Origin of the sequence: Aquabacterium sp. CECT 9606, assembly GCF_918741295.1 — a bacterium.
In the GTDB taxonomy this organism is placed as follows: domain Bacteria; phylum Pseudomonadota; class Gammaproteobacteria; order Burkholderiales; family Burkholderiaceae_C; genus Aquabacterium.
This window is the reverse complement of the sequence record NZ_CAKKNB010000001.1, coordinates 907,366-962,371: the sequence shown is the minus strand read 5'-3', so window position 1 is coordinate 962,371 and position 55,006 is coordinate 907,366. Positions and strand designations below refer to the sequence as shown.

Genomic DNA, 55,006 nt, shown 5'->3' with positions numbered 1-55,006 from the left:
GTCAACCCTGTCCCTTTGGATCCACCACAATTCATTGCCACGCAAATCGAGCTCTTGCTCCGTGGTTTGGTGAAATGACCAAAAATGCGCACCGTTTTCCGTTGTCCGGGCACTGCAGTTCTTAAAATCCCTGCTTTTTCCCAATATTTATCTCCCCCGACTGCACCTAGGATGTCCTCATGAACGTCGAACAAGCCCGCTTCAACATGATCGAACAGCAGATCCGCCCCTGGGATGTGCTGGACAGCTCCATCCTGTCCCTGTTGTCCGTGGTGCGACGCGAAGACTTCGTGCCCGAAGCCCATAAGTCCTTGGCCTTCATGGACCTGGAAGTGCCTTTGTCCGGTGGCCGGGCCATGCTCGCGCCCAAGCTTGAAGCGCGCCTGGTGCAAGACCTGAACCTGAGCAAGCGCGACACCGTGCTGCACATCGGGGCCGGCACCGGCTACGTCACCGCCTTGCTGGCCCACAAAGCCCAGCGCGTCATCGGCCTGGAAGCCCAGGCTGACCTGGTCCAGGTGGCCCGCAGCAACCTGCGCCATGCTGGCGTGAACAACGCAGAGATCGTGCAGTCCGATGGCACCGGGGGCTTCGCTGCGCAAGCGCCCTTTGACGCCATCTTGTTGACAGGCTCGGTGGCCACGGTGCCGCAGGCCTTGCTGGACCAGCTCAAGGAAGGTGGCCGCCTGCTGGCCATCGTGGGCGAAGAGCCCATCATGCGGGCCCGTTTGTTCACGCGCTTGGGCAACGGCCAGTTCAGCAGCGAAGACCTGTTCGACACCACCGCACCTCGCCTGGCTGGCTTTGTCATTCCTAGCCGATTCCACTTCTGACAGGATTCAAAAGATGTCCCCGAACTCGAAACGCCCCGCTCTGCGCCCCGTGGTTTGCGCAGCGGCCATTGTGCTGATGAGCATGTCCAGTTGGGCCACCGCTCAAACCCAGCAGGCGCGAGCCCAGTCATTGGTGGAACTCTTTCAAGCGGCCAAAAGCTATGACGCCGCCTACCTGTCGGCCAAGTCCGAAGCCGACTCTGCCCAGTACAAGGCGGCCCAAGCCGACGCCTTGCGCCTGCCCACGGTGGGTTTGAGAGGCACCATCGACCGCACCTACCTCGACTCCAGCGCACCGGGCGCGGCTGGCGAGGCGGCCACTGGCTACGGCACCAAAAAAACCTTGGGCCTGTCGGCCAAGCAGCCACTGTTCAACCGCGCCAACGACGCCGATGTGGGCAAGGGCCAACAAGCGCTGGTTGCCGCGCAAGCCAGCCTGAAATCGGCCGAGGACGACCTGGTCGTGCGGCTTACGCAGGCCTACTTCGATGTGCTCGCCGCGCAAGACATCCTCAACACCTCGCAGACCAACAAGAAGGCGCTGTCCGAGCAACTGGCCGCAGCCAAGCGCAACTTTGAAGTCGGCAACGCCACCATCACCGACACCCGCGAAGCCCAGGCACGCTATGACCTGGCCGGCGCCCAGGAGATCGCGGCCACCAACGACCTGCGCGTCAAAGGGCTGGCCCTGGACCAACTGGTAGGTCAGATCGATGTCAAGCCCCGCCCCTTGATGACACCCGTGAACCTGCCCGTGCTGATGCCCTCGTCGGTGGATGAATGGACCTCACAAACCGCCCAGTCACCCACGGTCCGCAAGGCCGAAGTGGCGCTGGCACTGGCCAAGCTGGACACCGCCAAAGCCCGGGCCGGCCACATGCCCACGTTGGATGCCACGGCCACCATCGCCAACACGGACATCGACAGCAATGCACCTGGTGCTGCCGCAGCCCAGGTTGCGGGCAGCGCTGGCACCACCGCAGCGGTTGGCCTTGAGTTGAACGTTCCCTTGTTCGCTGGCTTTGCCGTGCAGAACCGCATCAAGGAAACTTTGGTCGGCGAAGAGAAAGCCGAGCACGACCTCGACAACGCCAAGCGCAGCATCACGTTGGGCACCCGCCAGGCCTTCCTGGTCGTTCAATCCGGCATGGCCCAGGTCAAGGCTTATGAAGCGGCAGAGGCCTCTGCCAAGCTGGCCCTGGAAGCCACCCAGTTGGGTTACCGCGTAGGCGTGCGCATCAACAAGGATGTGCTGGACGCGCAGAACCTGCTGGCGAACACCCAGAAGGACCTCTACAAGGCCCGGTACGACGTGCTCGTGGCTAGCATGCGGCTTCGCCAAGCCAGTGGCACGCTCAAGCCCGAAGATCTGGACACCTTCAACAAGCTGCTGGCACCACAGTGAACCAGCCGCCCCTTTGAAGCCCCAAGCCCGCCTCGTGCGGGCTTTTTCTTGGCCCCTAGTTTGTCAGGAGCAGCCCCCTAGCCCTAGGGAACGCGATGAAGTTAGGGGTATGGCGCCACCTCGAATGAACAGACATTGCGGCCATCCGACCAAGAACCCGGTCGGTGTCACTCAGCCACATCGGTCAACCCATTCAAGGAGCAAACCATGAAACATGTCCACCATCGTCTCGCCGCAGGCGTCCTTTTCGGCCTGGCAGCCATCAGCAGCGCCATGGCCGTCGACGGCGTCGAAACCTTCACCAGCGGCGGCAGCTTCTTCAAGCGCGTGGTCACCAACACCAACCCGCAGACCACCAGCACCACCGTATTCCAGGACCTGCCCTCGGCGGGCACCACCATCTTCGTGCCGCCTCAAACCTCTGTGCTCGTCAGTGCCCGATTTGATGCAGAAGCCCGCTGCAGCAACACCGGCAGCACGGCGCAGGACTGGTGTGAAGCACAGATCCTGATTGGGGGTGTCGAAGGCAGCCCCCAAGCCAGCACCTTTGGCCCAGACACCTACGCGCTCAAGAGCACCAACGCTGGCGCTGAAACCACCGCATCCTGGGCCGCGCAAAGCTTCAGCCGCCATCGCTGCATCCGCAACACCTCAACCGCCCCCATGGCCGTGAACGTGAAGGTGCAATGGAAGGTGACCAACTTTGGTGGCGCCGCCGTCCCAGACTTCTGGGTTGATGACTCCGCGCTGGCCATCGACATGTCGCGCGACTGTACGGTCTCCACCCCCACCATTCCCAGCACCTTCGGTGCTGCTGCCGCCAAGGCCACCAACGCCTCCGACGCTCAATCAACCGCCCGGTAAACCATCATGAAACACCACACCACCCGCCTCCAACGTCTGGCCGCCGCTTCGCTGCTCACCATCGCCGCCACCAGCGGGGCCAACGCGGCCAACGTCACCCTTTTCGGTGACCGCACAGCCTTCCTCTCGGCCATTGGCGCAGCACCCGTGGTCACGCAAGACTTTGAATCCTTTGCCGATGGCGCGAATATGTCGGGCGTGGACATCCTGCCTGGCGTGTCGGTATCGACCAACCTGGCCAACCTCAAGGTTTTCCAGGGCTCCGGTGACAAGGAATTGTTCGCCACCACCCGCGACTTGCCAGAGGCCGAGTACCACATCAATGTCGGCGGCTTATACAAATCGTTTGGCTTTGACATCGACGCCTTTGACCCTGCCACGCCGGGCCCTGGTTTCCTGGACTTCTACTTTGCCGATGGCGATACCACCTACCAGGGCATCCCAGTGCTGCCCTTGAACGCCACCGAAAACGACCCCTTGTTCCAAGGCATCATCAGTGACACGCCCATCACGAAGATCGTTTGGCGCGAAGGCCCCGAGATCGGCGGCATCAACTGCTGCGAAGAAACCGCGCTGGACAACTTCGTGGCGGTTCAAGCCGTGCCGGAACCCAGCACGACCCTGATGCTGCTGGGCGGATTGGGCATGCTGGGCTTGCCCGCCGTGCGGCGCCGGATGGGTTGGATGCGCTGATGAACATGCGCTCCCAATGAGAAAGGCCCCAGTGTGGATAACACTGGGGCCTTTGTCTGTTTGGTGCCGCTTGTCGGATTCGAACTGACGACCTACCGCTTACAAGGCGGTTGCTCTACCAACTGAGCTAAAGCGGCGAAGAACTCTTAAGCGCAGTATTGTACTGTGCCTCGGACTTCGATTTCACTTCACGCGACGCAAAGCGGGTCGACCTGCCCCCGAAGGTGGCGGCGACTCGGGAGGCGGTTCATCACCATCCGAGCTGACGATGCTGACTGGCGACAAAGCCTTGGCGGGGCTTTTGTCTTCGGCCTTGGCAGATGACTTGGTGCTGGCGCGCTCTTTCTCTTTCGCCGGTGCGGCACGCGGGGTTCTGGCCAGGCGCAAGGGAGAGCCCGAACGGTCTGCGCCATCGGCGGGTGCGTCACTGGTGGGCTCGTCCATGGACAGGTCATCATCCATGCCACCCGTTTCCGTTGGCACGGGGAAGGCCATGCCTTGCCCATTCTCGCGGGCATAGATGGCAATCACGTGGTCCACCGGCACCGAGATCTCACGGGCAATGCCACCAAAACGCGCCTTGAACTCCACGAACTCATTGCCCAACTGGAGCTGGGTGGTCGCCTCAAAACTGACATTGAGGACGATTTCGTTGTTCTTGACGTACTCCTGTGGCACCTGAACCGAACGATCCACATACACGGCCAGGTAAGGCGTGAAGCCATTGTCGGTGCACCAGTCGTGCAAGGCCCGGATGAGGTAAGGCCTGGTAGACGTGCCCTGGCTGTCGGAATCGATCGGCGTCGTGGTCATAGGATCCGGTGGCAAGTGCTGATCACTTGCGCATGACTTTCTCGGACGGGGTGAGCGCCTCAATGTAAGCCGGGCGCGAGAAGATGCGTTCGGCGTACTTTAACAAGGGCAAGGCGTTCTTGGACAACTCGATGCCGTAGTAATCCAGGCGCCACAGCAGCGGCGCAATGGCCACGTCCAGCATCGAGAAATCGTCGCCGAGCATGTACTTGTTCTTCAGGAAGATGGGCGCCAGTTGGGTCAGGCGATCGCGGATCTGCGAACGGGCCTTTTCCAGCTGCTTGTCGTTGCCCTTGATGCCACGGCCTTCCAGCACGTTGACGTGGGCAAACAGCTCCTTCTCGAAGTTGAGCAGGAACAGGCGAACGCGCGCGCGCGCCACCGGATCGCCCGGCATCAGCTGAGGGTGCGGGAAGCGCTCATCAATGTACTCATTGATGATGTGCGATTCGTACAGGATCAGGTCGCGCTCAACGAGGATGGGCACCTCGTTGTACGGGTTCATCAGCGCGATGTCTTCCGGTTTGGCGAAAATATCAACATCCCGGATCTCGAAATCCATGCCCTTCTCGAACAGCACAAAGCGGCAGCGGTGCGAGTAGGGGCAGGTCGTTCCGGAGTAAAGCACCATCATGGCGGAGGACTCCTCAGTGACAAAAAACTATTGGGGTGCAAGCACCGAAAAAATGAGCAAGCGCAGTGGTCTCCGATCAGGACAACCACTGCGCCCAAGGCTTTGAAAGCTTTACTTCACGTCTTTCCAGAAAGCCGCGTTCAAGCGCCAGGCAATGACGAAGAAGATGCTCAGGAAAATCAACACGCCCACACCAATGCGAACGCGCTGACCCTGGATGGGCTCGCCCATCCATTGCAAGTAAGCCACCAGGTCGGCCATCTGGCTGTCGAATTCCGGAGGCTTGAGCTTGCCATCGGTCAACTGCTCGAAGCCTTCAAACTTGTGGATTTTCTTGGCGGGATCGTGCGGATCTTGCTCTTCCACGAACTTCGCTGCACGCTGGCCCTGCAATTCCCACAAGACATGAGGCATGCCCACGTTGGGGAACACAATGTTGTTCCAGCCGGTGGGGCGGGCATCGTCGCGGTAGAAGCTGCGCAGGTAGGTGTAGAGGTAGTCGGCGCCGGAGCCCGCGTGGCTGGCACGCGAGCGTGCCACCAGGGTCAGGTCAGGCGGTGTGGCGCCAAACCAGGCCTTCGCGTCCTTGGCGTCCATGGAGACCTTCATGGTCTCGCCCACCTTGTCGGTGGCGAACAGCAAGTTCTCCTTGATCTGCTTTTCAGTCAGGCCAATGTCGCGCAAGCGGTTGTAGCGCATGAACGCAGCCGCGTGGCAGTTCAGGCAGTAATTGACGAACAGCTTAGCGCCGTTTTGCAAGGCGGCCAGGTCGGTCACCCGTTCGTAGGGAAACCGGTCCAGCACCAACTCGGTGTTGGCACGCGCGCCGCTGACCAGGGCGAACACGGCCAGCAAGGAGGCAAAAATTTTCTTCATGTCATGTCTCTCCTGCAGGCGCTCAGTGGGACTCGAAAGTCACGCGGTCAGGCACCTTCTTGAAGGTGCCCAGCTGGCTCCACCACGGCATCAGCAGGAAGAAGCCGAAGTAGAAGATGGTGCCGATCTGGGCCACGAGCGTGCCAATGGCCGACGGCGGCTGGATACCCAGGTAGCCCAGCACCACGAAGAACAGCACGAACACGGCGTACAGGTATTTGACGAAGCCAGGGCGGTAACGGATGGACTTGACCGGGCTGTGGTCCAGCCAGGGCAGGAACACCAGGATCACCACCGCGCCACCCATGACCACCACGCCCCAGAACTTGGCGTCGAAGGTCTTGAGCAGGAAGATGCCGATGACGGCAGCGACCAAAGCCACGACCTTGGCCTGGATGCTGCCCTTGCCCTTGACGAAGTTCAACACCGCCGCCAGGCCCGTGATGACGCACAACACGTTGACGAGGTCATCGGTGGTGGCGCGCAACATGGAATAAAACGGCGTGAAATACCAGACCGGCGCGATGTGCGATGGCGTCTGGAACTGGTCGGCCGGTATGAAGTTGTTGTATTCCAGGAAATAACCACCGGCTTCAGGCGCGAAGAAGATCACCGCCGTGAAGACAATCAGGAAGCCGGCGACCCCCATGATGTCGTGCACGGTGTAGTAAGGATGGAAGGGAATGCCGTCCAGCGGACGACCCTTGGAATCCTTCTTGGCCTTGATTTCAACACCGTCTGGGTTGTTGGAGCCCACTTCATGCAGCGCGATCAAATGCGCCACCACCAGGCCCAACAGCACCAGGGGCACGGCGATGACGTGCAGGCTGAAGAAGCGGTTGAGTGTGGCATCACCAACCACGTAGTCACCCCGGATCAGGATGGCCAGGTCAGGCCCGATGAAGGGAATGGCGGCGAACAAATTGATGATCACCTGGGCGCCCCAGTAGGACATCTGGCCCCAAGGCAGCAGATAACCCATGAAGGCTTCGGCCATCAGACACAGGAAGATCAGGCAACCGAACACCCAGACCAGTTCGCGTGGTGTGCGGTAGGAACCGTAAATCAAGCCCCGGTACATGTGCAGGTAAACCACCACGAAAAAGGCCGAGGCACCAGTTGAGTGCATGTAGCGCACCAACCAGCCCCAAGGCACGTCGCGCATGATGTACTCGACGGAGGCAAAGGCCGTCGCAGCATCTGGCTTGTAGTTCATGACCAGGAAAATCCCTGTCACGATCTGGATCACCAGCACCAGCAAAGCCAGGGAGCCGAAGAAATACCAGAAATTGAAATTCTTGGGGGCGTAGTACTCGGCCGCGTGCTCGTTCCACAGCTTGGTGGCTGGGAAACGATTGTCGACCCAGTTCATCAGCTTGGTGCCAGCGCTGGCACCAGCAGGAGCTTCTTTGAATTCAGCCATGTCGACCTCTCCTGTCAGGCTTTTTTGTCTTCACCAATGAGAATCTTGGTGTCTGACAGGTACATGTGTTGCGGCACTTCAAGGTTGTCAGGCGCAGGCTTGTTCTTGTAGACGCGGCCGGCCAGATCGAAGGTCGAACCGTGGCAAGGGCACAAGAAGCCGCCAGGCCAGTTGTCAGGCAAGGACGCTTGCGGCCCCGCCTGGAACTTGGAAGTGGGTGAGCAACCGAGGTGCGTGCAGATGCCCACCGCGACAAACACGTCGTTCTTGATGGAACGGTGCACGTTGCGGGCGTACTCGGGGGTGAGTTCGCCGGGCTTGCGTTCGGAATTGGGATCGGCCAGTTCGGAGGCCAACTTGTCCAGGGCCGCAACCTGCTCAGGCGTGCGGCGGACGATCCAGACTGGTTTGCCCCGCCATTCCACCGTCGCCATCTCGCCAGGCTTGAGGCCACTGATGTCGACTTCAACCGATGAACCCGCCGCAAGAGCACGTTCTGACGGCTGGAAAGTGAGGGCAAAGGGCACGGCGGCGGCCACGCCGCCTGCTCCACCTGCGACACAGGCGATGGTCACCCACGTCCGGCGGCTTTGATCCACTGGCTGATTGCTCATGGTTTGGATGGCTTGAGTTTGGGGGTCAACCTCGCATTCTAGCGGACGCCGCAGCGCCGTCGTTGACATGGCGCGGTTTCCGTCAATACTCCTAGACTGTTCAGCAACACATCCCGTCAGGGGGAAGGAGCAAGTCAATGGGTTTCGTCAGTGAATTCAAGGAGTTCGCCGTCAAGGGCAATGTGGTAGATCTGGCCGTGGGCGTGATCATCGGTGGCGCCTTTGGCAAGATTGTTGATTCGGTCGTCAATGACTTGATCATGCCCCTGATCGGCAAGGTGGTGGGCGGCCTGGATTTCTCCAATTACTACATCGCTCTGGCCGGTCAGGCGCCCGGATTGCCCTTGGCCGAGGCCAAAAAAGCCGGCGCCGTGTTCGCCTACGGCAATTTCCTGACGGTGGCGCTGAACTTCATGATCCTGGCTTTCATCATTTTCTTGATGATCAAGCAGATCAACCGCCTCAAGAAAGAATCCGCCCCTGTGCCCGCGGCGCCTGCCCCCACACCTGAAGACATCGTGCTGCTTCGAGAGATTCGTGACAGTTTGAAACAATGACGAAAGAAGGGGCCGGAGCGGTCGATATCCAGAGATCAAAAGAAGTCCCTATCTGGGACAGTGGTGGCGCAGCAATGCATGACCTTGATTGAACCGACTGGAATCGCCCCGTGACCGACCCCCGTCTTGAACCCGTTTTGCAGGCATCGCTCAGCCGCATCCAGGTGGCGATGGCGGAGGCCGTGGACAAAGCCGGCAGTCAGATAGGGCTGCTGGCGAGCACTTCCACCAGCAATGCACACCGGCAGTTGATGATGACTGCCGAGTTCGACCTCCAGCGCAAGACGTCGGCGCTCAACCAGGCTTTCATGGTGGAGTTGCGCAAGCGCGTGAACAAGGATTCCCGGCGCAAAACCCCGGCCGGCACGGTGTACTCAGAAACCGACTGGGATGCCCTCAGCCTGGTTGACAACGCGGAAGTGGAACGCAATGTCGTGGCCGAGCGACTCGCCCAGAGCCTGAGCCAAGAGTGCGAAAGCGAGTTCAAGGCGGTCCACGATCACCTGAGCCCTCTGCTGGACGATGCCCTGGCCGAACACAATCCGCTTCGCCCGCAAACCGTGAGCGGAGCCTTGCTGGAAGCCCTGACCGAGGTCAGCACGGACCCGGAAGTGAGCACCTTGCTCGCCCAACAAATTGGCCGGCACTTGGCCACCGGGCTGAAGAACAGTTACGAGATGACCGTGACGGAGCTGCGCTCGCAGGGCGTGCGTCCGGTGGACGCCGTCAGCGCCAGCAAATTCCGAGCATCAAGCCAAGGCGGCCGAACGACCAGCCCTGGCAGCCTGCCCAGCCCCCTGCCCACCCAACCAGGCCCGTTCAACGACACGGCGGCTGGCCACAGCGGCAACACTCCCCTGCAGGCGCACCAGCGCGCCGCCAAGGCCCTGAGCGAGATGTTTGGCGTGTCGATGCCCGCCTCGGCATTCAGCGCGGCCTTCTCAGGTACCCAGCCGGGAATGGGTGGCATGGGCGGCAACGTCCAGCCCGGAGCGCAAAACGCCGCGGGCGAGTTCAACTCCCTGATCCGCCGACTCAACAGCGTGCCCTACCTGCAAGGCTGGGGCGGCGTGGACAGCGGTGCTGTGGCCTCGGCGGCCGACTTCGCGGGCACCTTCCCTGGCGTACCAATCGATGGGGCGGTTCAAGGCGGCTTTGCCGGCCCGATGATGGCCGTGAACATGATCCGCGCCCACCGCGAGGAACTGGTTCGCGCCAGCGGCGGCGCGGCGCTGGACCAGATGGTCATCGACATCGTGGCCGCCTTGTTCGACCAAGTGCTGTCAGACCCCAAGGTCTCTCCACAGATGGCCCGCCAGATTGCCCGCCTGCAATTGCCCGTGCTGCGCGTGGCATTGCAGGACATGGGTTTTTTCAGCTCCCGAAAGCACCCGGTTCGGCGTTTCGTGAACCGCATCGCCAGCCTGTCCGCCACCTTTGACGATCACGAGCAAGGCGTGGGGCAGGCCTACCTGGCCCGCATCACGGCCCTGGTGGACGATGTGGTCGAGGGCGACTTCGACCGCATGGAGTTGTACGAGGCCAAGCTGACGGAGCTGGAAGCCTTCATCGACGAGCAGAACCGCCAGGAAGGTGCGGAGAATGCCGCCGTGGCAGCGCTGCTCAGTGGCAAGGAAGCCGACCTGCGCGTGCAGCAACGCTACATGCAGGTGCTCAAGAAAGAACTGGCCTCGGTGGAGATGCCGGAGTTTGTCCGCGACTTCCTGACCCAGATCTGGAGCCAGGTGCAGGTCATGGCCAGCGCCCGGGATGGCGCCCAATCGGCCATGGCACAGCGGGTCAAGAAGGCGGGGCACGACCTGGCCCTGAGCGTGCAGCCCAAGGGCAGTCCGCAGTTGCGCAAAGAGTTTCTGATGAAGCTGCCGCAACTGATGAAAGACCTGAATGAAGGCCTGGCGATGATCCAGTGGTCTGAAGAGGCCAAGCAGGATTTTTTCTCCAAATTGCTGCCCTCGCACGCCGAATCTCTCAAGGCGCAACCCCAGCACGACCTCACGGTGCGCATGCTTGAAGCGCAACTGACGAAGGTCGAAAAAATCAACATCCCCAGCCGGGAAGAGGCCGCCAACGACCCGCTGCCCGCCTCGCTGGACAACATAGCAGAGCCTCCCACCCTGACCGTGGTCACGGCGCTGAGCGCCGATGAGATCAAGCAGGCCGGCTTCATGCCCGAGGCGGCGCTGGCCAACGAGCCGCTGGACATCGACCTGGACAGCGCCGGCCCCAGCGATCCCAGCCTGCTGGACATCGACATCAACCTGGACGCCCCGCCCGTGCCTTCGGCCGGCGCGCAGTTGGTGCACCACATCAACAAGGGCACGGCCTACCAGATGCTGATGCAGGGCGAATGGAAGCGCGTGCGCCTGACCTGGATCAGCGAAGGCCGCAGCTTTTTCATCTTCACCCAAGGCCACCAGCACAAACAGACCATTTCGCTGACCTCGCGAACCCTGGCCAAGATGTGCGATTCGGGTCGGTTCAAGGCGTTCGAGCAGTCCGAATTGATCGAGCGCGCCACGATGCGTGCGCGCCGCCAGCTGGCCGCCCTGGCCAGTAACAAATCGGCCGCTTAAGCGCCACCCCGGCCACTCACCAGTTGGCGCGCCATGCGCCAAGCCTGCAGCAAGCTGGAAGGATCGGCACGCCCTGTGCCCGCCAAATCAAACGCCGTGCCATGGTCGGGGCTGGTTCTCACGAAGGGCAAGCCCAAGGTGACGTTCACGCCATGGTCCAAACCCATGTACTTCACCGGGATCAGGCCCTGATCGTGGTACATCGCGATCACCACATCGAACTCGCCTGGGTGATCCGCCGCGTGCCTGGCGCGCATGAATACCGTGTCAGGCGCCAGCGGGCCGCTCACATCGATGTCCAAGGCCCTGGCCGCCGCGATGGCCGGGCCGATGATGCGGATTTCCTCGTCACCAAACAAGCCGCCTTCGCCTGCGTGCGGGTTCAGACCGGCCACGGCGATGCGGGGTTGATCGACGCCCCACAATTTGGCGCTATCGTGGGTGATTCGGATGGTCTCCAGCACTGACTCGAAGGTGACTGCCTCGATGGCTTGGCGCAAGGCCATGTGGATGGTGACCAGCACCGTCTTGAGCTGCTCATTGGCCAACATCATGCGCACCGGCGCGGGTGGCTGTCCTTGGGGGGCGCCTTCTGCTTGCAAGAGTTCGGTGTGGCCGGGATAGGGCTCGCCCGCCAGCGCCAAGGCTTCCTTGTGCAGTGGCGCCGTGACGATGCCTGCGATCAACCCCGTTTGCGCCAAACGCACGGCGGCGCGGATGCAAGCGGCGGCGGCCTGGCCGGCGCGCACATCCACCTGACCCACGGGCGCCTCCATCAGGTCTGCAGGCAAACCGGGGGGGGCCCAGACAGGCACCGCACCGGGCGGTACATTGGCCCAGTTTTTTGGATCATGAATTTCCGCCACCAACGGCGCGGTTCGGCTTTGCGCGCAGGCCACCCATTCGGCCGCCCGGCGCATCACCTGTGGAGAACCCAACACCAGCGCCTGCGGCATGGCCGCATCCAACCACAGGCGCGCGATGATTTCGGGGCCGATGCCGCAGGCGTCGCCCATGGTCAGGGCGAGAACGGGGGTGGATTGGGTGGGGCGAGCAGACATGACGCCATTGTCCCAGCATCGCCCTGGCATTGCGATTGCTACACTAGCAGCCATGAATTGGTTGGATGACATTCGCTGGGATGACCAGGGCCTGGTGCCCGTGATCGCGCAAGAGGCCAGCACCGGTGACGTGCTGATGTTTGCATGGATGAACCGTGAGGCTTTGGCACGCACCGCTGAAATCGGCGAAGCGGTGTACTGGAGCCGCTCGCGCAGCCGTTTGTGGCACAAGGGCGAGGAATCCGGGCACACACAAAAAGTGCAGTCCATTCGCCTGGACTGTGACAACGACGTGGTGCTGTTGAGCGTTGAGCAATTGGGGCACACGCCCGGCATTGCCTGCCACACCGGCCGCCACAGTTGCTTTTTCCAGAAATACGAACAAGGCCAATGGGTGAGCGTGGAGCCCGTCCTCAAAGACCCCGAGCACATCTACAAGTGACCGCCCTCTTCCCTGATGCCCCATGAGTGAATCTTTGGCCACCACCACCGACGTCCTGCTGCGCCTGGCCGCCGTCATCGAATCCCGCAAAGGCGGCGATCCGGACAAGAGCTATGTGGCTCGCCTGTTCCACAAAGGCACCGACGCCATCCTGAAAAAAGTGGGCGAAGAGGCCACTGAAACCGTGATGGCGGCCAAGGACGCGGCCTCTCAGCCCAGCCCCGAACACAGCAAGGCCTTGGTGGGCGAATTCGCCGATTTGTGGTTTCATGCCATGGTGGCCATGGCGCATTTCGGGCTCAGCCCAGCCGACGTCGTGGCCGAACTCGCCCGCCGCGAGGGCTTGTCCGGTCTGGAAGAATTTGCTTCGCGCAGGGCACCGATGCAGCCATCCGGCGAAAGCGGCAACATGTAGTCATCAATCACGGGCAAGATCGCCTGGATTGTTTTTTGTTTTTGGTCGAAAGACCGGTTTAGGAGAGCGACATGGGTTCATTCAGCATTTGGCACTGGTTGATCGTGCTGGTGATCGTGATGATGGTTTTTGGCACCAAGAAGCTCAAGAACATTGGCGGTGACCTGGGTTCCGCCGTGAAAGGCTTCAAGGACGGCATGAAGGACGGCGGCACGACAGACTCCGCCGCCCCCGGATCACCTGCTTCGCAGCAAGTGACCAACCACGCCAAGACCGACTCGAACACCGTCGACGTCGAAGCCAAGACCAAGTCGTGATGCCCGCGTCCACTGGGGACCGTTGAGCCATGATCGACTTTGGAATCGACAAACTTGCCTTGATTGGCGCCGTGGCCCTGATCGTGATCGGGCCCGAAAAGTTGCCGCGCGTGGCCCGCACGGTGGGCCTGCTCGTGGGCAAGGCCCAGCGTTACGTGTCACAGGTGCAGTCCGAGGTCAACCGCTCCATCGAACTTGAAGAACTCAAGAAGGTGAAAAGCGGTTTTGAAGAGGCGGCCCGCAATGTGGAGCAGTCGGTCGCGGATGGCATCAGCCACACCGAAGGCGAGATCAACTCAGCCCTGGGCAGCGGCCAGTCGGACAGCTTCTACAACGACCTGCACCAGACGTCCTACAACAGCTTCGCGCCCAAGCCAGTCCGCAAGAACTGGCGACTCAAGCGCGCGGCCATGCCGACTTGGTACAAGCAGCAAAATGGCGTTCGCCGCCATGTGCAGTCGGGCGCCGCCCGGGTGGCGCGGTTCCGCCCACCTGCCGCCGCAACAAGCTCCCGCCACCAACCTTGATGTGACCCCTTTGTGAGCGACAACGATCCCAAGCCCGGACTGGAGGGCGCCGAGCAGCCCTTCGTTGCCCACCTGATTGAACTGCGCGACCGATTGATCCGGGCCGCGTTGGCCATTGGCCTGGCTTTTGCCATCCTGGCAATCTACCCCGGCCCGGCCAATCTGTACGACCTGTTGGCCGCCCCGCTGGTGGCCCACCTGCCCAAGGGCGCCACCTTGATCGCCACCAGCGTGATCTCGCCGTTCATGGTGCCCATCAAGATCACCATGATGGCGGCCTTCCTGCTGGCCCTGCCCGTGGTGCTGTACCAGATCTGGTCTTTCGTGGCGCCGGGCTTGTACACCCACGAGAAAAAGCTGGTGATGCCGCTGATCGTCTCCAGCACCCTGCTGTTCTTCCTGGGCGTGGCGTTTTGCTATTTCTTCGTCTTTGGGCAGGTGTTTGCCTTCATCCAGAGCTTCGCGCCCAAGAGCATCACCGCCGCGCCTGACATCGAGGCCTACCTGAGCTTCGTGCTCAACATGTTCCTGGCCTTTGGCGCGGCCTTCGAGGTGCCCGTGGTGCTGGTCATCCTGGCGCACATGGGCATCGTGTCTGTCGACAAGCTCAAGGATTTCCGCCGCTACTTCATCGTGATCGCCTTCGTGATCGCGGCGGTGGTCACACCACCGGATGTGGTGTCCCAATTGGCCCTGGCGATCCCGATGTGCATCCTGTACGAGATCGGTATTTGGGCCGCGCAGATGTCGGGCAAGCCCAAAGAGGCATCGGCCGCTGACGCGGCCTCCACCACGGATCACTCTTCCTGAGGGACTTCCTGGCGGGCGATTTCGTTGCGCGGCGCCTTGGGGCGCTGTGCAGCGACCACATCCAGCGCCAGCACCTTGCCAGCACGCTGCACCATGATCTTCGCAGGCTGACCAGGCTTGAGGCTCGCGACCGCGTTGAGCAACTGCGATGTGTTGGCCACCGGGGTTTGCGCGATCTGAACGACCACATCACCTGGGTGCACGCCTCCCTGCGCAGCAGGACCGTTTTGCAGCACGCCGGTGATCAGCACGCCGTCCTTGAGCGGCAGGTTGAATGTCTCGGCAATTTCGGCGGTCAAGTCACGCGGCTCGACGCCGATCCAGCCCCGGGTGACCTGGCCATCGCGGATCAGGCTTTCAAGGACGTGCTGGGCGGTGGACACGGGAATAGCAAAACCAATGCCCAGGCTGCCGCCCGAGCGCGAATAGATGGCGCTGTTGATGCCCATCAGGGTGCCGTTGGCGTCGACCAAGGCGCCGCCCGAATTGCCCGGGTTGATGGCTGCATCGGTTTGGATGAAATTCTCAAACGTGTTGATGCCCAACTGGTTGCGGCCCAAGGCACTGACAATGCCCGCCGTGACGGTTTGCCCCACCCCAAACGGGTTGCCGATGGCCAGCACGGCATCGCCCACCTGCAGGTTGTCGGAATTGCCAAAGGTGATGGCGGGCAGGCGGTCAAGCTCGATCTTGAGCACGGCCAGATCGGTCTCAGGATCGCTGCCGATGACCTTGGCCCGCGCCTTGCGCCCGTCAGTGAGCATGACTTCAATGTCGTCCATGCGCTCGACCACGTGGTTGTTGGTCAACACATAGCCGTTGGACGAGACGATCACGCCCGAACCGATGCCCGATTGGGGCTGGCTGCCTTGCTCGCCAAAGAAGTACCTGAACCAGGGGTCGTTCTGCCGCGAGCCCCGCCGTGAAGCGGCTTTGCTGGAGGTGAGCACGCTGACCACGGCCGGGGCAGCCCGCTTGGCCGCGTCGCTGAAGCTGAGCATGGGTGTCCCCGACAAGCCCCCAGCAGGCCTGGTGGCCGCCACGGGCGCCGTGATGACCGTCGCCGGTTGGTTGGTGCGCCAAGGCATAGACTGCACCCACTGCGGCTTGAGCGTGGTCACGACGAACAAAACCGCCACGAGCACCGTGACGGCTTGCGAGAAAATCATCCAAAGTTTGCGCATTGAACCCACAGACTCCAAAAAGGCCCGCCGTGATTGACCGAGACACTTTGCACCACCACCTCAACACCGTGCTGGAGGCGGCCCGCTTCAAGGATTATGGGCCGAATGGTTTGCAAGTTGAGGGCCGAGGCCAAGTCGGCAAGGTTGTCACGGGGGTCACGGCCAGCAAGGCACTCATTGAAGCGGCCATTGAGGCCCAAGCCGATGCCATCCTGGTTCACCATGGCCTGTTCTGGCGCGGCCACGACGGCCGTGTCACCGGGTGGATGAAGCAGAGACTGGCCTTGTTGCTTGAGCACAACATCAGTTTGCTGGCCTACCACCTGCCTTTGGACGCCCACCCCACGCTGGGCAACAACGCCCAATGGGGTGAGCGCCTGGGCCTGGTGGCCGACGGGCGTTTTGGGGACCAGAACCTGGGCTTCATCGGCCCGGCGCCTCAAAATTTGACACTGGACAGCCTGATCGCTCAGGTGACCTCAGCGCTGGACAAGACACCCACAGTGGTGGCTGGTGATGGCAGACCGCTGAGGCGCGTGGCCTGGTGCAGTGGCGGCGCGCAAAGCTTTTTCGAGGACGCCATCGCGACAGGGGCCGATGTCTTTCTGACAGGCGAGATCTCTGAGCCACAAGCGCATTACGCCCGTGAAACGGGCGTGGCCTTCCTGGCCTGCGGACACCATGCCAGTGAGCGCTACGGGGTGCAGGCCCTGGGCGCCGCCGTGGCGCAAGAGTTTGGCCTGACCCACCAGTTCATCGACATCGACAACCCGGCCTGAGCGGCCGGCACCGTCATCAACGCACCAGCGCGGCCTCCAGTTCGGCAAAGCTGCGCGAATGCAGATCGCTGCCGATGGACGTGCCCAAAGCCTGCTCCAGCCGCGTGGCGGAGAACAAACCGCGCAGGGTGGTCTGCCCGTCCTTGAGCTGGGTGACCAGCAGGTAGCGCAGGCCGTGCTCGTGCATGGTGGCCACGATGTCGCCCAGGCGAGCCGTGCGCACCTGAGACAGGTCCAGCACCTCCCAGTGGTTGATGGGGATCATCATGTCGGCGACAGTCAGCTCTTTGTGTGCCACATGGTGGTTGGACGCGCGCAGCACCGGACGCTCGCCTTGCAACAGGTCGGCGGTGACCACCCCGGCCAGGAGGCCATCGGCGCCCGACACGAACACCATGCGCACGCCCGCGCGCATCATCACGTGCAAGGTGCTTTCAAGGCTGTCGCGGTGGCTGGCGACCACACAGGCGCTGTGGGTCAGGTCGGTGAGCAGGGCGAGCGCGGGGTCTTCGGGGTGCGCTTGCCGGTGCGTTTGCGGCAAACCGGGCGCCGTGTTCAAGGAAGACAGTTCAAGGGGCTTGAATCTGGGGGCTAAAGCCATGTTCGTTCCTGGAAGTGACGATGGGATCAGCGTACGCCTTTTGCCCCTCGGGGCTGAGCGCTGATTTCATGGCCATTCGTGGAATGTTGCCTCCCTCTGGCCAGGATCAGGCCAGGAGGTTCATAATCATTGCCCCGTCAATGAATCACAGGCGAACGGGGATGCCGCGCTGGTGCATGAGCGCCTTGGCCTGGCCTACGGTGTATTCACCATAGTGAAAGATGCTGGCGGCCAGCACCGCGTCGGCACCACCTTGCTGCACGCCATCGGCCAGGTGATCCAGGTTGCCCACGCCGCCCGAGGCGATGACCGGCACACCAACTGCGTCGCTCACCGCGCGGGTCAATTCCAGGTCGAAGCCGGATTTGGTGCCATCGCGGTCCATGCTGGTCAGCAGGATTTCGCCAGCGCCGAACTCGGCCATTTGCGTGGCCCAGGCCACCGCGTCCAAGCCCAAGTTCTTGCGACCACCGTGGCTGTAAACGTCCCAGCCCGGTCCGCGTGCGGTCAGGTCATCGCCCGCGCGCCGTTTGGCGTCGATGGCCACCACGATGCACTGCGAACCATAGCGGTCTGAAGCCGCACGGATGATCGGCGGGTTGGCCAGGGCCGCGGAATTGAAGCTGACCTTGTCGGCACCGGCGTTGAGCAGGCGACGGACGTCTTCGACCGTGCGCACGCCACCACCCACCGTCAGCGGAATGAAGACTTGCGAAGCCACGGCTTCGATGATGTGCAGGATCAGGTCGCGGCCGTCGCTGGTGGCGGTGATGTCCAGGAAGGTGAGCTCGTCGGCGCCCTGATCGTTGTAGCGCGCGGCGATTTCCACCGGGTCACCGGCATCGCGCAGCTCAACGAAGTTGACGCCCTTGACGACCCGGCCGCCCGTGACGTCCAGGCAGGGAATGATGCGTTTGGCCAGCACTGGTTGCCTTGTCTCAGCGAGCGCCGTTGAGCTCGTCGGCACGGGTCTGGCCGGCAGCGAAGTCAAGGTCACCGCTGTAGATGGCCCGGCCGCAGATCACGCCTTGCACCCCCTCGCCTTCAACCGCGCACAGGCGGTCGATGTCGGACAGGTTGGACAGGCCACCCGAGGCGATCACAGGGATGGTCAAGGCCTGGGCCAGCTTGACGGTGGCGTCGATGTTGATACCCGAGAGCATGCCGTCGCGGCCGATGTCGGTGTAGATGACGCCTTCGACGCCATAGTCCTGGAACTTCTGCGCCAGGTCGACGACCTCGTGGCCCGAGAGCTTGCTCCAGCCGTCGGTGGCAACCTTGCCGTCCTTGGCGTCCAGACCGACGATGATGTGACCACCAAACGCCGTGCACGCATCGCGCAAGAAGCCAGGGTTCTTGACCGCGGCCGTGCCGATGATGACGTAGCTGATGCCGTCATCGAGGTAGCGCTCGATGGTGTCGAGGTCGCGGATGCCGCCGCCCAATTGCACGGGGATCTCGTCGCCGACTTCCTTGATGATGGCCTTGATGGCCGCCTCATTGACGGGCTTGCCGGCAAAGGCACCATTCAAGTCCACCAGGTGCAAGCGCCGGGCGCCGGCCTCAAGCCAGCGCCGGGCCATTGCGGCCGGGTCCTCGCCAAAGGTGGTGGAATCGTTCATGTCGCCTTGTTTGAGGCGCACACATTTGCCGTCTTTCAGGTCAATCGCAGGGATCAGCAACATGGCTGTGACAGGTGGTGGTGAAAGAGATTTCAGGGATTCCAGCGCAGAAAATTGCGGTACAGGGCCAGGCCGTGCTGCGCGCTTTTTTCTGGATGGAACTGGGTCGCAAAAATGTTATCCCGGGCCACGGCGCTGGTAAAGCGGGCGCCATAGTCGGTTTCACCCGCAGTATGTTGCGGATTGTCCACTCGGGCGTAGTAGCTGTGGACGAAATAGTAATAGCTGCCGTCGGGGATGCCTTCCCAGACCGGGTGCGGCTGGCCACCCCGGACATCGGCGTGCGTGCTCTGGAAAACACGGTTCCAGCCCATCTGGGGCACTTTGTAGCGGCTGCCGTCGGGTTGGCGTTGCTGGTCCAGCCTGAAACGGATCACCTGGCCGGGAATGAAACCCAGGCCGGGGGTGTCTTGCTCTTCGCTGTGGTCCAGCAGCATCTGCATGCCCACGCACACGCCCATCAAGGGCTTGTTGTTGGCGGCGTGGCGCACGGCGCCCAGCAGATCGCCGCCATGGGCATCGCGCAACTCCTGCATGCAGTCACGCATGGCGCCCTGCCCTGGCAGGACCACACGCTCGGCGGCGTGCACCACTTCGGGGTCGTTGGTGACGACCACGGTCAGGTTCAGGCCCTGGGCGGCATGCTGCACCGCTTGGGACACCGAACGCAGATTGCCCATGCCGTAATCGATGACGGCCACAGTCGAGGTTGAACTCATGGCGTGTCAGGTCAGAGTGAACCTTTGGTAGACGGGATGACGCCGGCCATGCGGGGATCTCGTTCCAGCGCCATGCGCAGCGCCCGCGCGAAGGCCTTGAAGACCGTTTCGCACTGGTGGTGGGCGTTGACGCCTTTGAGGTTGTCGATGTGCAGCGTGACGCCGGCGTGGTTGACGAAGCCCTGGAAGAACTCGTAGGTCAGCTGGGTGTCAAAACCGCCGATGCTGCCGGCCGTGAAGGGGATGTGCATTTCCAGGCCGGGCCGACCGGAGAAATCGATCACGACGCGTGACAGGGCTTCATCGAGCGGCACGTAGGCGTGGCCGTAGCGGCGGATGCCCTTCTTGTCGCCCACGGCCTTGGCAAAGGCCTGGCCGATGGTGATGCCCACGTCTTCGACCGTGTGGTGGCCGTCGATGTGCAGGTCGCCCACGGCGTGCACGTCCAGGTCGATCAGGCCATGGCGTGCGATCTGGTCCAGCATGTGGTCGAAGAAGCCGATGCCGGTGTGCAGCTTGGCCGCCCCCGTGCCATCCAGGTTGATGCGTGCGGTGATCTGCGTTTCGGCCGTGTGCCGGGTGACTTCGGCCACGCGGGCCTCAAGCGAGGTGTCGGCGGATTGCGGCGCCGTCTTCTCAGGAGCGTTCATGTTGGGATGGACTTCAAAGTGGCCTGGTCAAGGTGGACTGCAGGGCGGCAATCATGGCGTCGTTTTCAGAGGGCAGGCCCACGGTTAAGCGGACACAGTGTGCCAGCAAACCATGCATGCCCGAGACATTCTTGATCAGGATGCCACGTTCCTTCAGCCCCGTGAAGACCGCGGCCGCGTCGGGCACGCGGACCAGGATCATGTTGGCCTGGCTTGGGTAGGACTTCACGCCCGGCATCTTGGCCAAGGCGGCCTGCAAGCGTTCACGCTCGGACTTGATGACGTCGGCCTGGCGGGTGAATTCGGCCTCGTGCTCCAGCGCGAACAGCGCCGCTTCCGCATTCAGGACGCTCACGTTATAGGGCGGGCGGGCCTTGTCGACTTCGGCCACCACCGCATCCGGGCCGATAAGGTAGCCCAGACGCACACCGGCCAGGCCGAATTTGCTGAGGGTGCGCATCAGGAGCACATTGGGGTGCTGGGGCAGCTTGGCCAGGTAGCTGTCGCTGGCGAAAGGCTGGTAAGCCTCGTCCATGACGACGAAACCGCAGCCTGCTTGCGCCACGGCATCGACGATGGCCTGGATGGCGTCCGCGTCCCACAGGTTGGCCGTGGGGTTGTTGGGGTAGGCGATGTAGGTCAGCGCGGGACGGTGTTCGCGGATGGCGGCGACCATGGCTGCGGTGTCGAGCTCGAAATCGGCGGTGAGCGGCACGCCCACGAACTTCAAGCCCTGCAGCTTGGCCGACATTTCGTACATGACGAAGCCGGGCAGCGGCGCCAGCACGGTGGCGCCGGACTGGGCACAGGCCATGGACAGCAGCGAGATCAACTCATCAGAGCCATTGCCGAGCACGATGCCGTAGCCCTCGGGCACTTGCGCGTGGCGGCGCAGCGCGGCATGCAGGTCGTTGATGCGCGTGCCGGGGTAGCGGTTCAGGGCGACGGCGCCCAGGCGTTGGCCCAGTTCGGCTTGCAACTCAGACGGCAGCGTGAAGGGATTCTCCATCGCGTCGAGCTTGATGAAGCCGGCGGCGTCTTGCACATGGTAGGCGTGCATGGCCCGCACATCGGGGCGGATGACGTCTGAAAGGCTCATGGTTTGGCGTGGGACTTGAGTCGGAATTCGGCGGCCTGGGCGTGGGCCTGCAGGCCTTCGCCATGGGCCAGCACAGAGGCGATCTGGCCCAGGGTTTGGGCGCCGGCTTCGCTGACCTCGATCAGGCTGCTGCGCTTCTGGAAATCGTAGACGCCCAGGGGCGATGAGAAGCGCGCGGTGCCCGAGGTCGGCAGCACGTGGTTGGGGCCGGCGCAGTAGTCACCCAGCGATTCGCTGGTGTAGGCGCCCAGGAAGATGGCGCCGGCGTGCTTGAGCAGCGGCTCCCAGCGGTGCGGGTCGTTGCTTGAGACTTCCAGGTGCTCGGGCGCGATGCGGTTACTGATGTCGCAGGCCTCTTCCATGCTGCGCGTGAGGATCAGCGCGCCCCGCCCTTCCAGCGAAGCGCGGATGATGTCGGCGCGCGGCATGGTGGGCAGCAGGCGCTCGATCTCGGCCTGCACCTGGGCGATGTAGTCGGCGTCGGGGCACAGCAGGATGCTTTGCGCCAACTCGTCGTGCTCGGCCTGGCTGAACAGGTCCATGGCGACCCACTCTGGCGGCGTAGAGCCATCGGCCAGCACCAGGATCTCGCTGGGGCCCGCGATCATGTCGATGCCGACCTGGCCAAACACGTGCTTCTTGGCGCTGGCCACGTAGGCATTGCCAGGGCCGGTGATCTTGTCGACCTTGGGGATGGTGGCCGTGCCGTAGGCCAACGCAGCCACGGCCTGGGCGCCACCGATGGTGAAGGCGCGGGTCACGCCAGCCACGTGAGCGGCGGCCAACACCAGGGGGTTCTTCTCGCCACGGGGCGTGGGCACCACCATGATGATTTCGCCAACACCGGCCACGTGGGCGGGAATGGCATTCATCAGCACCGACGAGGGGTAAGCCGCCTTGCCGCCAGGCACGTAGATGCCGACGCGATCGATGGCCGTGACCTTCTGGCCCAGCAGGGTGCCGTCTTCGTCGCGGTATTGCCAGCTGAGGCCGCACGCCTGCTTCTGGCGCTCGTGGTAGCCGCGCACCCGGCGGGCTGCGGCTTGCAGTGCCTCGGCTTGCTCCGCGGGTAGGCCGTCGAACGCGGCTTTCAACTCGGCCGCACCGAGCTCCAGGGCAGCAACGCTGCCGACTTGAAGATGATCGAAACGCTCGGTGTATTCCAGCACGGCGTCATCGCCCCGCAAACGCACATCGGCCAGGATGGCGCCAACTCGGTTCTCGATCTCCACGTCCGTGTCGGCCGACCAATGCAGCACCGTTTGAAAGGCGGCATCGAAGTCAGGCTGGAGGGTAGCGAGGTGGCGGATGTTGACGGTCATGGTGTCGTGCAAGGACTCAGGCAGGGATGGCCGATTCAAAGGCCTGGATGACTTGGCGAATGGCTTCGCGCTTGAGCTTGAGCGAAGCCTGGTTGACCACCAGCCGCGAAGAAATCTGCATGATCTCTTCCACTTCGACCAAGTGGTTGGCCTTGAGCGTGTTGCCGGTGGAGACCAGATCCACGATGGCATCGGCCACGCCGATCAGCGGGGCCAGTTCCATCGAGCCATACAGCTTGATCAGGTCGACGTGCACGCCCTTGTTGGCAAAGTGCTCGCTGGCAATGGTGGTGTACTTGGTGGCCACGCGGATGCGCGAGCCTTGCTTGACCGCCGTGGCGTAGTCAAAGTCAGCGCGCACGGCCACGCTCATGCGGCACTTGGCGATGTTCAGGTCGAGCGGCTGGTACAGGTTGTCACCGCCGTGCTCGATCAGGGTGTCCTTGCCGGCCACGCCGATGTCGGCGCCGCCATGCTGCACGTAGGTGGGCACATCGGTGGCGCGCACCAGCACCACGCGCACGTCGGGACGGTTGGTGGTGAGGATGAGCTTGCGGGATTTTTCAGGGTCTTCGGTGACCTCGATGCCGGCAGCGGCCAGCAAGGGCAAGGTCTCTTCGAAGATGCGGCCTTTGGACAGGGCCAGGGTGATCATGCCGGAGGTGTTCATGCTGGAGCCTTGACGCGTTCGATGTCGGCGCCAATGGCACGCAGCTTGGCTTCCATGCGGTCGTAGCCACGGTCAAGATGGTAGATGCGGTCGATCAGGGTTTCGCCATCGGCCACCAGGCCGGCGATGACCAGGCCGGCGGACGCGCGCAGGTCGGTGGCCATCACGGTAGCGCCGGACAACTTGGGCACACCCGTTACCACGGCCGTGTGACCATCGACGTTGATCTGGGCGCCCAGGCGCACCAGTTCGTTGACGTGCATGAAGCGGTTTTCAAAGATGGTTTCGTTGATCACGGCAGTGCCCTGCGCCACACAATTGAGCGCCATGAACTGTGCCTGCATGTCGGTCGGGAAGGCTGGGTACTCGCGGGTGCGGAAACCCACAGCCTTGGCCTGCGCATCGGCCTTGACGCGGATCCAATCGTCACCCGATTCGATCGACACACCGGCTTCGCGCAGCTTCTCGATCACGGATTCGAGGTGATCAGCATTGGCGCGACGGAGGGTGACATCGCCCCCCGTGGCGGCCACAGCGCACAGGAAGGTGCCGGTCTCAATCCGGTCGGGAATGATCTGGTGCGGTTTGGCGCTGCTCAGGCCATTCAGCTTGTCGACACCCTGGATGCGCAGACGGTGCGTGCCACGGCCTTCGATCCTGGCGCCCATGGCCAACAACATGTCGACCAGGTCGGTGATTTCGGGCTCTTGGGCCGCATTCTCAAGGATGGTTTCACCCTCGGCCAGGCTGGCGGCCATCAGCAGGTTCTCGGTGCCGGTGACGGTGACCATGTCGGTGGTGATGCGCGCGCCCTTCAGCCGTGTGGGCTGACCGTCGGCACCCACGGGCGTGCGCGCTTCGATGTAGCCGTGCTCAACCGTGATCTGAGCACCCATGGCCTGCAAACCCTTGATGTGCTGATCGACTGGGCGCGAACCGATGGCGCAGCCGCCGGGCAACGAGACGCGCGCGCGGCCGAAGCGGGCCAGCAACGGGCCCAGCACCAGGATGGAGGCGCGCATGGTCTTGACCAGCTCGTAGGGCGCCTCGGGGTTGTTCACCTTGCCCGCGTCGAGCGTGACGCGGTCGTCCTGCTCGACATGGCGCTCGCACACCACGCCCATGTTGCTCAGCAGCTTGAACGTGGTCAGCACGTCTTTCAGCTGCGGCACGTTGGCCAATGTCACGGGCTCGGCGCTGAGCAGCGCGGCACACAGTTCGGGCAGCGCGGCATTCTTGGCGCCGGCAATGGTCACTTCGCCTTGCAGACGGCGACCGCCACGGATCAGGAGTTTGTCCATGAAAAGCACAAAGGGCACGAGGCCGCCGGAGACAGGAATCCGGGGCTCGCGCCTGGGTTGAAATCGGTAAAACTGAAAATTCGCGAACAGATCAGGCTTTTTCGGCCCACTCCGCCGGGGTCAATGTCTTCATCGACAGGGCGTGGATCTGAGCCCGCATTCTATCGCCCAGGGCCTGGTAAACGCGCTGGTGCCGGGCAACGCGGTTCTTGCCCTCGAACTCGGTGGAGACGATGGTGGCGAAAAAATGCTGGCCATCGCCCTCCACTTCCAGGTGGGTGCAGGGCAAGCCCTCGGCAATGTAGTGCTGGACTTCAGCGGCGGTGGGATCGGCCATGGTCGGTGCTCTCGGCAAAAATCAAACGAAAAAGGTCGGTCAATGCCGGATTTTGTACCCGGTCTTGAGAAGGTGCAGGGCGACCAGCGAAACTCCCAGCGTGGCGCTGCCCACCACGCCCAGGCTCAGCCAGGGGCTGACATCGCTGACGCCGAAAAATCCGCGCCGAAAACCATCGATCAGGTAGAAAAACGGGTTGAGGTGCGACAGGCCCAGCCAGAACGGCGGCAGCGAATGCACCGAATAGAACACGCCCGACAAAAATGTCATGGGCATGATGATGAAATTTTGGAACACCGCCATGTGGTCGAATTTTTCGGCCCACAGCCCGGCGATCAGGCCCAGCGCGCCCAGCAAGGTGCCGCCCAGCACCGCGAAGATCACCGCCCACCAAGGTTCGGCCAGGCCCGGCGGCGCGAACCAGCCCGTGACCAGGAACACGCCCAGCCCCACCGCCAGCCCCCGCACCAGCGAGGCACCCACATAGGCCACGAACCAGGCCCGGTGCGACAGCGGTGTCAGCAGCAAAAACACCAAGTTACCGGTGATCTTGCTCTGCACCAGCGACGAGGAGCTGTTGGCAAAGGCGTTTTGCAGCAGACTCATCATGACCAAGCCGGGGATCAGGAAGCGGGTGTAGCCCACGCCATTGAATACCTCGACCTTGCCCTGCAGCACGTGGCCAAAAATCAGCAGGTAGAGCACCGCCGTGAGCACGGGTGCGGCCACGGTCTGGAAAGCGACCTTCCAGAAGCGCAGCACTTCCTTGACGAACAGCGGCCTGGCACCCGACAGGCCCAGCGTTTCAATCAGGCCGCTCATGCGTGCACCCCTTGCATGATGCTGAGGAAGACATCCTCCAGGTCGGCCCGGCCGATTTCCAGGTCCTCAACGCGGCACTGGCTTTGCCGCAAGGCGGCGAGAATTTGTTCAACCTCGGCCGCGTCATGAGCCGGCAGTTGCACGATGCGGCCGGTGATGCGGGCTTGCTCGGACAGCCCCGCCGGCAATGGGTCATCGGTTTTGAAGCGCAGCATGGTGTGGGCCGTGCCGGCCAGCAAGGCCGAAGTGCGGTCCAGCGCCACCAGCTTGCCTTGCTTGAGCATGCCGATGCGGTGGCACAGTGCCTCGGCCTCTTCCAGGTAATGCGTGGTCAGCAGCACGGTGTGCCCTTCCTTGTTCAGGCGGGCGATGAACTGCCACAAGGTCTGGCGCAGCTCCACATCGACCCCTGCCGTGGGCTCGTCCAGCACGATCACAGGTGGTTTGTGCACCAGGGCCTGTGCCACCAGCACCCGCCGCTTCATGCCCCCCGACAGCTGGCGCATGTTGGCATCGGCCTTGTCGGCCAGGCCCAGGTGCTGCAGCAGTTCGTCGACCCACTCGCCGTTCTTGTTCAAGCCAAAGTAAGCACTTTGGATCATCAAGGCTTCGCGCACCGAGAAGAAGGGGTCGAACACCAGCTCCTGCGGCACCACGCCCAAACGCCGGCGGGCAAAAGCGTAGTCTTTCACCACATCGTGCCCCTGCACCGTCACCCGCCCCGTGGTGGCATGGCTCAGGCCGGCCAGGATGCTGATGAGGGTGGTCTTGCCCGCGCCATTGGGGCCCAGCAGGCCGAAGAACTCGCCCTCTTTGATGTCGAAGCTGACGCCCTGCAGGGCCGCGACTGATCGCCCGGCCGACACATAGGATTTGGTGACTTGTTGGAATGAAACGGCACTCATGAGGTGCCGCATTGTAGGGAGCGCGTCAAAAGCCTGCCGCTCTCGCGCAAACAGCCACCGCATTCAAGGGGCTGATGCCCAAAATGTCGGCAGTAAGATTGGCGGCCTAACAGGAGACAAACCATGACCGACCTGACCGCTCAATTCGAAGCCGCCGTGGCCAATTCCAAGCTGCTGCCCGCCAAGCCCGACAATGACACGCTGCTGAAGATCTACTCGCTCTTCAAGCAAGCCACCGTGGGCGACGTGCAAGGCGACCGCCCCGGCATGATGGACTTCGTGGCCCGCGCCAAGTACGACGCCTGGGCTTCCCTCAAGGGCAAGACGTCCGACCAGGCCAAGCAAACCTACATCGACCTGATCGCCTCACTGAAAAAGTGAGATGAGCGTTATTCGGTGAAGAGCTTGAACACACCCTTGGCCGTCAGCAGGTGGCCGGGGTTGCTGGTTTCATCAAGCAAACCACTGATGCGCTGGCGGATCCTGGCGCTGCGCTGCGCACGCCAGACCACCACGTCGGCCAACCATGGCTGACGGTTGACCCAGTTGGCCCGCTGGTACATCTTGAAGCGCGGCTTGAGGGCACCAAGTTGCTCCTCATAGCTGGCGCGCACCTGGGCCTCTGCCCAGCCTCGGTTGTGCCCATCGACCACGGCCCGCGCGGCCAGCATGCCGGTGTGCAAGGCTTTGCCAATGCCCTCGCCCGTGAACGCATAAGTGCTGCCCGCGGCCTCGCCGCAAACCAGCAAGCCCGGCTTTGAAAAGCGCGCGCCCTCCAGATTGAAGCGCAAGGGTGCCCCCTTGATCTCGCCCACGGGCACGCCGCCTTGCACCAGCTCACGCGCCGAGGCGTGCACTCGGATGAAGCGTTCGTAGATCTGGCGCAGATTGGGCTGGCCGCCACCGCGCGCTGGCCGAATCTCGGAGATGCCCACACCGATGTTGAACACCCCATCGCCGCACGGGAAGATCCAGCCATAGCCCGGACGCAGCGCCCGGTGCCAGACGATCTCAAGGCGGTCAATGCGGCCCACCATGGCCTCATTTTTGATGTAGCCACGCAGCGCCACGCCACTGGGTGTGTGGCGCACGGCCATGCCCGCAGCCAGCAAAGCCTGTGGCACCGCACCGGTGGCCAGAATCACCCACCGCGCGGTGATGTCATGTTGTTGATCGCCCTGCTGCAGCCGTGCACCGATCACCAGTCCGTCGGCCTCAAGCGGCGCCACAAATTGCACGGGTGCATGCATGCGCGCGCCAGCCGCCACGGCTGCACCGCACACGATGTCATCCAGCACTTTGCGAGGCAACACCGCCAGCTCGCCCGCCACATCCACGCGCCCACCCCGGGGTGCAATGCAGGCCACATGAGCGACCCGCTGGGCATGCCGCATCACATCGCCCAGCACGCCCAACTCGCGCAGCGCCTGGTGCGCATCGGGGATGAGGCCATCGCCACACACCTTGTCGCGCGGAAAAGCGTGGCGGTCTACCAGCACCACCGACATGCCGGCGCGCGCCAGCGTGAGCGCAGCGGCACTGCCAGCAGGCCCGGCCCCCACGACCAGGACATCGCAGGCCTCGGGCAGCGCTTCGAAACCCAGGTTCATGATGCGTGCGGTGGCATCAAGCGGTGGACGAGCCGCCTTGTGCCTTGGCCAGGATGTTGGCCAGATTCCGGTCGATTTCGGCCTCGATCAGGGGCTTGAACGCCGACATCATCATGCCCAGCTTTGTGTCCAGCTCGAAGGCATCGGCACGCACTTTCATCTGCCCCGTGACGCCCATCCGCTCGAAGCTGATGATGTCCTCGCCATCGCCCTGCACCATTTGGCAGGTCAGGCCCAGTTGCTTGGCGGCATCGCCCATCCACTCTTGCGCCAGGGCGCGTGCCTTGTCCATGCCCAAGGCATGGGAACGTTGAATCTTGATGTCGGCCATGAGCAGAGCCCTCCGTGGGTGGTTTGGCCCCCAGTTTAACGTTTGCCCTGCTGACGCTGGCCTTGTCAGAGGCCCACGGGTAAGATCAGCTTTCCTTCTCATCAAGCCTACTTCGCCATGTCCGCCGACATCTCCGACCTGTCGTCATTGGTGCTGCCCTCTTTGCTGGATCAGGCCGAATCGATCCAGGTCCTGCGCCGCGACATCCACGCGCACCCAGAGTTGTGCTTTGAAGAGGTCCGCACCTCGGACCTGATCGCCAAGACACTGGCGGGGTGGGGCATTGAAGTGCACCGCGGACTGGGCAAGACCGGTCTGGTCGGCGTGATCCAGGGCCGGCCCGGGCCCAACTCGGTGGGCTTGCGCGCCGACATCGACGCCCTGCCCATCACCGAGCGCAATGAGTTCGCCCACGCCAGCCGCCATGCAGGCCGCATGCATGCCTGCGGCCACGATGGGCACACGGCCATGTTGCTGGCGGCGGCACAGCACCTGGCGCAACACCGCGACTTCGAAGGCACGGTATACCTGGTGTTTCAACCGGCCGAAGAAGGCGGTGGTGGTGCCGCGGCCATGATGCGCGATGGCCTGTTCACGCGCTTTCCAATGCAAGCCATCTTTGGCGTGCACAACTGGCCGGGCATGGGCGTGGGCCAATTCGCCATCAAGCCCGGCCCTTGTTTCGCGTCCAGCAACGAGTTCCACATCACCGTGCGCGGCAAGGGATCGCACGCGGCCATGCCGCACCTGGGCATCGACCCGGTGCCCGTGGCCTGCCAGATGGTCCAGGCATTCCAAACCATCCTGACGCGCAACGTGCGCCCCATCGACACGGGGGTCATCTCGGTGACCATCATCCAGGCCGGCGAAGCCACCAATGTGGTGCCTGACTTTGTCACGGTGCAAGGCACGGTGCGCACCTTCACAACAGAGGTGTTGGACCTGATCGAATCGCGCATGCAGGACGTGGCACAACACACTTGCGCGGCCTTCGGGGCCGAATGCGATTTCAAGTTCAGCCGCAATTACCCGCCCACCATCAACCACCCGGCAGAAACCGACTTTGTCCGCCAGGTGATGGTGGACCTGGTCGGGGCGGACAACGTGCTGGAGTTCGAGCCCACCATGGGTGCCGAGGATTTCAGCTACTACCTGCAAGCCATTCCCGGCGCCTATTTCTTGATTGGCAATGGCGATGGCGCGCACCGTGAAGGCGGACATGGCCTGGGACCGTGCATGCTTCACAACCCAAGCTATGACTTCAATGACAAACTGATCCCCCTGGGTGCCAACCTGTGGGTCAACCTGGCCACACAGTGGCTGGCCAAACGTTGAAGAGACAACACAAAAACAACTGCGCTATCCCCTGGGCTTGAAATAGCGCTCAACGTGCGAGAGGATGCCCTCCATAAGGAGAAATGGGATGCAACTCTCAATCGCGGTCAAGCTCGGCCTTGGCTTCGTGCCGGCCTTGGTGGCACTGCTTACCGTGGGGTCGATTTTCCGTGAACGCATCACCGAGATCGACGACAACGCCCGTTGGGTGACCCACACCCTGAGTGTGCAACAGCAGTTGGAAAACGCGCGGGCAAGGCTGGCCGAAGCGGAAAGCAGCGCCCGGGCCTACATGCTCAGTCCCAAAGAGGTGTACCAGCAGTCGACCCGGCAGTCCGCCGTGGAGGCCCGCAACGCCATCAGCTCGGTGCGCCGCCTGACCATTGACAACCCCACGCAGCAAGCCTTGGCCGACCAGTTGGAAGTCGCGCTGGACAAACGCCTTGACACACTCCTGCACCAGGCCCTGGGAGACATCCCCGTTTCCCGCATCGAAGGGGTGATCGCCAATGGCCGCCTGCAAAGCCAAGCCGTGCGGGACATCATCGGATCAATGGAGAAGACGGAGCATGCTCTGCTCACCGAGCGCCAAGCCACGCAATCGCAAACACTGAAAGACAGCGCGCGCACCGTGATGCTGGCCACGCTGGGTGCCGCAGCCCTCGTGGTCGGCTTCGGGATCGTCACCGTGCGCAGCATCACCCGGCCGCTGCTGAACCTGGAAAGCGGGGCCCGTCGTGTCGGCGACGGCGACTATGCCCACCGCATCCCCAGCGAATCGCACGACGAAATTGGCAGGGTGGCTGGCATGTTCAACCAGATGGTCGAGCGCATCGAGCACCGCGAACGCACCGCCACCGATGAGAACTGGATCAAGTCCAGCCTGGCCAGCTTCACGCCGATCTTCCAGGGTGGACAGGACCTGGGCAGCGTTTGCCAGGCCACCTTGTCTCAGTTGGCCACCCTGCTGTCGGTGCCCTGCATGGTGCTGTACATGAGCAAGAAAGGCGAAGGCGCCCCTGGCCTGGTCCGGTGCGCCCACTTTGCCGCGCAGGACGCGCCCGAACACCTGGCGCCTGGCGAGGGTCTGGCCGGACAATGCCTCCTCGAAGGGCGCCCGCTGTTGCTGTCCGACCTGCCCGGCCACTACCTCAAGGTGGAATCTGCACTGGGTTCGACGCCACCCCGCCATGTGTACGTCGGGCCCATCGCCTTCGAAGCCCAGGTCCAGGCGGTCATCGAGATCGCCCTCATGCAGCCCCTGACTGACATCCAGCGCGAGTTCCTTGACCGGTTGGGTGAAGGCCTGGGCCTGATGTTGAACGCCTTGGAAGCCAAACAGAACACCGAAGCCGCACTGCGAACCCAGACCGCCCTGAGCCTGACCCTGCAGAAACAACAGGACGCGTTGAAGCTGAGCAATGAAGAGCTGGCCTTGCAAAGCGAACAACTGCGGGCCTCCGAACGCTTGGCGCGAGAACAGCAGGAAGAGCTGATGATGGCCAACGAGGAGCAGCACCAGGCCAACGCCGAGCTGCGCCAATTGACTTTGTCGCTGGACCAGAAGGCACAGCAGTTGACCGAGACCTCGGCGTTCAAGTCCGAGTTCCTGGCCAACATGTCGCACGAGTTGCGCACGCCGCTGAACAGCCTGCTCATCTTGTCCAAGCTGCTGGCCGAGGACGTGGAGCACCCGCTGTCCACCAAGCAATTGCAGTACGCCAAAACCATCCACGACGCGGGCAACGACCTTTTGGCGCTGATCAACGAGATCCTGGACCTGGCGAAGATTGAATCGGGCAACACCCACATCGACATCACCGAGGTGCCCTACGCCAACCTGGTGCAAATGGCCAGCGACACCTTCACCCACGTGGCCCAGACCAAGAAGGTGGAGTTCGCGATCGAAGTGGACCCGAAGCTGGACCAAAGCCTGCACACCGACCAAGGCCGGGTCTGGCAGATCTTGAAGAATCTCCTGTCGAACGCTTTCAAGTTCACAGCCCAAGGCAGGGTTGTGCTTCGTTTTGGCATGGCGGCCGCCAACGGCCTGCCCGCCCGGCTGAGCATGAGCGTGCAGGATTCGGGCATTGGCATCCCCCCTGAAAAACAGGCCCGCATCTTCGAAGCCTTCAAGCAGGGTGACTCGGGCATCGCGCGGCAATATGGCGGCACCGGCCTGGGCTTGTCAATCAGCCAGAAGCTGGCCCACCTGCTGGGCGGCTCGCTGGAGGTGGTCAGTGAAGCCGGCCAAGGCAGCACCTTCACGCTGTACTTGCCCATGGATGCCGCCTTGTCCTCGCCGGGGGGCACGCCCATGGCGCCCTTGGCGCCACCAGAATCGATCACCGCCAAGCCGACTGTGGCGCCGGCATTGCCTGCAAGCCAGAGCACGCTCATGGTGGTCACCGACAACGAAGCCTTGGTCCAAAGCTTGGGCGACATGCTCAAGGACTACCCGATCGAGCTGGTACGGATCCCTGAGTTTTCACAGGTCATGGCCGCCTGCGAGGCGCACCCGCCCTTGCTCGTGGTGATGGATGGCACGGTCAACCGCGGTGAGATGTGGATGGCGATGGGCCACCTCAAACAGGATCCCAAGACCCGACATGTCTCCATCCACGTGATGTGCGACGAAGACCAACGCGAACGTTCGCTGCGCCTGGGCGCCACCTCCTACACCCTGCTGCCCACCGAATCCATCGACACCCTGACGACAACCCTGCGCTCGCGCCTGGCCCGCTTGACGCAATGGCAGCGCAATGTGCTGGTGGTCGAGGACGACCCGGTTCAACTGGCGGCCGTTTTGGACTTGATCGGCAATGGCGACATCCACGCCAAAGGCGTGTCCACGGCCGCCGAGGCCCTGGAAGCCATTGAGGCCGTGCCCGTCGATTGCGTGGTCATCGACCTGGGCCTGCCCGACATGGACGGCGGCGCGCTGATCGACGCCTTGAGCCAGCGCCTGGGCCGCGCCAGCCCCCCTGTGATCGTCTACACGGGCCGCGCCATGTCGCGCACCGAAGAAATCGGGTTGATGAAAAAGGCCCAGGCCTTGATCATCAAGGGCGTGGGATCGCCCGAGCGCCTGATTGACGAGCTGTCGTTGCTGATGAGCCGCCAACCCTCGCGCCTGTCGCCCAGCGCGCGGCAATTGATCGACCGAAGCCGCAGTGAAGACCCGGTTCTGGCCGGGCAAAACATCCTGGTGGTTGACGATGACGTGCGCAACATCTTCGCCATCTCGGCCGCGCTGGAAACCTATGGCGCCCATGTGATCCATGCAGAAAGCGGGCTGGCCGGCATCGACATGCTGCACCAGCATCCCGACACCCACGTCGTGTTGATGGACGTGATGATGCCCACCATCGATGGCTTGGAAACCATCCGGCGGATTCGCCAGTTGCCACAATTTGCGATGCTGCCCATCATCGCGGTCACGGCCAAGGCCATGCCCGGCGACCGCGCAGCCTGCCTGGAAGCAGGTGCCTCGGATTACCTGGCCAAGCCAGTCGACATGGACCGCCTGCGCGCCATGCTGCGCGTGTGGCTGACAGAATGACCAGGATGCCCGCCCACTTGCGCGCTGAGCTCGGCCAGTTGGTCGAGGCCGTGTCGGCACTCAGTGGCATGGATTTTCGGCGTTATCAACGCTCGGCCCTGCTGCGCCGCGTGCTGCACACCGTGGACCAGGAAGGGGCTGGCTCCATCGCAGGTTTGGTGTCCAAGGTGCGCACCGACCGCGACTGCCTGCAACGTCTTCGCGCGGCGATGATGCTGCACGTGACCTCGCTGTTCAGGGACGAAGGCTACTACCGCGAGGTGCGCAAGAACATCGGGTTTCTGGCCACCTACCCCAGCTCACAGCTTTGGGTTGCGGCGTGCTCGACCGGGCCCGAGGTGATGTCTTACCGCATCTTGCTGCACGAAGCGGGCCTGGCACAGCGGTGCCGAGTCTATGCCACCGACCTGAGCGAATCTGCCATTGCGCAGGCCCAGGCCGGACAGTTTGAAGACCACCAACTGGCTGAGTACGAGCGCAACTACCTGCTGGCCGGCGGCCAAGGCCGCTTGACCGATTACTGCACACGAGTTGATGGACGTTGGCGATTCAATGCCGCCCTGCTGGACGACGTAGTCTTTGGTGTTCACAACCTGCTGACGGACGCATCCTTCAATGACTTTCAGTTCATCTCTTGCCGCAATGTGACGATGTACTTCGATCCCCAGGGACAAAGCCGCGTTCACACCTTGCTGCACCAAAGCCTGAGGCCATTTGGTTACCTGGGCTTGGGATTGAGCGAGTCGCTGATGCACTCGCCGTACCGCGAAGACTACCGGCAGACTCATCCCGGCGAACCCCTGTACCGCAAGATCCGATAAAGGGAACTCATGCAAGCCAAACCCGACATCAGCATCCTGATGGTGGACGACGAGCCAGCCAATCTGCTGGCGCTCGAAGGCATCCTGGCGCCTTTGGGGCAGCGCTTGATCCGCGCGCAATCAGGCAATGAGGCCTTGCGCCACCTGCTGGACACCGACTTTGCCGTGATCTTGCTGGACGTGCGCATGCCCGGCATGAGCGGCATTGAAGCGGCTGCGCTCATCCGCAGCCGCCCCCGCTCCCGCTCCACGCCCATCATCTTCCTGACAGGCGAGGAAAAAAGCGCCGATGCCATGTTCGAGGGCTACTCGGCCGGCGCGGTCGACTACCTCATGAAGCCCGTGGTGCCCGCCATCCTGCGCTCCAAGGTCGAGGTCTTCACCGAGTTGGCGCAGGCACGGCTGCGGCTGCAGCAACAGATCCAGGAGCGCGAGCGGGTGGCTGAAGAGTTGTCGCGCCTGAACGCCATGCTGGCCCAGCGCAATGGGGACCTGGCCGCCGCCAACCTGGAGTTGGACTCCTTCTGCGCCACGGTGGCACACGACCTGCGCTCGCCGCTCTCGCAGATCATCGGGTTCACGCAACTGCTGGAAATGTCATGCGCCAGCAAACTGGGCAAGGACGAACTGCAAAGACTGAATCTGGTGCGCACCATCGGCTTGCAGATGAATGACATGGTGACCGACTTCCTCAACTTCGCCCGCCTGGGCAGCACCCCCATCCAGGCCGAACCCGTCAACATGGCAGACATGGCCAGCACCATCGCCGCTGAACTGTCAGCCCCTGGCCGGGGTGCACCGGCCGAGTGGACCGTGGGTGCCCTGCCCTTGGCGCGTGGCGACAGCCGCATGCTGCGACAGGTGTGGATCAATCTCCTGTCGAACGCCTTGAAATATTCCAAGAACAGCCATCCCATCCGCATCCAGGTGCAGGGCGAGCTACAAGGTGACGAGCTGATCTACAGCGTGACCGACAACGGTGTGGGCTTTGACACCAGCCAGGCACCACGGCTGTTCGCGGCGTTTTCACGCCTGCATGGCCAAGACGAATTCGAGGGCATCGGCATTGGCCTGTCGTCGGTCAAACGAATCATTCAAAAGCATGGCGGCCGGGTTTGGGCCCAAGCCGAAGTGGGCCATGGGGCCACATTCTGCTTCTCGCTGCCTGCCTCGCCCCAAGCCTTTTGCTAGGCATCGTCCAGGTCTTGCAGCACGCTGTCCACGGCCCGCTGCATCAGGCTCAACTCCACGAAAGTGGTGGCCAGTCCCTCGATGCGCAAACGCTCCAGAGCGCGGCGCGTCATCGAGTGCATGCCGCCGGCCAAGGAACTGGTGAACATGAAGAACTCGCCGTTGTCGCTGCGCCAAAGCAAGTGGGCCGTCACCCACTGGCCTTGCAGGAAGAGCTTGCAGCGCACGCCTTTGGTCAGGGTCTGCAACCAGCGCTGAGCAGCGCCCTTGACGCGGCTGTCTTCATCGACACCACCCAGTGCCATGGGCACCGTGGGCAGCGCCCCCACACTGGTGTCCTGAGCCCAACTGTCCGAACCCTGATCGCGGCCCGCATCCAGCACCTCGTCACGCATCTGCTGAACCAGGTCCTGAGGCGTGACGGCTTGGGCCTCGCCCGTAGGGACGCTGCGCAAACGCCGGCTGTGCATGCGCATCAGGTCATCGAGCACGTGGTCGCGCTCGGCCTGCGGCAAGCCGATCATTTCCATGCCCAGCTTCAGCCGCTCGATCAGTGAGGGCAGGCGCTGGCGAACCTCGTCGCGGTCCAGCTCGCTGGACGGACGCTCCAGGCTCCAGAGCAACTCGTCAACGGTGCCCACCAAGGCCTGGGTGTGGGCGTTGTCAGTGCCTTGCGACACCATGGTGCGTGCCAGCACATCCACCCACGGGCCGGTCAGGAAACGCCGCAAGGTCTCGCTCAGTTCGGAGCTCTGCAGCTGGTGCATCACCTGCTGGCGCAGCAACGGCATCAAGGTCTGGCGTTGCTCGGCCTCGGTCAAAGCCTTCACCGCAGCCTGTGAGTGCTGCAACTGGGCCTCATCCTCGTGGTCGATGTAAGCCTGCACGTCCGACAGGGCGCCTTCGTACAAGGCCGCGCTGGGGGCCTCGTCCACGGCCAGCCGCTCGACCAGGGGTTCGACAAACTCCATGAACGCCGAACCGCGCGAATCACTGAACTGAGGGTGGTCGGACGCATGCGCGGCGATCTGGTTGATCAAGGTCCAGGCCGGGTGCTCATGGGAGCTCATCAGCGTCGGGTCGGTCAAGGCCACACGCACCACGGACGCCTGCAAACGCCCGATCATCCCCTTGACGGCGGACTCCAGCTTTGGATCGGCCAGGATCTGATCAAACAGGCGAGACAGCAATTGCACGGTCTGGTGCTGCGCTGGCTCGTCGGTGGGCGGGTGCTTGGGCAAGCGATCGCGCAGGTTCAGCAGCGCATCGGGCTGGGTCAGGTCGACCTCGGGCATGGCCCCTGTTCGCACGATGGGCGCACTGCGAAATTCCAAAGGTTGCACGCCCCAGCTCTTGAGCCTCCGGCAAGCGTCGCCATACACATCGCGCAGCACATCGGCCATGGCGAAACCGGCCGTGCGCAAGAACAGGCCCCGGCTGGCCTTGGACACCTTGATGCCATGCGCAGCACGACTCAAGGCGCGCGCATAAACCATGGGGCGGCAAGGATTGGCCTCCAGTCGCAACACGGTTTCACCCAGCAGCGAGGCGGTCAGCGCCTGCAATTCGCGCAGCTCCCATTCGGCCTTCAAGTCGATGAGCTGGATCGTGCGCGAAATCTCGATGTCTTTCTCGGCCTGGTCCTCGTCCATCAAGGTCAGGTCTTCCAGTCGCAAAGGCCCTGCCGGCAAGCGCACCGGTGTGGCTTGCGCTTGCGCCGCGGCTTCGATCTCTGATTTGATGTCGCCACCAAACGCAGTGGTCAAGGCCAACTGGTGAACCTGCAATGCTTCCAGCACCTCGAACAGCTGCTGGCGGTCAGAGGCCAGGGCCATGGTCGCGCCGGTGTCTCGCAAACGATGAACCGTGGCATCAATCACCTGCTGCGCGACCAATGGGCCGCCTGCCAGCATGGCATCAAGGTGCTTCTTCACGAGGGCGCCATCGTGCATAGAAAAAATCCCGGAACACCAGTGATTGGTTCACACAGTGTAGGTCGGGCGGTTCATGTCACGGCGATGGAAAAGCCCCAGGAGATGGCGGGAAAAGGAACGACCCGCGACTGGAGTTGCCTGACCGGCCCGGTTGTCCGTTGGCCGGTCAGTGCCAGCCGCGTCAATTGGCCGTCTTGCTGGTGGTGACTGCGGCAGCCTGGTTGCCGGCCGCCGTGGGGCTCAGGTCTTCGATCTTGGCGGCGGCTGCCGACGTGGACTGACGCGAGACCGGGGTAATGAACTCACGGCCAAAGTCCAGCTCGCCAGCCTTGAGTGCGCGCAGGTATTCGGCCTTGACCTGTTCGCGTGTGACGCCGGGGGCATTGGTGTCGGCCAATGCGGGCAAAGCCAGGGCAGCGGTCAAAACGGCCAAGAGGGTAGTGCGTGTGTTCATGGTGCTTCCTTCTTCAACAGGCATCAGGAAAATCCCTGATGTGTTCACTGTAGAAGTGAGCAAAGCCCGGAAAAAGCACCGCAGCGCGAATGCACTATTCCAGAAACAAGAACAAAGCGGGCCGGTGGCGTAGAGTTTCAGTGCCAGCATGGGCGCTGAAAGGATAACAACGATGGACCGACTTCAAAGCATGCAGATCTTCTGCCGCGTGATCGACCTCAATGGTTTCGCCGCCGCAGCGCGTGACTTGAACCTCTCACCTTCTGTGGTCACGCGGCTGATCAACGAGCTGGAAGAGCACCTGGGATCGCGGCTGATCAACCGCACCACTCGCAAGCTGGTGCTGACCGAGGCCGGCGAGCGCTACCTGGAACAGGTGCGCCGCATCCTGGCCGATGTCGCGCAGGTGGAGGCCGAGGTGGGCTCCGACACGGCCGATCCCCGTGGTGTGCTCAAGGTGCTGGCGCCGCCTGCTTTTGCCGCGCACCAGCTGGCGCCCATCCTGCCCCGCTTTCGCGCGCTGCACCCGCGCATCGCCATTGATTTGTCTGCCCCCGGGATGGTGGAAACCTTGGACGAGAACTTTGACGTGAGCATCATCGCGGCCCAGGGCAAACCGCTGGATGGCAGCTTCGTGGCCCGGCAGCTGGCCACCTCGGCCGCGGTGCTGTGCGCCACGCCCGCCTACCTTCAGCGCCACGGCAGGCCCACGCATCCGCAAGATTTGCTGCGGCATGACATGCTCACCCCCAAGCGGCCCTGCGAGCTCACGTTCTACCCGGAGCTTGATGATCAAGCACAAGGCGACCGCCCCCAGGCCCTGACCTTGGCAGTGCCCTCGCCCGCTTTGAGCACAGGGCACCTCGACACCATCCGCCACGCAACTCTGGGGGCATGGGCATCGGGGCCTTTCCTTCTTACGTCATCGCGCACGCGCTGGCACAGGGCACCTTGGAGCGGGTGCTGCCGCGATGGCGTTTGTTCGAGATGGGCATCTACGCGGCCATCCCTTCCCGAAGGCATTTGCCAGCCAAGACCCGGGCGTTCTTTGATTTTTTGGTCAGCTCATTTGAAGGCCACCAGGGCGTGGACCCCTGGTTGCCAGGCGCCTCATCCGCGCCCCAGCCGCTGCCACAGAAAGCGGCCTGAGCTGCTCAAGGCGCACCTGCCTTGAGGGGCACCGCTCCGGGCACCTCATGGAGGCGGCCCGAATGCGTGGTTATATAAATGCTGGTGGCGCGGTAGGCGCCTCCTGCCCGGCCCACGGCGACCGCGCTCGGCAGCGACAGCCCGGACGTCAGCAGGCACATCTGGCGGCTGGCAGGATCAAGCCGCCAAACCTCGCCGGCCCAGTACGAGACCACGTACAGGCGCCCCTGGTCATCGATGTCCAGGCCATCAAGCCAGCTCCATTTGCGGGCTGGTGGTGCATTGGCCACCACCGAGGTCTGCCCCGTGGCGCGGTCCACCGCCAGGATGCTCGCCGGCACCATCTGGTTCACATACAAGGTCTTCTGATCCTTGCTGATGGCGAGCCCGTTGCTGTTTTGCCTGAGCCAGGTGCGCTGCACCGTGCCATCGGGCAGCACGCGGTCCAGGCTGGCCGCCAGGTCATCCGAGGCATAGAAAGTGCCATCGGCCGCACGCGCCAAGCCGTTGGCCATGGACAAGCCGCTCACATGCGGCGTGACTTGACCATTGTCCAGATCGACCTTGACGATGCCCGCCTTGGCAAGCGATGGCGCGAAACCGGTCAGGCCATTGCCCACGCCAACATAAGCTTCCCGTGGTCCGGTCACGGCGATGCCGCCAGGGCTGTCCACACCAACGGCCACGATGGCTGGCGCCGCCTGGGGCGAGTCAAGACGAACCAGTTCGCCGTTGAACAGCCGGGTGTAAAGAAGGCGCCCCTGCTGATCGAAAGCAATCGACTCCAGAGCACCTTGCCCGGCCAGCATCACTGACACTGCGCCCACCCCGGCACACAAAGGCAGGCCTGAATCGGCAGCACGGGCCTGGCCTGGCAGCCACCCAGCTGACGCCGCCACGCAGCACGCCCATGGCATGGTCAGCCCAACAACCTTGCTCTTGAATCCTTGCATCGCGCACCCTTCAGTGATTTTGACCAAGCCGAAAGCATGGGCCCTGCAGATGCTTCGATCAAGTGCTTGAAGCCAAGTTGGCTTTGGAGCACGAGATTCTTCTGGCCCCGCCTGCACAGAGAGATCAGACCAGGGCGAACCCGAGGATGACAAACAAAAACCCCCCGCCTTGCCTGAGCACGACGGGGGGTTTGAAGTTGGTGGGCCCCGACAGATTCGAACTGTCGACCAACGGATTAAGAGTCCGCTGCTCTACCAACTGAGCTAGGAGCCCGAAACTTTTTCGATCCTTGCATTGCTGCAAGTTGCAAAGATTGACTACTTTGCCAAGATTTCCATTATACAACGGAAATCAACCATCTTATTAATTTGGTGGGTCGAGCGAGACTCGAACTCGCGACCAACGGATTAAAAGTCCGCTGCTCTACCGACTGAGCTATCGACCCCCGAAAAGCCTAAAATTATAACGTGGTTTTTAGCGTTTGATCAAAGTGTTGATCAACTGTGCTGCCGAAACCATGCCAAAGGTCGCAGTCACCACAACGCTGGAGCCATAGCCATGGCAGTTCAGCGAGCCATCGCCGATGTCGCACTCGGCGTCTTGCGGCGGCAACACCGCCTCGCGTGAGAACACGCACATCAGGCCCATGCGGCCCTTGCGCGCACCCTCATGGCGCTGCCGCAAACGCTGGCGCACGCTGGCCAGCAGCGGGTCGTGCGTCACTTCCGACAAGTCGCCCACTTCAACCAACTGTGGCTGGGATTTGCCCCCTGCCGCGCCCACGGCCACCACGGGCACCTGGTGCACCCTGCCCCATGCGGCGATGGCCGCCTTGGCCTTGACCTGGTCGCAGCAGTCGATCACGCCATCCAAGGGCTGGGCCGAGAGCAACGCATCCACATTGCTTTCGTCGATGAACTCTTCAACCGAATGCACCACGCAAGCCGGGTGGATCTGCGCGATGCGGTCCTGCAGCGCCAGCACCTTGGCCTGGCCGATGGTGCTCTCCAGCGCGTGCACTTGCCGGTTGATGTTGGACTCGGCCACATGGTCCAGATCAATCAAGGTCAGCTCGGCCACACCGCTGCGCGCCAGGGCTTCGGCCGCCCAGGAACCGACGCCACCCACACCGATCACCGCGATGCGGGCCGCGCGAAGGCGCTCGTAGGCCGCTGCGCCATGCAAGCGGCGCAGCCCGCCGAACCGGCGCTCCAGGTCGGCTTCGCTTGCGCTCGACAAGGCCACGCTCAGTTCTTGCGCGCCTGCGCTTTGGCCGCCGCGGTGGACGCACTGGCCAGACGCTCGCGCGCAGCCTGGGCCGCTTCGGAATCGGGGTAGTTCTTGATCAGGTCGTCCAAGGCCTTGCGGGCCGCCTTGGTTTCCTTGAGCTCGGTGTGGCAATTGGCGATCGACAGCATGGCCTCGGGCGCGCGGGCATGCGCCGGCGCCTGGCTCAACAAGGCACGGAAGCTGACCAACGCTTCCTTGTAGTTGCGCAAGCCATATTGCGCGTTGCCCTGCCAGTACAAGGCCGACTCGCGGTAACCCGTCGCTGGATAACGTTTGATCAAGCCCGCCAGGCCCGCCGCGCCACCCGCGAAGTCGGCTTGCCGCAACTTGGCCAAAGCGTCTTCAAACAGGGCCTTTTCTTCGGGTTCGACCTGGAAGGTCTTGCCATCGAGGTTCACCGTTTGCGGCTCGAGCTTGCGCACACGCTCGTCCACGCCCTGCTGCAGATCCTTCTGATGTCGCTGCAGCTCAGACAGGTCGCGGGCCAGCAGTTCGTTCTGGCCGCTTTGCTTGGCCAGATCACCGCGCAACTGCTCGATCTGGGCATTCAGATCCACCAGGCTGCGCTTGACCTGGTCGAGCTGGGCGTTCAAAGCGCTGAGCTTGGCGTTGCTCGATTCAGTGTCCTTGGCGCGCTGCTGGCGCAACTCGAGGATGGCACGGCGTGCCTCGTCATCGTCCAGCAAGCCTGCATGGGCGCTCAGCGCCCCGCAAGCCGAGGCCAGGGCCAGCACCCAGGGGCGCACACGGTACAACATCAACGCGGCCCCCATGATCAACGGTCTTTGAACTCGGCGCGGCGGTTCTTGGCCCAGGCTTCTTCGGTGCTGCCGGTGACGGCTGGGCGTTCTTCGCCAAAGCTCACGGCCTCAACCTGGTCGGCGGACACACCCAACAGCGTCAAAGATTTGACGACGGCTTCAGCGCGCTTCTGGCCCAAGGCCAGGTTGTACTCGCGGCCACCGCGCTCGTCGGTGTGCCCTTCGATGAACAGTTTCTTGCTGCGGATGGTGGTCAGCACCTTACCGTAGCCGTCCAGCACAGGGCGGAACTCGTCCTTGACGACGAAGCTGTCGAAATCAAAGTAGATGACGCGGGGCAGGCCACTCAGTGCGGCATTGGCGCCAGCGTCAGCATCGGCCGCCACCACAGGCGCCACGGTCGAGGCCGCATTGGACGACGATGAGGTGCCGGTGCTGCCAGACACGTTGCGCGACTCGATCGGAGGCGCCTTGTCGTCCAGCTTGACCGAGCTGCAGCCGGCCATCCACAGGGTGGACGCGCCCACCAGGCCGACCACGGCCAGGCGAATGGCACGAGCGGACATCGAAGCGGAAGTTGTTTGGATCGGGTTCATGAAGGCTCCTTACAAAGGTCGATCAAAGATTCAAGAAAAAAATGAAACGTCAGCGTTTGGCGCCCACGATGTCGGGACCCCAGACGGGCTCGCGGACATCGGCCTGCGGCGTGGCCAGGCTGGCCTTGATGCGGCCGTCCAGCGAGGTGGTCATGAGCACATCGCGCCCTTGGTTGCGCGTGGCATAGATGATCTGCTTGCTGTTGGGCGCAAAGCTGGGGCTTTCGTCGTCGCGGGTGTCGGTGAGCACACGCACGGCGCCGCTGGCCAGCTCCATCAAGTGCACCTTGTAGCCACCGTTGACCTGGCCGATGAAGGTCATCCAGCGGCCATCGGGGCTCAGCGCCGGGCTGATGTTGTACGGCCCATTGAAGGTGACGCGCTGGGCGCTGCCGCCCGACAACGGTGTCTTGTAGATTTGCGGGCTGCCGCCCCGGTCGCTCACGAAGTAAACGGTGCTGCCATCGGCCGACCAGGCCGCTTCGGTGTCGATGCCACCGCTTTGTGTCAGGCGCCGAACGTTGTCCCCGTCGATGCCCATCACGAACAACTGTGAACCGCCATCGCGGCTGAGTGTGACCGCCATTTGCTTGCCATCGGGCGACCAGGCTGGGGCGCTGTTGGTGCCTTTGAAGCTGGCCAGCACGCGGCGGCGCCCAGTGGTCAGCTCCTGCGACATGACCTTGGCTTTGCCGCCTTCGAACGACACATAGGCCAGCTTGCCGCCATCGGGCGACCAGGCGGGCGAGATGATGGGCTCGTTGCTGGTCAGGGCGTCGCGCTCGCCCTTGCCGTCGGAGTCGGCCACCCAGAGCACATAACGGCGGCCGGTCTTGGCCACGTAGGCGATGCGCGTGGCGAAGGCGCCCTTGTCGCCGGTCAGCTTTTCATAAATGTCGTCGGCGATGCGGTGGGCGGCCAGGCGCAAATCGGCGGCGGGCACAACCAGGCTTTGCACGCCCAGATCCTTGTTGCGGGCAGCGTCCCACAGGCGGTAGCGGATGTCAAAGCGGCCATCGGCCAGGGGCAGGATGGAGCCGGCCAGCAAGGCATCGGCACCTTTGCCCCGCCAATCGGTCAGCACGGGGCGCGAGGTCTCGTCCAGCTTGTCGGCCGAAGCATCGAGTGTCTTGAACAGGCCGCACCGCTGCAAGTCGGCGATCACGATGCTGGCGATGGGCTGCGGCACACCCTCTTCGCCCTTGAAGCGCCCGATGGCCACCGGAATCTGCGTGGCGCCCACACCTGCGATCTCAACCCGGAACTGGGCCCATGCAGGGCTGGTCGTCCACAGGCCTGCGGCCGCCATGGCACCGCACAGCGCCAAAGTCTTCAGGTGACCACGGCGGGCGGTGCCCAGCCCAGGCTCGGCAGAATTCGTGGGGTGTTCAAGCATCGTGTCTAGAAGGGATTCGTCCATGTGAAGTGCTGATTGTGCCGCGAGTGCCAAACACCACCGCCGCGCAAGGTGTTGGCCCGTGCAAAGTCATGTAAAGCGCTTCATGGCAGCGCTCACAGCAAGACGATGTCGTACTGCTCGGGCGACACCCAGGGTTCGGTTTGCAGGGAGATCGGTTTGCCGATGAAATCGATCAGGCCGGCCAGGTGCTGGCTTTCTTCATCGAGCAGCATCTCGACCACCGTGGCGCTGGCCACCACACGGAACTCGCGCGGGTTGAACTGGCGCGCCTCGCGCAAAATCTCGCGCAGGATGTTGTAGCAGACTGTGCGCGGCGTCTTGACCTGGCCGCGGCCTTCGCAGGTGGGGCAAGGCTGGCACAGCATGTGTGCCAGCGATTCGCGCGTGCGCTTGCGCGTCATCTCCACCAGGCCCAGCGGCGAGAACCCGCTGATGGTGAGCTTGGTGCGGTCGCGGCTCATTTGCTTGCGAAACTCGGCCAGCACATTGTCGCGGTGGTCCTCGCGCAGCATGTCGATGAAATCAACAATGATGATGCCGCCCAGGTTGCGCAGGCGCAATTGCCGTGCGATGGCCTGCGAGGCCTCCAGGTTGGTCTTGAAGATGGTGTCGTCAAAATTGCGCGCGCCCACATAACCACCCGTGTTGACGTCGATGGTGGTGAGTGCCTCGGTCTGGTCGATGATCAGGTAGCCACCGGATTTCAAATCAACCCGGCGCGCCAGGGCTTTTTCGATCTCCTGGTCGATGTTGTACAGGTCGAAGATGGGCCGCTCGCCCTTGTAGTGCTGCAGCTTGTCGACCGAGGTGGGCGTGAACTCGGCGCCAAAGGCACGCAGGGCATCAAACTGGATCAGCGAATCGATGCGGATGTTGGCGGTCTCGTCGATGACCAGGTCGCGAAGCACCCGCTGGGCCAGGTTCAAGTCCTGGTGCAGCAAGGAGCCCGGCGCGGCCTTGAGGCCCTGCTCGCGGATCGTCGCCCAGGTTTTGCGCAGGTAAGCGATGTCGGCGCCCAGCTCCTCATCGGTGGCGTCTTCAGCGTTGGTGCGCAGAATGAAGCCGCCCGAGCGCGTGCGCCCTTCCTTGCTGTCGGCCTCGCCCAACAATTGCAGCATGCGGGCGCGGAGTTGGTCGCGCAGTTCGGGCGAACCAATCTTTTGCGAGATGCCAATGTGGTCGTCTTGTGGCAGGAACACCAGCAAGCGCCCAGCGATGCTGATCTGCGAAGACAGGCGTGCACCCTTGGTGCCAATCGGGTCCTTGAGGACTTGCACCATCAGCGTCTGGCCTTCGTGCAGGCGCTTTTCAATGGGCGTGGCGTTGTCGGGCGAGCGGATGCTGCCTCGCTGGCTGGGATCCTCGCGGTGCAGGTCGGCCACGTGCAAGAAGGCGGCGCGCTCCAGGCCGATGTCGATGAAAGCCGATTGCATGCCGGGCAACACGCGCGCCACCCGGCCCGCGTAGACATTGCCCACCAGGCCACGCTCCAGCGTGCGCTCGACGTGCAGCTCCTGGACAGCGCCGTTTTCAACCACGGCGACGCGGGTCTCCTGCGGGGTCCAGTTGATCAGAATATCGTGTGAGTAGGCCATCTGATTTCCTGAAGATTCATGGGTAGAGTCAGCTCAGGCGCCTCAGTTCAATGTTGCTTATGCCGTGCACACCCGGGCGGGCGGATTTGGCGGCATTGACCAGGCCCTGCGCGACCTGACTGGCCTGCACAGGGCGGTAACGCTCGGGCATCAGCCAGCCAAATTTGAGGCCAATGCGTTCGGCGATGCGCACTTCATCCCGCTCACCCGCCAGCAAGGAAGGCCGAGCGAAAGTGACCGACTCAAAACCGAGGGCCGCAATGGCTTCTTCCAGCTCGCCCTTGACGCGGCTGTAGAACACCTTGGACTTGGCGTCGGCCCCGGTGGCGCTGACCAACAAGAAGCGTTTGGCACCTTGGGCTTTGGCCAACTGCGCCACCTGCAGCGGGTAATCAAAATCGACCTGGCGGAAAGCGGCACGTGAGCCGGCCTTAGCGATGGTGGTGCCCAGGGCACAGAACACCCAATCGGCTTGCAGCCAATCGACGTGCGACTCCAGCCGCTCGAAGTCCGCCACGCAAACCTGAACCTTGGGCGAATCGACCACCATGGGCCGGCGCACCAGCACGCGCACGGTGCCCACGGCAGGGTCCTGCATCAACAAGCGAAGGCAGTGCTGGCCGACCAAGCCGGTCGCGCCGGCGAGCAGCGCCACGGGCCGGGCCGCGGAAGGGGTTTCAGTGGTCATGCAGTTTGGTCAAAACCGCCAGCCCAGGGGTCTGAGCAATTCGGCCGTTTCATACAAGGGCAGGCCCATGATGCCACTGTAGCTGCCCTCGATCTTTTGCATCCATGCAGCGGCCTGGCTTTGGATGGCGTAGGCGCCCGCCTTGCCCATGGGCTCGCCGCTGGCCACATAGCGGTCGATCTCATCGGCGCCAAGGGCGCGCCAGGTGACGTGCGAGGTGCTGAGCAGCAGGTTGCCGTCCACCACCACCGCCGTCAAGACCCGGTGGGTGCGGCCGGACAGGCGCGCCAGCATGCGCGCGGCATCAGGCTGGTCAACCGGCTTGGCCAGGATGTCGGGGCCAATCGCCACGGTGGTGTCGGCGCAAAGCACTGGCGCGGCGGGCAAGTCTTGCGAGGCTTGCCGACGTGCTAGGCGCAGGCGCGCCGCCTCCCATTTGGCCAAGGTCACGCGCTGAACATAGTCTTCGGGCGACTCGCCAGCGCGCTCGGCCTCCAGCGCTTCGGCGTCCTCCTGCGGATCGGGCAGCAGCAACTCATGGCGCACCCCGATCTGGTCCAGCAACTGGCGCCGTCGAGGGCTTTGGGAAGCCAGGTAGATGAACGGGGCGTCCAGCTGAGGCTCGGTGCTCATGCGCGGTGATAGGGATGGTTGTTACGCAGCGACCAGACACGGTAGAGCTGCTCCAGCAGCAGCACCCGGGCCAGCGCATGCGGCAATGTCAGGTCTGACAAACGCAGGGTTTCATCGGCGGTTTTTTTGAGCGCAGGGTCGATGCCATCAGCCCCACCAATCACGAAAGCCACGTCGCGGCCATCGTTGAGCCAGACCTCGGCACGCTGCGCCAGCTCGACGCTGGTCAGGCGGCTGCCGCGTTCATCCAGGATGACACGGCGCACGTCACGGCCCAAAGCAGCTTCAATGCGGGCGGCCTCGGCCTGCATGATGGCTGGCACCGATTTACCACCGTCACGGGGCTCGGCCTTGAGGGCCTTGACCTCGACCTTCCAATCGGGCGGAAAGCGCTTGAGGTAGTCCTCGCAGGCTGTTTCCGCCCAGGCGGGCTGGCGCTGGCCAATGGCCACCACCGTCAGCTTCATGAAGCCTTGCGGGCCACTTTCTTGGCAGCCACCATCTTGCGGACCGGCGCTTTCTTGGCGGCGACCTTTTTAGCTGCCACCTTCTTGCCAGCTACCTTCTTCACGGCAGGTTTGTTGATCACCATGGTCTTGGGCACCACAGGGATCGCTGCGGCCACCTTCTTGGCGGCAGCCTTTTTGGCGGCAATCTTTTTGGCAGCCACCGGCACGCGGTTGGAGGTGGAGCGCTCGGCCGGTGTCTTGGCCACGGCCTTTTTCGCGACAACCTTCTTGGCCGCCACTTTGCGGACGGGTGCGTCCAGCTTGCCCATGACCGACTTTTTGCCAGACGCTTTCTTGGGCGCGGCATCGTCGTCATCCATGGGCTCGGACGCCTTGACCAGGCGGGTCACCACATCGTTGAGCTTGAGCTTGATGGGCTTTTCGCCCCAGATCTCTTCCAGCAGGTAGTACTGGCGGATGGCGGGTTGCATCAGGTGCACCACGGCCGCAGCGCAGTCCACGATGATCCATTCGCCGTTGTCTTCGCCCTCGGTGCGCATGACGTCGAAGCCGGCGGCCCGAACGGACTTGCGCACGCTGGCGGCCAGCGCCTTGGTTTGCCGATTGGACGTGCCCGACGCGACAATCACCCGCTCGAACAGGGCCGAGAGGTGCTCGGTGTTGAAGACAACGATGTCTTGGCCCTTGACGTCTTCGAGGCCATCGACGATGGCGCGTTGCAGTTTACGGATGTCCATTCAGCGGGGGGTGCCAGCGGCGTAGAGTTGATGTTGTTCAATATAGCGCGCCACGGCGTTTGACACCATGGCGGGCACGAGGGTTTGGGCGGCATCCCCATGGGCCAGCCGGGCCCGGATGTCGGTCGAGGAAACGGGCATTTCAGGCATCGGCAACACCACCATCCGGTGAGGGTGTGGCGCCAATTGAGGACCAGGCCGGGGCACTTGCCCCGCGCGGCTGGCCACAGCCAAGGTCACGCGTCGAACCAGTTCCTGCCAACCATGCCAGGTGTGCAAGTTGGCGTATTGGTCCTGCCCGATGATCAGAAACCAGCGCTCGACCAGGGTGGCGTCAAGCAAGGATTCGGCACTTTGCAGGGCCCGCACGGTGTCGAGAGTGTACGACGGACCACCGCGGACGGTTTCCAGCGGGTCCACGACAAAGCGCGGTTCGTGCTCGGTGGCGGCCCGCACCATGGCCACGCGGTGCTCGGCGGGAGCCAATTGGCGGGTCTTTTGCCAAGGCAGGCCCACCGGGATCCACCTGATTTCATCCAGGTGCAAATGGCTCAAAGCGGTTTGCGCGAGCGCCAGGTGCGCCTGGTGCACCGGGTCGAAACTGCCACCGAACAAGCCGATCCTTCGACCTGCCCGCGGTGATGTCGCCGAGGCTTCAGACCCAGTCACGTGGGGGCAGGAAGTCGGTGTACAAACGGGCCTCGGGCGTGCCGGGCTCGGGGTGCCAGTCGTAGCGCCACTTCACGATGGGGGGCATCGACATGAGGATGCTTTCGGTGCGGCCGCCCGATTGCAGGCCGAACAGGGTGCCACGGTCCCACACCAGGTTGAACTCAACGTAGCGGCCGCGGCGGAAGGCCTGGAAATCGCGCTCGACTTCGCCATGGGGCGTGTCGCGGCGGCGCTTCAGGATCGGCAGGTAAGACTCCACGAACGCGTCGCCGACCGAACGGGTCATGGCGAAGCCTTGCTCGAAGCCCAACTCCGAGAAATCATCGTAGAAGATGCCGCCGACACCCCGGGCTTCGTTGCGGTGTTTGAGGAAAAAGTATTCATCGCACCACTTCTTGAAACGCGGGTGCTTGTCGTCGCCAAACGGTTGCAGCGCATCTTTGCAAACCTGGTGAAAGTGGCGCGCGTCTTCTTCAAAGCCGTAATACGGCGTGAGGTCCATGCCACCGCCGAACCAGGCCACCACCTCGCCATCCGGCTTGTGCGCGGCCAACATGCGCACATTCATGTGCACCGTAGGCGCATAAGGATTGCGCGGGTGGAAGACCAGCGACACGCCCATGGCCTCGAAGGGACAGCCTGCCAGGTCAGGCCGGTGCTGCGTGGCCGAAGGCGGCAACTGCGGCCCTTTGACGTGCGAGAAATTGCAGCCACCGCGCTCCAGCACCAGGCCTTCTTCAATGACACGCGAGCAGCCATCGCCCTGCAAGCGCTCACCGGGCTCGCGCACCCAGGCATCGCGCTTGAACGGTGTGCCGTCCTCGGCCTCGAAGGCCGCGACAATGCTGTCTTGCAGGCCCAGCAGATACTGGCGTACGGCGGCGGTGTCCATCATCGGCTCAGCGGGGTTTGTTGATGGCGCGCCAGCCAATGTCGTGGCGGAACTGCATGCCATCGAACTGGATGCCCAGCATGTACTCATAGGCGCGTTGCTGCGCCAGCTTGGCCGAGTCGCCCAAGGCGGTCACGCACAAGACGCGACCACCGTTGGTCACCACCTTGCCATCGACCACCTGGGTCCCGGCATGGAAGACCATGGCATCGTCAGCGTCCGCTGGCAAGCCGGTGATGACATCGCCCTTCTTCGGGTTGAGGGGGTAGCCACCCGCGGCAACGACCACGCCCAGCGCGAAGCGGCGGTCCCATTGCAACTCGACCTGGTCGAGCGTGCCATCGGTGGCGCTGAAAAACACGTCCACCAGGTCGCTCTTCAAACGCATCATGATGGGCTGGGTCTCGGGGTCGCCCATGCGGCAGTTGAACTCGAGCGTCTTGGGGTTGCCCTGCGCGTCGATCATCAGGCCGGCGTACAGAAAACCGGTGAAGGGGATGCCATCCTTGCCCATGCCCGCCAGCGTCGGCAGGATGATGTCCTGCATGGCCTTGGCATGCACATTGGGCGTGACCACGGGCGCGGGCGAGTAGGCACCCATGCCGCCGGTGTTGGGGCCTTCATCGGCGTCCAGCAGGCGCTTGTGGTCCTGGCTGGTGGCCAGCACGGCCACGTTCTTGCCGTCGGCCAGCACGATGAAGCTGGCCTCTTCGCCTTGCAGGAATTCTTCGATCACGACCCGGGCGCCACCCGCGTTGTGCGTGACGCCCAGCTTGTTGTCCAGCAGCATGAAGTCGATGGCTTCATGGGCCTCTTGCAGCGTCATGGCCACGACCACGCCCTTGCCTGCCGCCAGACCATCGGCCTTGACGACGATGGGCGCGCCGTGCTTGTCCACATAGGCGTGCGCCGCCGTGGCATCGGTGAAGGTTTCGTAGAAGGCCGTGGGGATGCCGTGGCGCTTCATGAAATCCTTGGCGAAGGCCTTGGAGCTTTCCAGCTGCGCGGCCGCCTTGGTGGGGCCGAAGATGCGCAAACCACGCGCGCGGAACTCGTCCACCACGCCCGCCGCCAAGGGGGCTTCTGGGCCCACCACGGTCAGGTTGATTTTTTCGGATTCAGCGAAATCGGCCAGGGCCTTGACGTCGGTGATGTCGATGTTGACCAGGTGCGGACTGCGGGCGGTGCCGCCATTGCCCGGTGCCACGTAGACCTTTTGGGCCTTGGGCGATTGGGCCAGTTTCCAGGCCAGGGCATGTTCGCGTCCACCCGAGCCGATCACAAGAATATTCATACAGTCCGTCGATTCTTCAGTTCAATTCAGCGTTGTGGAACACATCCTGGGCATCGTCCAGGTCTTCCAGCATGTCCAGCAATTTCTGCTGGCGGGCGGCGTCGTCGCCGGTCAGTTCAACCGTGTTTTCGGCACGCATGGTCACTTCGGCCACTTCGGGGGTCAATCCCACGTTCGTCAAGGCTGCCTTGATGGCCTCGAACTCCAGCGGCGGCGTCAGCACTTCGATGGAACCATCGTCGTGCGTGATGACGTCGTCGGCGCCAGCTTCCAGTGCCACTTCCATGACTTTGTCCTCGCTCGTGCCCGGGGCGAAGATGAGCTGGCCGCAGTGTTTGAACTGGAATGCGACCGAGCCTTCCGTGCCCAGGTTGCCACCGTACTTGCTAAAAATGTGCCGGACCTCGGCCACCGTGCGCACGCGGTTGTCGGTCATGCAGTCGATGATGATGGCCGCACCGCCAATGCCGTAGCCCTCGTAGCGCACTTCTTCGTAGTGCACGCCTTCAAGGTTGCCGGTGGCCTTGTCGATGTTGCGCTTGATGGTGTCAGCGGGCATGTTGGCCGCCTTGGCTTTTTCAATCGCCAGGCGCAGGCGTGGGTTGACGTCCAGGTCTCCGCCACCCAGGCGGGCCGCGACGATGATTTCGCGGATGACCCGGGTCCAGACCTTGCCTCGTTTCTCATCCTGGCGGCCCTTGCGGTGCTGGATGTTGGCCCATTTGGAATGTCCGGCCATGGTGTGTGTGCTCCAAGCTGTTTTTCGCCGCAAAACGGCGCATCGCGCACCACATTGGTCAGGGGCGCGAACATGATTTGCAGAGATACTGGGATCTCGTGATTTCCAGAATTTTACCTTTGCCCTCAGGAGCCCGTTCATGGCCGACCCAATTCTGATCGCCCGCCACGGCGACACCGAATGCCACCTGCTGCCGGAGCTGGCCAATCGGCACGGCCTGATCACCGGCGCCACGGGCACGGGCAAGACGATCACCCTGCAAAATCTGGCCGAAAATTTCTCGAAACTGGGTGTGCCAGTCTTCATGGCCGACATCAAGGGCGACCTGACCGGCATTTCCCAGGCAGGCACGCTCAGCCCCAAATTAGCCGCCATCCTGAAAGAACGCGGCATCGAGGCACCTGCCCCAATCGCCTGCCCCACCGCCTTGTGGGATGTGTTCGGCACGCAAGGCCATCCGGTGCGCGCCACCGTGTCCGACATGGGCCCGCTGCTGCTGTCGCGCATGCTGAACCTGAACGACACACAGCAAGGCGTGCTGCAGCTGGTGTTCAAGATCGCCGATGACAACGGCCTGTTGTTGCTCGACCTGAAAGACCTGCGCGCCATGCTGCAGCACGTGGGAGACAACGCGAGCCAGTTCACCACCGAGTACGGCAACATCAGCCCGGCCAGCGTGGGCGCCATCCAGCGCGGCCTGATGCAGGTGGAAGAACAAGGCGGCGACCAGTTCTTTGGCGAGCCCATGCTCGACATCCACGATTTCATGCAGACGGTCGATGGGCAGGGCGTCGTCAATATCCTCGCCGCCGACAAGCTGATGAACGCGCCGCGCTTGTACGCCACCTTCCTGTTGTGGATGCTGTCGGAATTGTTCGAATCGCTGCCAGAGGTGGGCGACCTGGACAAGCCCAAGCTGGTGTTCTTCTTTGACGAGGCCCACCTGCTGTTCACCGACGCGCCCAAAGCCTTGATCGAGCGCATCGAGCTCGTGGTTCGCTTGGTGCGGTCCAAAGGGGTGGGGGTTTATTTCGTCACTCAAAATCCGCTGGACGTGCCCGAAACGGTTTTGGGCCAGTTGGGCAACCGCGTGCAACATGCCCTGCGCGCCTTCACGCCCCGCGATCAGAAAGCGGTCAAATCGGCGGCGGAAACCATGCGCGCCAACCCCGGCCTGGACATTGGCACGGCCATCACCGAACTGGCCGTGGGCGAGGCCTTGATCAGTTGCCTGGACGACAAGGGACGACCCGGCATCACGCAACGCGTGTTCGTGTTGCCGCCGGGCAGCCAGATTGGCCCGATCACCCCCGACCAGCGCAAAACCTTGCTGACCACGTCGTTGGTCGCAGGCGTGTACGAGAAAGTGGTGGACCGCGACTCGGCTTACGAGAAGCTCAAGGGCCGCGCCGCCAGCGCCCCCACCCGCGAAGAATCGGAAGCCGCCGTGCCAGGCAAAGGCAGCACCACCAACAGCCAAACCGCACCCGATGCCGGCGGGTCCTGGCTGGGTGACTTGGCGGGGGGACTGCTCAAGGGCAGTGGGCGCAAGGATTCCGTGCTGGAAACCGTGGCCAAGTCGGCCGCGCGCACCATCGGGTCATCGGTCGGCCGCGAAATCATCCGCGGCGTGCTGGGCTCACTGCTGGGTGGCAGCAGCAGCCGACGCCGCTGACCGCCAAACCCCAGCCTGCCTGAGTCCGATCAACGGTCTCGGTGGCCCCAACCGCCGCCACGGCGGTCGTCGTCGTCATTGCCACGGTCGTACCCGCGCTCATAGCCCTGGCGGTAGCCATTGGCATAGGCCTCAGCACGACCATGGCGGTGCCAGCGGCCATGCCAGCCTCGGTCAGGGTAAAAGCGCGGGGGCACCTGGTAGACCACCGGCTGCACACCGTAATAGGGCTGAGGCACCACCACCATCCGGCGAGGCTGCACATACACCGGTTGCGGTGGATAGTAATAGCCGCCGCCATTCGACACCACGGCATTCACATGGCCTGGTCCTGCGATGAGGGGCGCATTCACCCCCACCGACCAGGACACACCGCCTGCGTTGGCCACACCGGCCACGGCCACCAAGGCGGTGGCAACCAAGATTTTGGGTCGAGAAAAAATTTGGCGAGCATTCATGCTGGGTCTCCTTGTCATGACGGCGGCCCTGGATGAACAAGCGGCACGTTTTCCGTCATGGCTCTACAACGGCCAGCTTAATCCCGCCGATGACAGGCTTGCGTAAAGCTATGTTGCGCTTGTGTGAGCAGTGGTGACTCAGTGGCAGTCGCTGCGGGCTACGGCCAACAGGCGTTCGACCTCATCGCGGTGGTGGACGGTGTTGCTGCGGTGCCAGAACCAGATGCCCATCATCGAGGCCGCCACCACCAGGCCAAACGCCGTGATCGCGCCATAGGCCGACAGGCCGGACTTGGTGAGCCCGCTGTACATGGCGCCCATCACCAGGATGGCCGCCTGCTCGTTGAAGTTCTGCACCGCGATGGACCGGCCCGACCCCATCAGGTTGTGCCCCCGGTGCTGCAGCAAGGCATTCATGGGCACCACCAAAAAGCCGCCCAGGCCACCCAGGATGATCAGGAAAGGGATGGCAATGCCGATGTCGCGGATCATGTTCATGCCCAGCACCAACACACCCATGGCCACGCCCAGGGGGATCACCCGCGTGGCCTGGTCCAGGCGCATCTTGGCCGAGGCCAACACCGCGCCCACCGCCGTGCCCACCGCCACCACGCCCACCAGGGCCGACGCCTTCGTGGTGTCATAGCTCAGAGCCACGCCCGCCCACGCCAACACGATGTAACGCAGATTGCCGGAGACACCCCAGAACAAGGTGGTCGTGCCCAGGGAGATCTGGCCCAGCTTGTCTTTCCACAGGCGGCGGTTGCAATCAAAGAAATCGCCCACCAATGACCAC

The 55,006-nt window shown here is 63.1% G+C and carries 59 protein-coding genes, 3 tRNA genes and 1 pseudogene (2 of these 63 running past the window's edge); 21 read left to right on the top strand and 42 right to left on the bottom strand.

Annotation, left to right across the window (positions count from 1 at the left end):
- From LQ232_RS04510 to LQ232_RS04490, 5 genes are all read left to right on the top strand, one after another.
- Positions 1–78: the 3' portion of a TetR/AcrR family transcriptional regulator gene (locus tag LQ232_RS04510; protein WP_230179172.1), read on the top strand. It extends 564 nt beyond the left edge of the window; only the last 78 of its 642 coding nucleotides appear in the window; its start codon lies beyond the left edge, outside the window; it ends in the stop codon at positions 76–78.
- Between the two features lie 101 nt (positions 79–179).
- Positions 180–833 (top strand): protein-L-isoaspartate O-methyltransferase, encoded by a 654-nt coding sequence (locus LQ232_RS04505; RefSeq protein WP_230179171.1) that lies wholly within the window; start codon positions 180–182, stop codon positions 831–833.
- A 13-nt stretch (positions 834–846) separates the two neighbouring features.
- Positions 847–2,238 (top strand): TolC family outer membrane protein, encoded by a 1,392-nt coding sequence (locus LQ232_RS04500; protein ID WP_230179170.1) that lies wholly within the window; start codon positions 847–849, stop codon positions 2,236–2,238.
- Between the two features lie 207 nt (positions 2,239–2,445).
- The gene (locus LQ232_RS04495) at positions 2,446–3,102 is read left to right on the top strand and encodes a hypothetical protein (protein ID WP_230179169.1); all 657 of its coding nucleotides are present in this window, start codon (positions 2,446–2,448) and stop codon (positions 3,100–3,102) included.
- Positions 3,103–3,108: 6 nt separating this feature from the next.
- Positions 3,109–3,795 (top strand): PEP-CTERM sorting domain-containing protein, encoded by a 687-nt coding sequence (locus LQ232_RS04490; RefSeq protein ID WP_230179168.1) that lies wholly within the window; start codon positions 3,109–3,111, stop codon positions 3,793–3,795.
- Between the two features lie 61 nt (positions 3,796–3,856).
- On the opposite strand, the gene LQ232_RS04485 is transcribed toward LQ232_RS04490, so the two are convergent.
- The 6 genes from LQ232_RS04485 to petA form a co-directional block, all read right to left on the bottom strand.
- Positions 3,857–3,932: transfer RNA gene (locus tag LQ232_RS04485), tRNA-Thr, on the bottom strand.
- 46 nt (positions 3,933–3,978) lie between these two features.
- Positions 3,979–4,608: a ClpXP protease specificity-enhancing factor gene (locus tag LQ232_RS04480; protein ID WP_230179167.1), complete on the bottom strand. Its 630-nt coding sequence runs from the start codon at positions 4,606–4,608 to the stop codon at positions 3,979–3,981.
- 22 nt (positions 4,609–4,630) lie between these two features.
- Complete coding sequence (locus LQ232_RS04475; RefSeq protein WP_230179166.1) at positions 4,631–5,242, bottom strand: glutathione S-transferase N-terminal domain-containing protein; 612 nt, start codon at positions 5,240–5,242, stop codon at positions 4,631–4,633.
- 111 nt (positions 5,243–5,353) lie between these two features.
- Positions 5,354–6,118 (bottom strand): cytochrome c1, encoded by a 765-nt coding sequence (locus tag LQ232_RS04470; protein WP_230179165.1) that lies wholly within the window; start codon positions 6,116–6,118, stop codon positions 5,354–5,356.
- Between the two features lie 22 nt (positions 6,119–6,140).
- Complete coding sequence (locus LQ232_RS04465; RefSeq protein WP_230179164.1) at positions 6,141–7,541, bottom strand: cytochrome bc complex cytochrome b subunit; 1,401 nt, start codon at positions 7,539–7,541, stop codon at positions 6,141–6,143.
- Positions 7,542–7,555: 14 nt separating this feature from the next.
- Complete coding sequence (gene petA / locus LQ232_RS04460) at positions 7,556–8,155, bottom strand: ubiquinol-cytochrome c reductase iron-sulfur subunit (protein ID WP_230179163.1); 600 nt, start codon at positions 8,153–8,155, stop codon at positions 7,556–7,558.
- Between the two features lie 137 nt (positions 8,156–8,292).
- Here petA and mscL point away from each other — a divergent pair, with 137 nt between their 5' ends.
- Positions 8,293–8,712, top strand: a complete 420-nt coding sequence (mscL, locus tag LQ232_RS04455) for a large conductance mechanosensitive channel protein MscL (protein WP_230179162.1) — start codon at positions 8,293–8,295, stop codon at positions 8,710–8,712.
- Positions 8,713–8,822: 110 nt separating this feature from the next.
- Positions 8,823–11,306: a DUF1631 family protein gene (locus LQ232_RS04450; protein WP_230179161.1), complete on the top strand. Its 2,484-nt coding sequence runs from the start codon at positions 8,823–8,825 to the stop codon at positions 11,304–11,306.
- Here LQ232_RS04450 and pdxA read toward each other — a convergent pair.
- Entirely contained in the window at positions 11,303–12,367 is a 1,065-nt protein-coding gene (gene pdxA, locus LQ232_RS04445) for a 4-hydroxythreonine-4-phosphate dehydrogenase PdxA (RefSeq protein ID WP_230179160.1), read from the bottom strand. The genes LQ232_RS04450 and pdxA overlap by 4 nt on opposite strands.
- Positions 12,368–12,419: 52 nt before the next feature.
- On the opposite strand from pdxA, the gene hisI reads away from it, so the two are divergent.
- The 5 genes from hisI (at position 12,420) to tatC (ending at position 14,878) form a co-directional block, all read left to right on the top strand.
- Entirely contained in the window at positions 12,420–12,809 is a 390-nt protein-coding gene (hisI, locus tag LQ232_RS04440) for a phosphoribosyl-AMP cyclohydrolase (protein WP_230179159.1), read from the top strand.
- Between the two features lie 22 nt (positions 12,810–12,831).
- Positions 12,832–13,224, top strand: a complete 393-nt coding sequence (locus LQ232_RS04435) for a phosphoribosyl-ATP diphosphatase (protein ID WP_230179158.1) — start codon at positions 12,832–12,834, stop codon at positions 13,222–13,224.
- A gap of 71 nt (positions 13,225–13,295) precedes the next feature.
- Positions 13,296–13,541, top strand: coding sequence for a Sec-independent protein translocase subunit TatA (gene tatA, locus LQ232_RS04430; RefSeq protein WP_230179157.1), 246 nt, complete (start codon positions 13,296–13,298; stop codon positions 13,539–13,541).
- A gap of 29 nt (positions 13,542–13,570) precedes the next feature.
- Positions 13,571–14,068 (top strand): twin-arginine translocase TatA/TatE family subunit, encoded by a 498-nt coding sequence (locus tag LQ232_RS04425; RefSeq protein ID WP_230179156.1) that lies wholly within the window; start codon positions 13,571–13,573, stop codon positions 14,066–14,068.
- A gap of 12 nt (positions 14,069–14,080) precedes the next feature.
- A complete protein-coding gene (gene tatC, locus LQ232_RS04420) occupies positions 14,081–14,878 on the top strand; it encodes a twin-arginine translocase subunit TatC (protein ID WP_230179155.1) in 798 nt (265 codons plus the stop codon).
- Here tatC and LQ232_RS04415 read toward each other — a convergent pair.
- On the bottom strand, positions 14,866–16,062 hold the full coding sequence (locus LQ232_RS04415; protein ID WP_230179154.1) for a S1C family serine protease: 1,197 nt from the start codon (positions 16,060–16,062) through the stop codon (positions 14,866–14,868). The two genes, tatC and LQ232_RS04415, sit on opposite strands and share 13 nt — an antisense overlap.
- Positions 16,063–16,091: 29 nt before the next feature.
- Here LQ232_RS04415 and LQ232_RS04410 point away from each other — a divergent pair, with 29 nt between their 5' ends.
- A complete protein-coding gene (locus tag LQ232_RS04410) occupies positions 16,092–16,841 on the top strand; it encodes a Nif3-like dinuclear metal center hexameric protein (RefSeq protein ID WP_230179153.1) in 750 nt (249 codons plus the stop codon).
- Positions 16,842–16,857: 16 nt separating this feature from the next.
- On the opposite strand, the gene LQ232_RS04405 is transcribed toward LQ232_RS04410, so the two are convergent.
- The 12 genes from LQ232_RS04405 to LQ232_RS04350 all read right to left on the bottom strand — a co-directional run bounded on the left by LQ232_RS04405 (position 16,858) and on the right by LQ232_RS04350 (position 26,949).
- Positions 16,858–17,442, bottom strand: a complete 585-nt coding sequence (locus tag LQ232_RS04405; RefSeq protein WP_230179152.1) for a hypothetical protein — start codon at positions 17,440–17,442, stop codon at positions 16,858–16,860.
- A gap of 145 nt (positions 17,443–17,587) precedes the next feature.
- On the bottom strand, positions 17,588–18,367 hold the full coding sequence (gene hisF, locus LQ232_RS04400; protein ID WP_230179151.1) for an imidazole glycerol phosphate synthase subunit HisF: 780 nt from the start codon (positions 18,365–18,367) through the stop codon (positions 17,588–17,590).
- Between the two features lie 13 nt (positions 18,368–18,380).
- Positions 18,381–19,127, bottom strand: a complete 747-nt coding sequence (hisA, locus tag LQ232_RS04395) for a 1-(5-phosphoribosyl)-5-[(5-phosphoribosylamino)methylideneamino]imidazole-4-carboxamide isomerase (RefSeq protein WP_230179150.1) — start codon at positions 19,125–19,127, stop codon at positions 18,381–18,383.
- Between the two features lie 29 nt (positions 19,128–19,156).
- Positions 19,157–19,843 (bottom strand): imidazole glycerol phosphate synthase subunit HisH, encoded by a 687-nt coding sequence (gene hisH, locus LQ232_RS04390; RefSeq protein ID WP_230179149.1) that lies wholly within the window; start codon positions 19,841–19,843, stop codon positions 19,157–19,159.
- A gap of 11 nt (positions 19,844–19,854) precedes the next feature.
- Entirely contained in the window at positions 19,855–20,493 is a 639-nt protein-coding gene (gene hisB, locus LQ232_RS04385) for an imidazoleglycerol-phosphate dehydratase HisB (RefSeq protein ID WP_230179148.1), read from the bottom strand.
- A 13-nt stretch (positions 20,494–20,506) separates the two neighbouring features.
- A complete protein-coding gene (gene hisC, locus LQ232_RS04380) occupies positions 20,507–21,592 on the bottom strand; it encodes a histidinol-phosphate transaminase (protein WP_230179147.1) in 1,086 nt (361 codons plus the stop codon).
- The gene (gene hisD / locus LQ232_RS04375) at positions 21,589–22,914 is read right to left on the bottom strand and encodes a histidinol dehydrogenase (protein ID WP_230179146.1); all 1,326 of its coding nucleotides are present in this window, start codon (positions 22,912–22,914) and stop codon (positions 21,589–21,591) included. The genes hisC and hisD overlap by 4 nt, the downstream gene beginning before the upstream one ends.
- Before the next feature lie 16 nt (positions 22,915–22,930).
- Positions 22,931–23,569: an ATP phosphoribosyltransferase gene (gene hisG, locus LQ232_RS04370; RefSeq protein ID WP_230179730.1), complete on the bottom strand. Its 639-nt coding sequence runs from the start codon at positions 23,567–23,569 to the stop codon at positions 22,931–22,933.
- An 11-nt stretch (positions 23,570–23,580) separates the two neighbouring features.
- Positions 23,581–24,885 (bottom strand): UDP-N-acetylglucosamine 1-carboxyvinyltransferase, encoded by a 1,305-nt coding sequence (gene murA, locus LQ232_RS04365; protein ID WP_230179145.1) that lies wholly within the window; start codon positions 24,883–24,885, stop codon positions 23,581–23,583.
- Between the two features lie 91 nt (positions 24,886–24,976).
- A complete protein-coding gene (locus tag LQ232_RS04360) occupies positions 24,977–25,222 on the bottom strand; it encodes a BolA family protein (RefSeq protein WP_230179144.1) in 246 nt (81 codons plus the stop codon).
- 39 nt (positions 25,223–25,261) lie between these two features.
- Positions 25,262–26,044, bottom strand: coding sequence for an ABC transporter permease (locus tag LQ232_RS04355; RefSeq protein WP_230179143.1), 783 nt, complete (start codon positions 26,042–26,044; stop codon positions 25,262–25,264).
- Entirely contained in the window at positions 26,041–26,949 is a 909-nt protein-coding gene (locus LQ232_RS04350; protein WP_230179142.1) for an ABC transporter ATP-binding protein, read from the bottom strand. Before LQ232_RS04350 ends, LQ232_RS04355 begins: the two co-directional genes overlap by 4 nt.
- 123 nt (positions 26,950–27,072) lie before the next feature.
- On the opposite strand from LQ232_RS04350, the gene LQ232_RS04345 reads away from it, so the two are divergent.
- Positions 27,073–27,330: an acyl-CoA-binding protein gene (locus LQ232_RS04345; RefSeq protein ID WP_230179141.1), complete on the top strand. Its 258-nt coding sequence runs from the start codon at positions 27,073–27,075 to the stop codon at positions 27,328–27,330.
- 8 nt (positions 27,331–27,338) lie between these two features.
- Here the strand turns inward: LQ232_RS04345 and LQ232_RS04340 are convergent, their stop codons facing one another.
- Together LQ232_RS04340 and LQ232_RS04335 are read right to left on the bottom strand one after the other, a co-directional pair.
- Positions 27,339–28,559: an NAD(P)/FAD-dependent oxidoreductase gene (locus tag LQ232_RS04340; protein ID WP_230179140.1), complete on the bottom strand. Its 1,221-nt coding sequence runs from the start codon at positions 28,557–28,559 to the stop codon at positions 27,339–27,341.
- A 16-nt stretch (positions 28,560–28,575) separates the two neighbouring features.
- Entirely contained in the window at positions 28,576–28,890 is a 315-nt protein-coding gene (locus LQ232_RS04335; protein ID WP_230179139.1) for a polyhydroxyalkanoic acid system family protein, read from the bottom strand.
- A 117-nt stretch (positions 28,891–29,007) separates the two neighbouring features.
- Here LQ232_RS04335 and LQ232_RS04330 point away from each other — a divergent pair, with 117 nt between their 5' ends.
- The 4 genes from LQ232_RS04330 (at position 29,008) to LQ232_RS04315 (ending at position 35,799) form a co-directional block, all read left to right on the top strand.
- Positions 29,008–30,225, top strand: a complete 1,218-nt coding sequence (locus LQ232_RS04330; RefSeq protein WP_230179138.1) for a M20 aminoacylase family protein — start codon at positions 29,008–29,010, stop codon at positions 30,223–30,225.
- A gap of 88 nt (positions 30,226–30,313) precedes the next feature.
- Complete coding sequence (locus tag LQ232_RS04325) at positions 30,314–33,787, top strand: response regulator (protein ID WP_230179137.1); 3,474 nt, start codon at positions 30,314–30,316, stop codon at positions 33,785–33,787.
- Between the two features lie 5 nt (positions 33,788–33,792).
- Positions 33,793–34,608 carry a protein-glutamate O-methyltransferase CheR gene (locus tag LQ232_RS04320; protein ID WP_230179136.1) on the top strand — a complete coding sequence of 272 codons (816 nt, stop codon included), beginning with the start codon at positions 33,793–33,795 and terminating at the stop codon, positions 34,606–34,608.
- A gap of 9 nt (positions 34,609–34,617) precedes the next feature.
- Positions 34,618–35,799 carry an ATP-binding protein gene (locus tag LQ232_RS04315; protein WP_230179135.1) on the top strand — a complete coding sequence of 394 codons (1,182 nt, stop codon included), beginning with the start codon at positions 34,618–34,620 and terminating at the stop codon, positions 35,797–35,799.
- Here LQ232_RS04315 and LQ232_RS04310 read toward each other — a convergent pair.
- A complete protein-coding gene (locus tag LQ232_RS04310; protein ID WP_230179134.1) occupies positions 35,796–37,733 on the bottom strand; it encodes a DUF1631 family protein in 1,938 nt (645 codons plus the stop codon). The two genes, LQ232_RS04315 and LQ232_RS04310, sit on opposite strands and share 4 nt — an antisense overlap.
- A gap of 181 nt (positions 37,734–37,914) precedes the next feature.
- Positions 37,915–38,187 (bottom strand): DUF4148 domain-containing protein, encoded by a 273-nt coding sequence (locus LQ232_RS04305; RefSeq protein WP_230179133.1) that lies wholly within the window; start codon positions 38,185–38,187, stop codon positions 37,915–37,917.
- Between the two features lie 148 nt (positions 38,188–38,335).
- On the opposite strand from LQ232_RS04305, the pseudogene LQ232_RS04300 reads away from it, so the two are divergent.
- Both LQ232_RS04300 and LQ232_RS23505 read left to right on the top strand, forming a co-directional pair.
- A pseudogene (locus LQ232_RS04300) lies at positions 38,336–39,010 on the top strand (LysR family transcriptional regulator); the annotation flags it as partial.
- Positions 39,011–39,081: 71 nt separating this feature from the next.
- Positions 39,082–39,336 (top strand): LysR substrate-binding domain-containing protein, encoded by a 255-nt coding sequence (locus LQ232_RS23505; protein ID WP_253074360.1) that lies wholly within the window; start codon positions 39,082–39,084, stop codon positions 39,334–39,336.
- A gap of 5 nt (positions 39,337–39,341) precedes the next feature.
- Here LQ232_RS23505 and LQ232_RS04295 read toward each other — a convergent pair whose 3' ends face one another.
- The 16 genes from LQ232_RS04295 to LQ232_RS04220 all read right to left on the bottom strand — a co-directional run bounded on the left by LQ232_RS04295 (position 39,342) and on the right by LQ232_RS04220 (position 52,077).
- The gene (locus LQ232_RS04295; RefSeq protein ID WP_230179132.1) at positions 39,342–40,289 is read right to left on the bottom strand and encodes an SMP-30/gluconolactonase/LRE family protein; all 948 of its coding nucleotides are present in this window, start codon (positions 40,287–40,289) and stop codon (positions 39,342–39,344) included.
- Between the two features lie 198 nt (positions 40,290–40,487).
- Positions 40,488–40,563 (bottom strand) — tRNA-Lys (locus LQ232_RS04290).
- A gap of 96 nt (positions 40,564–40,659) precedes the next feature.
- Positions 40,660–40,735, bottom strand: a tRNA-Lys gene (locus tag LQ232_RS04285).
- Positions 40,736–40,764: 29 nt separating this feature from the next.
- Positions 40,765–41,529, bottom strand: coding sequence for a ThiF family adenylyltransferase (locus LQ232_RS04280; RefSeq protein ID WP_230179131.1), 765 nt, complete (start codon positions 41,527–41,529; stop codon positions 40,765–40,767).
- An 8-nt stretch (positions 41,530–41,537) separates the two neighbouring features.
- Positions 41,538–42,353 carry a tol-pal system protein YbgF gene (gene ybgF, locus LQ232_RS04275; protein WP_230179130.1) on the bottom strand — a complete coding sequence of 272 codons (816 nt, stop codon included), beginning with the start codon at positions 42,351–42,353 and terminating at the stop codon, positions 41,538–41,540.
- Positions 42,354–42,355: 2 nt separating this feature from the next.
- A complete protein-coding gene (gene pal, locus LQ232_RS04270) occupies positions 42,356–42,937 on the bottom strand; it encodes a peptidoglycan-associated lipoprotein Pal (RefSeq protein WP_371820095.1) in 582 nt (193 codons plus the stop codon).
- A gap of 49 nt (positions 42,938–42,986) precedes the next feature.
- The gene (gene tolB, locus LQ232_RS04265) at positions 42,987–44,246 is read right to left on the bottom strand and encodes a Tol-Pal system beta propeller repeat protein TolB (protein WP_230179728.1); all 1,260 of its coding nucleotides are present in this window, start codon (positions 44,244–44,246) and stop codon (positions 42,987–42,989) included.
- Between the two features lie 203 nt (positions 44,247–44,449).
- A complete protein-coding gene (gene rng, locus LQ232_RS04260) occupies positions 44,450–45,952 on the bottom strand; it encodes a ribonuclease G (protein WP_230179129.1) in 1,503 nt (500 codons plus the stop codon).
- Positions 45,953–45,980: 28 nt separating this feature from the next.
- Positions 45,981–46,640: an NAD(P)H-binding protein gene (locus LQ232_RS04255; protein ID WP_230179128.1), complete on the bottom strand. Its 660-nt coding sequence runs from the start codon at positions 46,638–46,640 to the stop codon at positions 45,981–45,983.
- A gap of 9 nt (positions 46,641–46,649) precedes the next feature.
- A complete protein-coding gene (locus tag LQ232_RS04250) occupies positions 46,650–47,273 on the bottom strand; it encodes a nucleoside triphosphate pyrophosphatase (RefSeq protein ID WP_230179127.1) in 624 nt (207 codons plus the stop codon).
- Positions 47,270–47,740: a 23S rRNA (pseudouridine(1915)-N(3))-methyltransferase RlmH gene (gene rlmH / locus LQ232_RS04245; protein ID WP_230179126.1), complete on the bottom strand. Its 471-nt coding sequence runs from the start codon at positions 47,738–47,740 to the stop codon at positions 47,270–47,272. The genes LQ232_RS04250 and rlmH overlap by 4 nt, the downstream gene beginning before the upstream one ends.
- Positions 47,737–48,480 carry a ribosome silencing factor gene (gene rsfS, locus LQ232_RS04240; protein ID WP_230179125.1) on the bottom strand — a complete coding sequence of 248 codons (744 nt, stop codon included), beginning with the start codon at positions 48,478–48,480 and terminating at the stop codon, positions 47,737–47,739. Before rsfS ends, rlmH begins: the two co-directional genes overlap by 4 nt.
- Entirely contained in the window at positions 48,481–49,095 is a 615-nt protein-coding gene (gene nadD / locus LQ232_RS04235; protein ID WP_230179124.1) for a nicotinate (nicotinamide) nucleotide adenylyltransferase, read from the bottom strand.
- 40 nt (positions 49,096–49,135) lie between these two features.
- Positions 49,136–50,044, bottom strand: coding sequence for an oxygen-dependent coproporphyrinogen oxidase (gene hemF, locus LQ232_RS04230; protein WP_230179123.1), 909 nt, complete (start codon positions 50,042–50,044; stop codon positions 49,136–49,138).
- A 7-nt stretch (positions 50,045–50,051) separates the two neighbouring features.
- Positions 50,052–51,338 (bottom strand): phosphoribosylamine--glycine ligase, encoded by a 1,287-nt coding sequence (gene purD, locus LQ232_RS04225; protein WP_230179122.1) that lies wholly within the window; start codon positions 51,336–51,338, stop codon positions 50,052–50,054.
- 16 nt (positions 51,339–51,354) lie between these two features.
- A complete protein-coding gene (locus LQ232_RS04220; RefSeq protein ID WP_230179121.1) occupies positions 51,355–52,077 on the bottom strand; it encodes a YebC/PmpR family DNA-binding transcriptional regulator in 723 nt (240 codons plus the stop codon).
- Positions 52,078–52,216: 139 nt separating this feature from the next.
- On the opposite strand from LQ232_RS04220, the gene LQ232_RS04215 reads away from it, so the two are divergent.
- The gene (locus LQ232_RS04215; RefSeq protein WP_230179120.1) at positions 52,217–53,752 is read left to right on the top strand and encodes a helicase HerA-like domain-containing protein; all 1,536 of its coding nucleotides are present in this window, start codon (positions 52,217–52,219) and stop codon (positions 53,750–53,752) included.
- Between the two features lie 29 nt (positions 53,753–53,781).
- Here LQ232_RS04215 and LQ232_RS04210 read toward each other — a convergent pair whose 3' ends face one another.
- Together LQ232_RS04210 and lplT are read right to left on the bottom strand one after the other, a co-directional pair.
- On the bottom strand, positions 53,782–54,210 hold the full coding sequence (locus LQ232_RS04210) for a hypothetical protein (RefSeq protein ID WP_230179119.1): 429 nt from the start codon (positions 54,208–54,210) through the stop codon (positions 53,782–53,784).
- Between the two features lie 138 nt (positions 54,211–54,348).
- On the bottom strand, positions 54,349–55,006 hold the 3' portion of the coding sequence (gene lplT / locus LQ232_RS04205) for a lysophospholipid transporter LplT (RefSeq protein WP_230179118.1). It continues 620 nt past the right edge of the window; the window shows 658 of its 1,278 coding nt (coding positions 621–1,278); its start codon lies off the right edge, out of view; it ends in the stop codon at positions 54,349–54,351.

Excerpts from the sequence above, each read along its gene's own strand:
- LQ232_RS04505 (WP_230179171.1), top strand. The coding sequence starts at position 180 with ATGAACGTCGAACAAGCCCGCTTCAACATGATCGAACAGCAGATCCGC.
- LQ232_RS04500 (WP_230179170.1), top strand. The coding sequence starts at position 847 with ATGTCCCCGAACTCGAAACGCCCCGCTCTGCGCCCCGTGGTTTGCGCA.
- LQ232_RS04495 (WP_230179169.1), top strand. The coding sequence starts at position 2,446 with ATGAAACATGTCCACCATCGTCTCGCCGCAGGCGTCCTTTTCGGCCTG.
- LQ232_RS04490 (WP_230179168.1), top strand. The coding sequence starts at position 3,109 with ATGAAACACCACACCACCCGCCTCCAACGTCTGGCCGCCGCTTCGCTG.
- LQ232_RS04480 (WP_230179167.1), bottom strand. The coding sequence starts at position 4,608 with ATGACCACGACGCCGATCGATTCCGACAGCCAGGGCACGTCTACCAGG.
- LQ232_RS04475 (WP_230179166.1), bottom strand. The coding sequence starts at position 5,242 with ATGATGGTGCTTTACTCCGGAACGACCTGCCCCTACTCGCACCGCTGC.
- LQ232_RS04470 (WP_230179165.1), bottom strand. The coding sequence starts at position 6,118 with ATGAAGAAAATTTTTGCCTCCTTGCTGGCCGTGTTCGCCCTGGTCAGC.
- LQ232_RS04465 (WP_230179164.1), bottom strand. The coding sequence starts at position 7,541 with ATGGCTGAATTCAAAGAAGCTCCTGCTGGTGCCAGCGCTGGCACCAAG.
- petA (WP_230179163.1), bottom strand. The coding sequence starts at position 8,155 with ATGAGCAATCAGCCAGTGGATCAAAGCCGCCGGACGTGGGTGACCATC.
- mscL (WP_230179162.1), top strand. The coding sequence starts at position 8,293 with ATGGGTTTCGTCAGTGAATTCAAGGAGTTCGCCGTCAAGGGCAATGTG.
- pdxA (WP_230179160.1), bottom strand. The coding sequence starts at position 12,367 with ATGTCTGCTCGCCCCACCCAATCCACCCCCGTTCTCGCCCTGACCATG.
- hisI (WP_230179159.1), top strand. The coding sequence starts at position 12,420 with ATGAATTGGTTGGATGACATTCGCTGGGATGACCAGGGCCTGGTGCCC.
- LQ232_RS04435 (WP_230179158.1), top strand. The coding sequence starts at position 12,832 with ATGAGTGAATCTTTGGCCACCACCACCGACGTCCTGCTGCGCCTGGCC.
- tatA (WP_230179157.1), top strand. The coding sequence starts at position 13,296 with ATGGGTTCATTCAGCATTTGGCACTGGTTGATCGTGCTGGTGATCGTG.
- LQ232_RS04425 (WP_230179156.1), top strand. The coding sequence starts at position 13,571 with ATGATCGACTTTGGAATCGACAAACTTGCCTTGATTGGCGCCGTGGCC.
- LQ232_RS04415 (WP_230179154.1), bottom strand. The coding sequence starts at position 16,062 with ATGCGCAAACTTTGGATGATTTTCTCGCAAGCCGTCACGGTGCTCGTG.
- LQ232_RS04405 (WP_230179152.1), bottom strand. The coding sequence starts at position 17,442 with ATGGCTTTAGCCCCCAGATTCAAGCCCCTTGAACTGTCTTCCTTGAAC.
- hisA (WP_230179150.1), bottom strand. The coding sequence starts at position 19,127 with ATGTTGCTGATCCCTGCGATTGACCTGAAAGACGGCAAATGTGTGCGC.
- hisH (WP_230179149.1), bottom strand. The coding sequence starts at position 19,843 with ATGAGTTCAACCTCGACTGTGGCCGTCATCGATTACGGCATGGGCAAT.
- hisB (WP_230179148.1), bottom strand. The coding sequence starts at position 20,493 with ATGAACGCTCCTGAGAAGACGGCGCCGCAATCCGCCGACACCTCGCTT.
- hisC (WP_230179147.1), bottom strand. The coding sequence starts at position 21,592 with ATGAGCCTTTCAGACGTCATCCGCCCCGATGTGCGGGCCATGCACGCC.
- hisD (WP_230179146.1), bottom strand. The coding sequence starts at position 22,914 with ATGACCGTCAACATCCGCCACCTCGCTACCCTCCAGCCTGACTTCGAT.
- hisG (WP_230179730.1), bottom strand. The coding sequence starts at position 23,569 with ATGATCACCCTGGCCCTGTCCAAAGGCCGCATCTTCGAAGAGACCTTG.
- murA (WP_230179145.1), bottom strand. The coding sequence starts at position 24,885 with ATGGACAAACTCCTGATCCGTGGCGGTCGCCGTCTGCAAGGCGAAGTG.
- LQ232_RS04360 (WP_230179144.1), bottom strand. The coding sequence starts at position 25,222 with ATGGCCGATCCCACCGCCGCTGAAGTCCAGCACTACATTGCCGAGGGC.
- LQ232_RS04355 (WP_230179143.1), bottom strand. The coding sequence starts at position 26,044 with ATGAGCGGCCTGATTGAAACGCTGGGCCTGTCGGGTGCCAGGCCGCTG.
- LQ232_RS04350 (WP_230179142.1), bottom strand. The coding sequence starts at position 26,949 with ATGAGTGCCGTTTCATTCCAACAAGTCACCAAATCCTATGTGTCGGCC.
- LQ232_RS04345 (WP_230179141.1), top strand. The coding sequence starts at position 27,073 with ATGACCGACCTGACCGCTCAATTCGAAGCCGCCGTGGCCAATTCCAAG.
- LQ232_RS04340 (WP_230179140.1), bottom strand. The coding sequence starts at position 28,559 with ATGAACCTGGGTTTCGAAGCGCTGCCCGAGGCCTGCGATGTCCTGGTC.
- LQ232_RS04335 (WP_230179139.1), bottom strand. The coding sequence starts at position 28,890 with ATGGCCGACATCAAGATTCAACGTTCCCATGCCTTGGGCATGGACAAG.
- LQ232_RS04330 (WP_230179138.1), top strand. The coding sequence starts at position 29,008 with ATGTCCGCCGACATCTCCGACCTGTCGTCATTGGTGCTGCCCTCTTTG.
- LQ232_RS04325 (WP_230179137.1), top strand. The coding sequence starts at position 30,314 with ATGCAACTCTCAATCGCGGTCAAGCTCGGCCTTGGCTTCGTGCCGGCC.
- LQ232_RS04320 (WP_230179136.1), top strand. The coding sequence starts at position 33,793 with ATGCCCGCCCACTTGCGCGCTGAGCTCGGCCAGTTGGTCGAGGCCGTG.
- LQ232_RS04315 (WP_230179135.1), top strand. The coding sequence starts at position 34,618 with ATGCAAGCCAAACCCGACATCAGCATCCTGATGGTGGACGACGAGCCA.
- LQ232_RS04305 (WP_230179133.1), bottom strand. The coding sequence starts at position 38,187 with ATGAACACACGCACTACCCTCTTGGCCGTTTTGACCGCTGCCCTGGCT.
- LQ232_RS23505 (WP_253074360.1), top strand. The coding sequence starts at position 39,082 with ATGGGCATCGGGGCCTTTCCTTCTTACGTCATCGCGCACGCGCTGGCA.
- LQ232_RS04295 (WP_230179132.1), bottom strand. The coding sequence starts at position 40,289 with ATGCAAGGATTCAAGAGCAAGGTTGTTGGGCTGACCATGCCATGGGCG.
- ybgF (WP_230179130.1), bottom strand. The coding sequence starts at position 42,353 with ATGGGGGCCGCGTTGATGTTGTACCGTGTGCGCCCCTGGGTGCTGGCC.
- pal (WP_371820095.1), bottom strand. The coding sequence starts at position 42,937 with ATGAACCCGATCCAAACAACTTCCGCTTCGATGTCCGCTCGTGCCATT.
- tolB (WP_230179728.1), bottom strand. The coding sequence starts at position 44,246 with ATGGCGGCCGCAGGCCTGTGGACGACCAGCCCTGCATGGGCCCAGTTC.
- rng (WP_230179129.1), bottom strand. The coding sequence starts at position 45,952 with ATGGCCTACTCACACGATATTCTGATCAACTGGACCCCGCAGGAGACC.
- LQ232_RS04255 (WP_230179128.1), bottom strand. The coding sequence starts at position 46,640 with ATGACCACTGAAACCCCTTCCGCGGCCCGGCCCGTGGCGCTGCTCGCC.
- LQ232_RS04250 (WP_230179127.1), bottom strand. The coding sequence starts at position 47,273 with ATGAGCACCGAGCCTCAGCTGGACGCCCCGTTCATCTACCTGGCTTCC.
- rlmH (WP_230179126.1), bottom strand. The coding sequence starts at position 47,740 with ATGAAGCTGACGGTGGTGGCCATTGGCCAGCGCCAGCCCGCCTGGGCG.
- rsfS (WP_230179125.1), bottom strand. The coding sequence starts at position 48,480 with ATGGACATCCGTAAACTGCAACGCGCCATCGTCGATGGCCTCGAAGAC.
- hemF (WP_230179123.1), bottom strand. The coding sequence starts at position 50,044 with ATGGACACCGCCGCCGTACGCCAGTATCTGCTGGGCCTGCAAGACAGC.
- purD (WP_230179122.1), bottom strand. The coding sequence starts at position 51,338 with ATGAATATTCTTGTGATCGGCTCGGGTGGACGCGAACATGCCCTGGCC.
- LQ232_RS04220 (WP_230179121.1), bottom strand. The coding sequence starts at position 52,077 with ATGGCCGGACATTCCAAATGGGCCAACATCCAGCACCGCAAGGGCCGC.
- LQ232_RS04215 (WP_230179120.1), top strand. The coding sequence starts at position 52,217 with ATGGCCGACCCAATTCTGATCGCCCGCCACGGCGACACCGAATGCCAC.
- LQ232_RS04210 (WP_230179119.1), bottom strand. The coding sequence starts at position 54,210 with ATGAATGCTCGCCAAATTTTTTCTCGACCCAAAATCTTGGTTGCCACC.